We start from the raw sequence: 55,068 nt of genomic DNA on the forward strand, positions 1-55,068 counted from the left end.
CGGCGACCTGAGCGCCGCCACCGGCCACCTGCGCACCGCCGCGTCGTACGCGGACGCGCTGCCGACGCCACGGCGGGACCGGTTCCTGCGGTTGGCGACCGCGCTGGAGCTGACCCTGGCCCGGCTCGCCGGTGACCTGCCGCAGACCCGTGCGGCCGCAGCCCGACTGCTGCGCACCCGCCCGAGGGCCGCCCCGACCGCCGGCTCACCCGACGGCCCGCCCGCCGGGCCGCTGACCGACGCCTCGGGGCCCGGGGACGCCGACCTGCGGGCGTTCACCGGGACCGCGCTGGGCCTGGTCGGGATGTCCGCCGGCGGGCTGCCCGACGCCCGGTTCGTCCGGGCCCGGGCGGCGGCCCGGGAGGCCGGCCGGCCGCGTACCGAGCTGGTCGCCGCCAGCCGCACCGCGCTACTGCTCGCCGTGCGCGGTGACCTGCGTGCGGCGGAGCAGGCGGCGCACGACGCGCTGGGCATGCCGCCCTGCCGGGGCTGGTCCTGCCGGCTCGACTGCGGCTACGCGTACCTGGCCCTGGCGGTGGTGGCCCTGCACCGCGACCAGCCCGAGGAGGTCGCCGCGAACCTCGCGCTGGCCGCACCGGCCACCGACGAGCCCGGCGACGAGCCGGTGGCGGCGGCGGTCCTCGCGCTGTGCCGCGCGGGTCTGGCCCGGGACGCCGGTGACCCGGCCGCTGCCCAGCGGCTGCTCGTGGGCGCGCGCGAGGCACTGCCCGACGAGCCGGCCGCCGCCGAACTGTCGAGTCTGCTCCGGGCCGCCGAGGCCGACGCCCGCGCCGAGCGGGGCGACCTGGACGCCGCCCGGGACCTGCTCGCGGACGTCGCCGGCGACCCGGCCACCCCGGCGCTCGACGTGGTCCTGGCCCGGGTCGAGCTGCGGGCCGGCGACCTCGGCGCCGCCGGGCGGGCCCTACCGGACTGGCAGGGGCCGCCGGCCGCAGCCTGGCCCCTGTCGGTACGCCTGGACGCCGGGCTGCTGGAGGCGGTGCTCGCCGAACGGGCCGGGGACGGACGACGGGCCAGGCGGGTCCTCGAACAGGTGCTCGACCTGGCCGGCCCGCAGGGCTCCCGTCGGGCGTTCACCCGGGCACAACCGTCGGTCCGGGACCTGCTGGCCGCCCACCTCGACGCGGGCACCGCGCACTTCCCGCTGGTCGGCGACCTGGTCCGGGGCGTCGAGGAGGGCGCCGCCCGGCCGGCGGTCGAGCCGGGCGGCCTGCTCGACGAGCCGCTCACCGAGCGGGAGCTGACCATCCTGCGGTACCTGCAGAGCATCCTGTCCAACGTGGAGATCGCCGGCGAGCTGTCGCTGTCGGTCAACACGGTCAAGACGCACGTGCGCAACATCTACCGCAAACTCGGCGCGACCCGCCGGCGCGAGGCGGTCCGGCGGGCGCGCGAGCTGCGGCTGATCTGAGCGGCGGAGCGGGTCAGGCGTTCGCCGCCGCGTCCACGGCGGCCAGCAGGTCGGGCAGGTCGTACCCGCCGTCGTGCCGGACGTCGTTGACGAACAGGGTCGGCGTGCCGTTGACCCCGCTGCGGATCCCGCCCACGAAGTCCCGGCGTACGCGGTCGGCGTACGTCCGGCGGTCCACCTCGCCGTTCACCTCGTCCGTCGGCAGCCCGAGCTGCTCGACGCCGAGCGAGAGGTGCACCGGGTCCAACTGGTCCTGGTGCTCGTACAGCCAGTCGTGCATCTCCCAGAACTTGCCGCGCGCCGCGGCGGCCTCCGCCGTCTCGGCGGCCCGCTCGGCGTACGGGTGGACATTGGCGATGGGGAAGTAGCGGTAGACCAGCCGTACCGTGTCGGCGCGCTGGCGCAGCAGCTCGTGCAGGTTCGGGTACGCGGCACCGCAGAACCGGCACTGGAAGTCGCCGTACTCGATGATGGTCACCGCGGCGTCGGACGGCCCGCGGACGTGGTCCTCGACGGTCAGCGGCTCGCGCAGCCGCGCGGTGACCTGCAGTGGCGTGGTCATCGGGCCATCACCTTCCGCTCGTTGGTCAGGTTGTCCAGCGCGTCGAAGATCCCGTCCGCGCCCGGGTTGACGTCGGGAGCCGACAGGTAGCTCCACGCCACCGTCCCGGCCTGGTCGAGCACCACCAGCGCGCGGGCCGACTCACCCCGCGAGGTGTACGCGCCGTACCGGCGGGACACCTCACCCTTGGGCTCGAAGTCGGACAGCAGCGGGAAGGTGATGCCCTGGTTCTCGGCGAACGCCCGGTGCGACCAGATGCTGTCCACCGAGATGCCCAGCACCATGGCCTGGTACTGCTCGAACACCGGCGCCGCCGCCTGGTAGAGCGACATCTGGTCACCGCAGACGGGGCTCCAGTCGGCGGGATAGAAGACCAGGACGACCGGCCGACCCCGGAACTGCTCGGGGCCGGTCTGACGCCCGTCCGGAGTGCTTGCCAGGGTGAAGCCGGGGGCGGGGTGCCCGGGTTGGATCAGCCCGTTCGGATCACTCATGCCACCAGCCTGCCGACGGGACGGGTGAGACGGACTCACCCGTCCCGGGTGGTACCCGCGCTCAGCGCAGCACCGGGGCGACCGCGATGTGGTTCTGGACCTCCCGGATGCCCGGCGCGGACCAGGCCACCTGCTCGACCTCGGCGCGTTCGGGCATGGAGTGCACCAACCCGGCGAGCACCGCCGTGTCGCCGTGCACCCGGACGGTGATCCGCTCGGCCTCGGTGGCGCCGGCCCGGGCCAGCGCGTCCACGATCTTCCCGGCCAGGTTCACGCCGTCCGGCGTCGCGTTCGGCTGGACGGTGATGCCGTTGCTGACCCCACGGACGCCGGTCAGCCGGCACACCGCTCGTTCGGCGGCCCGGCGCTGGTACTCCCACTCGACCTCACCGTGCAGCGTCACCCACCCGGCCGAGACGGTGACCTGGAGCTTCTCGATGGGTACGAACGCGTCCCACTCCAGGGCGTCGCTGGCCGCGCCGGCCAGGTCCGGGTCGGCGCGTTCGTCGCTGCCGGCCAGTTGCACGGTCAGGTCGTTGGCGACCGCCCGGACACCGGCGACGCGGTGCGCGGCCCGTTCGCCGGCCCACTTCTTCGCGTAGCTGTCCACCCGTCCGCTCAGCGTGACGACGCCTTCGGCCACGGTCACGCCGATCTCGTGTGGCTGCACCCGGGGTTCCCAGGTCAACTCGTCGAGGACGGCGGACTGGATGTCCTGGTCGGTGCGCGTGATCGTCGCGATGGCCATCTGCCCCTCCCATCCGCTCGCGTGCCTGGCGGACCGGGTGTTGGCCGTGACCGGCCCGCCGAGGTCCGATCCTGCCGGCCGGGCGGGTTACCCGTCCTCACCCGATGCGGGTGGGGCCACCCTGCGGACCTGCGTGCGTGGCGGGCTCGCCAGCAGTGTTGGGAGCGCTTCCATAGCGGCGTCGGATCGGTTAGGGTGAGTGCGTTCCTCGATCGCGGGAGCCTCGCGTCGGGTGGTTGGAGCCAGGGCAGCTCCGATCCGTCCCCCCGCGTCGTCGTCCGTCCCCCGGGCCCCGACGCGCCACTTCTGGTCGACCCGTCCCCGCGCCGCCGTGCTCGTCCCCCGGGCCGCGACGCCACCCCGGTCGATCCCGACTCCCGGGCCCCCACCCCCGGAGAGGAACGCAGATGCCCAGATCACTGACCAGCGTGGTCGTGGCGGCGCTGACCGTCGCCACGGCCGTCGTGGCGGTCCCGATCACCGCCGCGGGATCGGCGCCGGCACCGGCCGCCGCCGAGGCGTACACCTGGCGCAACGTCCCGGTCGGCGGCGGTGGCTTCGTGCCCGGCATCGTCTTCAACCCGACCGAGAAGAACCTGATCTACGCCCGGACCGACATCGGCGGGGCCTACCGCTGGGAGCAGTCCAGCCAGTCGTGGACGCCGCTGCTCGACTGGGTCGGCGCGGACCGCTGGGGCTACAACGGCGTGGTCAGCATCGCCACCGACCCGGTGCAGACCAACCGGGTGTACGCGGCGGTCGGCATGTACACCAACGGCTGGGACCCGAACAACGGCGCGATCCTGCGCTCGGCCGACAAGGGCGCCACCTGGCAGGTCACCGAGCTGCCGTTCAAGAACGGCGGCAACATGCCGGGCCGGGGCATGGGCGAGCGGCTGGCCGTGGACCCCAACCGGAACAGCACCCTCTACTACGCCGCCGAGGGCGGGAACGGGCTGTGGCGCAGCACCGACTTCGGGGCGACCTGGGCCAAGGTCACCGCCTTCCCGAACGTCGGCAACTACCGGGCCGACCCCAGCGACCCGAACGGCTACAACGGGCAGAACCAGGGCCTCACCTGGGTCAGCTTCGACAAGAGCACCGGCGCCGCCGGCACCACCACGCAGACGATCTATGTGGGTGTGGCGGACAAGGACAACCCGGTCTACCGCAGCACCGACGGTGGTGTCACCTGGGCGCGGATTCCCGGGCAACCCACCGGCTACCTGGCGCACAAGGGCGTCGTCGACCCGGTCGGCGGTCACCTCTACATCGCCACCAGCGACACCGGCGGCCCGTACGACGGCGGCAAGGGCGACGTCTGGAAGTTCACCCGGTCCACCGGGGCCTGGACGCGGATCAGCCCGATCCCCTCCACCAGCGGCGACGACTACTTCGGCTACAGCGGGCTGACCATCGACCGGCAGCACCCGAACACGCTGATGGTGGCCACCCAGGTCTCCTGGTGGCCGGACGCGATCTTCTTCCGCAGCACTGACGGCGGGGCGAGCTGGACCCGCATCTGGGACTTCACCAGCTACCCGCAGCGGTCCAAGCGCTACACCATGGACATCAGCTCGGTGCCCTGGCTGACCTTCGGCACCAACCCGGCGCCCCCCGAGGAGACCCCCAAGCTGGGCTGGATGAACGAGTCGGTGGAGATCGACCCGCACGACTCCAACCGCATGATGTACGGCACCGGGGCCACCATCTACGGCACCACCGACCTCACCAAGTGGGACACCGGCGGTCAGTTCACGATCCGGCCGATGGTCCGGGGCCTGGAGGAGACGGCCGTCCTCGACCTGGTCAGCCCACCCAGCGGCGCACCCCTGATCAGCGCGCTCGGCGACGTCGGCGGCTTCCGGCACACCGACCTGGACACCATTCCGTCGATGCTCTTCACCCAGCCGGTCTTCACCAGCACCACGAGCCTGGACTACGCCGAGAGCAAGCCCGCCGTGCTGGTGCGGGCCGGCAACTTCACCGACTCCGACCGGCCCAACGACAGCCACGTCGCCTTCTCCACCGACGGCGGGGCCACCTGGTTCCAGGGCACCGAGCCGTCCGGCGTCAACGCCGGCGGCACGGTCGCCGCGGCGGCCGACGGCAGCCGGTTCGTCTGGTCGCCCGGCGACGCGGGCCAACGCGTCGTCTACGCGGTCGGCTTCGGCAACTCGTGGGCGCCGTCCACGGGCATCCCGGCGAACGCGACGATCGAATCCGACCGGGTCGACCCCAACCGGTTCTACGGCTTCAGCGGCGGCCGGCTCTACCTGAGCACCAACGGCGGCGCGAGCTTCACCGCGACGGCGGCGACCGGCCTGCCCACCTCCGACGTGCGCTTCAAGGCGTTGCCCGGCAAGTCGGGCGAGCTGTGGCTGGCCGGTCCGGGCGGGCTCTGGCGGTCCACCGACTCCGGGGCCAGCTTCACCAAGCTGGGCGGCGTCAGCGCCTCCGGCAACGTCGGGTTCGGCAAGGCCGCGCCGGGGCGGACCAACCCCGCCGTCTACCTCTACGGCACGGTGGACGGCCAGCCCGGCGTACACCGCTCGGACGACGGCGGCACGACGTGGGTACGCATCAACGACGACCGTCACCAGTACGGCAACCCGACCGAGGCGCTGACCGGCGATCCCCGGGTCTACGGGCGGGTCTACCTGGGCACCAACGGTCGCGGCATCCTGGTGGCCGACCGCACCGGCGGCACGCCGACGACGCCGCCTCCCACCACGCCGCCTCCGACCACGCCGCCTCCGACCACGCCCCCTCCCACCACGCCCCCTCCGACGACGCCGCCTCCGACGACGCCGCCTCCGACGACGCCGCCTCCGACGACGCCGCCTCCGGTTGGTGGGTGCGCGGCGACCTACCGGGTGACCGGCTCGTGGACGGGCGGTTTCCAGGCCGAGGTCGTGGTCAGCAACCCCGGCACCAGGCCCATCGCGGGCTGGACGCTCGGCTGGACGTTCCCCAACGGCCAGCGCGTCAGCCAGCTCTGGGGCGGCACCCACACCCAGACCGGGGCGGTCGTCTCGGTTGTGGACAGCGGCTGGAACGGCGCGCTCGCCCCCGGGGCCAGCACCACGATCGGCTTCCTCGGTTCCTGGACCGGCACCAACTCGCCGCCGGCCTCGGTGAGCTGCACGAGTCGCTGACCCGGTGGCCCGGCGTCGTCCGGGCCACCCGAGAACACCGGTCCGCCGGGGTTGCCTGAGGGGTCCGGCACCCCGGCGGACCGGGCGCACATTCCGCCCAGCACCGCCACCGGTACGCGAGCGGGCCCCGCCGACGCGATGTCGACGGGGCCCGCTCGGTGTACCGGTGGCTAGTCGTCCAGGCCGACGGGGGAGTTGGGGCGGTCGACGTCGACGAACTCGACGTCGTCCACCGCGCGGTCGTCTCGACTGCCGGCGGCGCGAGCGGCGGAGCCGACGGCCCAGCCGACCGCCGCGCCGACCAGCGCGGCGCCGATCAGCAGCGTCCACGGCAGCGCCGGCTGGCGTCCGGCGAGCGCGTCGAAGGCGCGCGCCGCGCGACGCCGTGCCTCCTCCGCCGCCGAGCCCACCAGGTCACCGGCGCCGTCGGCGAGGTCGCCGCTGCTGCGACGGGCCGACCGCGCGGTGTCCCGGACGCTGTCGCCCGCGGAGCTGACGGCGGAGAGCAGCTGCTCCCACGCCTGGTCCGCGATCCGCTCCGGCTTACTTCGCCGGTCCAGTAGGTTGGTTCCGAACATCGTGGTTACCTCCTCAGGTGCCGAAGCCGCCGGCCACTTCGGACCTCGGCGTCCGTCCAGCGCGACACGGTTCGCTGACTGCGCAGTGCCCCGGGCCGGTGGCGCGCAAACCCGGCCCCGCGTGGCGCACCCGTCGGGGGTCAGCGCACCGCCACCGCGGCCACGCCGCGTGCGAAATCGTCGTCATCGTCATCGTCGTCGTCTCCGCCGCCGAAACCGCAGGCCAGTACGAGGGCGAGCAGCAGACCGACGCCGGCCAACCCGGCCAGTCGCTTGATCATCGAAGGTCCTCTCCGTCACGGTGGGTGTTCCGGGCCGATGCTAGGAAGCGTCGGCAACCACGCTGGCGGGTCGGGCCGGGACCGCTGGCGCGACACGCCGGTCCCACGCGGGGCGGGCGTACGGGACGGCACGGATGTCGGGCCTGCCGGACCGCGACCGCTACCCTGGTCCGGCGACGCGTCGGTTCCGACCGATCGTCGACTGATCAGATAACGAAAAGTATTGAATGATCAGATGCCGAAAAGTGGGGATATGGGCGACTTTGTCCGCTCGGATCCGTGAATTGCTCATCCCGAGGGGTGGCGACCGAGGCCGTTGGAGGAATACTCTCGGTCGCGGCCCGCGTACTGATGAGGCGCCCGGGGGACGGGCGGGTGGAGGTGCTCGCGTGAGCCTGTCGATCGTGAAGTCGGTCCTGTCCGGTGGTGTCGTCGAGATCGCCCCGCGGGGTGAGATCGACGTCGACACAGCGTACGAGGTGCGAGAGGCGATTGCGGAGGTGCTGGCCAAGAGCCGTCCGCTGCGCATCGAGCTGAACATGAGGCTGGTCACCTTCATCGACTCCGTGGGCATCAGCGCCATGGTCGCCGGCTTCCAGACCGCCGAGGTCAGTGGCGTCAAGCTGGTCGTCACCGAGCCGAGCCGGTTCGTGCACCGTCAGCTCTGGGTGACCGGCCTGCTCGGTCTCTTCGGCGCACCGGAGCCCTACTTCGCCGGGGCCGCCACCCCCGAGGTGCTTCCCGGCGCCTGAGGCGCGGGCGGCCACCGTCAGGCCTGCGCGTCCGGACCGGTCAGGTCCACGTCGGTCACCTCGGTGACTGCCCGGATCGCCGTGACCGACGCGTAGCCGGCGGCCAGCAACGCCATGTCGGTGCCGGGCTGCGCGGCCTGCCCGGGCTCCTGCAACGAGGCGGCGCAGAGCACCACGTCGACCCCGAGGGACAGCACCAGTCCGTCCGGCCGTTGCCAGCCCAGGGCGGCGTACGGGACGATCGTGCGACCAGCGACGTCGGGAGACGGTGTGTTCGGCAGCGATACCTTCAGCTACACCGTCCAGGCCCGGTGCTCAGTCGCCGAGGCGGCGGCGCTGTTGAGCGACCTGACCCGTCAGGGGGAACTGCATCCCCTGATCGTGCGGGTCCGCGAGGTGCCGCCCCGCCCGGGGGCCCGCGCCAGCTACACGATCAACGACAGGCTGGTCGCCGGCCCGCTGCGCTTTCGCACCACGTACCACGCGGACGTGCTGGTCAGCGAGCCCGACGAGATCGTCACCGTGGCCCGCCAGTGGCCCGCCACCACGGTTCGCAACCACACCCGGCTGCGCGCCGAGCCGGACGGTCTGGTCCGCATCGACGTCGACATCACCCTGCGCGCGCCGACACCCCTGTTCCGGTACGCCTTCGGTCAGGCCCGCGCCGCCCACCTCGCCCTGGCCGCGCGCCTCGGCGCGGCCCTCGACGACCCCGCGCCATGAGCCCTCGGTCCCGCGCCCACTACTTCCTTACTGGTGCGTGACGTGGCGTCGCGGGGCGCGCAGGGCGATCCCGCGTCGTGCCGCCGGCGGGTCGGCGTCCCCAGGGCTTGTACGTCGACAGGACCGTCGCGATGATCATGAGGCTGGTCGACACCGCGGGCGCGATCACCAGGTCGGCGCGGTCCCGCGCCGGTAGCGCGGCGCCCAGCGCGGCGGCGTGCCGCAGGTTCGGGGTGAGCAGGAACAGCACCAGCCCGACCATCACTGTGGTGATCACGAGCTTGATCACCACCCAGCGGTAGCGCAGCAGGCCCCAGGGGGTGAGCAGCGCGCTGGCGACACCGACGAGCCACACGAGCACGCTCAGCGGCGCGAAGAGCACGGTGCCGACGAGCCCGGCGACCGGGTAGACCACGGCCGGGTCGGCGCCGCGCTGTGCCGCGATGCCGAGGGTGAGTAGCACCAGGTCGGCCCCGAGCCAGCCGAGGGAGGTGACCAGGTGCAGGGTGAGCAGGGCCTTGCGCGTGCGGGGCGCGATTCGCGGCATACCCGAATGCTCCCGGCCCGACCCCGCGTGGTCGTCCGACCAGCGACGACGTCCGGGGTACGCCCGCTGACGTACCCCGGACGGCGTCGGTGGTCAGTACACCGACAGGTGCACGTGGTTGGTGTGGTCGCTGGAGGGGTCGCCGTTCCCCCCGCTGTACGACTTCCAGCCGCTGCTGGGTAGCCAGATCTGCTTGAACCAGATCACGTAGAGCACCGCGAGCCGGTCGGCGTTGCGGATGAAGTACGCGGCCAGGTTGTTGCCGTACGTCTTGTCGCCGCCGGTGGCGATCCCGCCGAAGCCACCCTTCTGCGCGGCGAAGTCGCAGGCCCGGCCCTTGGGGTGCTCGCCCGAGCCGCCGTTGCGGTGACAGGAGACGTACCGGGTGAAGCCGGCGGCCTTGGCCTGGTTGAGCGCGTGCAGGGTGCGGGGGGTGATGCAGCCGCTGGCCGGGGTGGGGTCGTTGATGCTGCACGACTCGGATGGCCAGGAGCCGTCGGAGTTGCGCGGTGCGGGCTGGGCGTTGGCGGTGGAGGTGCCACGGTTGGAGCCGGTGTCGGTGTCGGCGGCGGCGCTGGCGCGTGCCTTGTCGTTGGCGACCGTCAGGGCCCGCTCGGCCTGCTCCTTGCGCTTGGCCATCACCTCGACCTGCTTACGCTGCTCCCGGATCTCGCCGTCGAGGGCGACGCGGGTGCGGTTCGCCTCGTCCCGGGTGGCGTGCAGGTCGCGCAGCACCCGGTCCTCGTTGGCGGCCACCACGTCGAGGGCGGCCGCCCGGTCCATGAAGCCCTCGGGGGTGTTGCTGTTGAGCAGGGCCGAGACGGTGCTGAGTCGGCCGGTGCGGTACGCGACGCCGGCGATCTCGCCGACCTTGCCGTTGCGTACGGTCATCTCGGCCTCGGTGTCCTTCAGCTTGACCGCGAGCTGCTGTTGCCGCTGGATGGAGGTGTCCAGCGCGCGCTTCGCGTCCAGGTAGCCCTTGCTGGCCGCCTCGAGCTGGGCCCGTAGCGCCGGGGTGCCGCCCTCCTCGTCGCCGTCGGGCGCGGCGGCGGCCCGCAGGCCGGCGGGGGGAGCGGCGGTGGCGGCGCCGACCGGAAGCGCGACGCCGAGGGTGACCATCATGACGATCAGTGCCGCAAGCCGGGCGGCGGGTGGTCGTGCTGGTGCCACTACGCATGTCCTTCCGTCAGCCGCCGACCGGGTTAGCTGACGGGTTCGGGACGGAAGATCCCTACCGCTGACGCGGATGCACCCCAGGAACATGGTTCCCCGGTTCGCCCTGTCGGGCGATTAGGCGACGGCCGCCACCGGCGCCGGGAGGCGCCGCCGGGTGGTGGCCGGGACAGAGCCTACCGGTGCTGGTGGGGTCTGTGCAGCCGATGTGACGGAAGGTGCCGGCACCATCGCGAAGGATGACGGTCACCACTCGACGGAACCGCAGGCGCCCGGGGCGGCACCGGGTTCGGTCTGCAGCGTGGCGTGCTCGATGCGGAAGTCGTCCCGCAGGGCGGTACGCGCCGCAGTGAGCACCGCGCCGACCTCCGCGCCGGGCGCCATGGTCAGGTGCGCGGAGGCCACCTCCATGCCCGAGGTGAGCGTCCAGACGTGCAGGTCGTGCACCTCGACCACGCCGGGCACCGCGGCCAGTCGGTCGTGCACGGCGGTGACCTGGAGGTGTTCCGGGGCGGCCTGCACGAGGATGCGTACGGCGGCCCGCCCCAGCCGCCAGGTGCGCGGCAGGATGAACACGCCGATCGCGACCGCGACCAGCGGATCGGCCCACCACCAGTCGGTGACGGCGATGAGCAGCGCAGCGCCGATCACGCCGAGCGAGCCGAGCAGGTCGCCCAGCACCTCCAGGTAGGCGCCCTGGAGGTTGATGCTCTCCCGGGCGCCGGCGCGCAGCAGCCCGAAGGCGACCACGTTCGCGAGCAGGCCGAGGATGGCCACCGTGAGCATCGGACCGCTGAGCACCCGGTGCGGGTCGCCGAACCGGCCGATCGCCTCGATCACCACGTAGACCGCCACGCCGGAGAGCAGGACGGCGTTGGCCAGCGCGGCGAGAACTTCGAGGCGGTAGAGCCCGAAGGTGCGTTGCGGGTCGCCGGTGGCCCGCCGCGTGGCGGAGATCGCGGCGAGCGCCATCCCGATGCCGAGTACGTCGGTGAACATGTGCCCGGCGTCGGAGAGCAGGGCCAGCGAGCCGGTGTGGAAGGCGGTCACCGCCTCGACCACCATCAGGGCAGCGAGCAGTCCGAAGGCCGCCCAGAGCCGTCCGCGATGCTGGTGGGCGGCGTTGGCGACCGACCCGTGGTGGTGGTCATGTCCTGCTCCCACGAGACCCACCCTCCGACGTCGCCCGGGACCCGGTCAAATGTATGCTCACATCGCTATGTGTGCAAGTGTAGGGCGAGGGCCGGCCCCCGGGCGCGCCAACCCGACGGTCAGCCGGTCGGGTCGACGGTGGTGAGCCGCTGGGTTGCCCGGGAGAGCGCCACGTAGAGCGTGCGTACACCCGAGCCCGGATCGGCCCGGATCTCGCTGGGGGCGACCAGCACGACTCCGTCGTACTCCATGCCCTTGGCCTCCAGGCTGGTCACCACCTGCAGGCGCGTCGCGCCGAGCGCGTCGAGCCAGCCGGCGACCTCGTCGCGGCGGGTGACCGGCGTGATCACCCCGACCGTGCCGTCGACCTCGCCCAGCAGGCCGGTGGCCGCCTGTACGGCCGCGGCCTGGAGCCCGGCGGGCGGCACCACCAGCTCGACCGGGTCGACGCCGGTGGAGCGGACGGCCCTCGGCAGGGGCAGGTCCGGATAGAGCCGGCGGATCTCCGCCGCCGCCACCGCGAAGATCTCCGCCGAGTTGCGGTAGTTGGTGGTGAGCGTGAACTCGTGCCGTTTGCGCCGGCCCAGCGCCTGGTCGCGGGAGCGGGTCAGCTCCTCGGGGTCACCGGTCCAGGCGGTCTGCGCCGGGTCGCCCACCACCGTCCACGAGGCCAACCGCCCACGCCGACCGATCATCCGCCACTGCATCGGCGAGACGTCCTGCGCCTCGTCGACGACCACGTGCGCGTACTCCCGGTAGTCCTCCGGCCGCTCCCGGGCCGCCGCGCGGGCGGCCCGCTGCCGGTCGGCCGCGGTGCTCAGCTCACGAACGCCGCCCGCGAGCTGGAACGGGTCGCGCCGGGCCCGCGCCGGTTTCACCGGCTTGCCGAGCAGCGCGTCCAGCTCGTCGAGCAGCGCCACGTCCGCGATGGTCAGGCCCTCGGAATCCAGGCTCTGGTACGCCGTGCCGAGCAGCCGGATCTCCGCGCCGGAGAGGATCCCGCCGGCGTACCGGCGCAGCCGATCCGGTCGAGCCAGCCAGCCCAGCACGTGCCGCGGGTGCAGGCGCGGCCACCAGGCCTTGAGGAACTCCCGGAACTCCGGCCGCTCCGCGATCTCGTCCTCGAAGGCCCGCTGCTCGGGCAGCCGGCCGATGTTCACGCGCCGGGCCTGCGCCCACAGCGCGGCGAAGACACCGTCGAAGCCGGCGCGGCGAACCTCGTTGCGCCGGGCGCCCCGGTGCAACGCGCGGTCCCGGATCGCGTCCAGCTCGCGGCGGTCCAACCGCAGCAGCCCGCCCCGGTAGAGCAGGCGCAGCTCGCCAGGAGCCCCCGGCACCGCGTCGCGGGCCGCCCGTTCCAGCACCCGGCGCATGCGCAGCGAGCCCTTCACCGCCGCCACCTCGGGCGGGTCGGTTCGGGTGGCCGTCATCCCCGGGAACAGGGTGCCCAGCGAGTGCAGGGTCGCGGTGTCCTCGCCGAGCGACGGCAGCACCGAGGCGATGTACTCGACGAAGACGGTCGACGGCCCGACCACCAGGATGCCGCCACCGGCGTACCGGCTGCGGTCGGAGTAGAGCAGGAAGGCCGCCCGGTGCAGGGCGACCGCCGTCTTGCCGGTCCCCGGGCCGCCCGCGACGATCGTCACCCCGGAGCCGGGCGACCGGATCGCCTCGTCCTGCTCCCGCTGAATCGTCGCCACGATGTCGCGCATGCCGCGACCGGTGGCCCGGGAGAGGGTGGCCAGCAGCGCGCCGTCACCGACGACCGTCATCCCCTCCGGGGCCGCCTCCGGATCGAGCAGGTCGTCCTCGATGCGGGTGACCCGCTCCCGCTGGGACTGGATGGTGCGGCGACGCACCACGCCCAGCGGCTGCGCGGGGGTGGCCTGGTAGAACGCCGACGCGGCCGGCGCCCGCCAGTCGACGACGAGGGTGCTGGCGTCCTCGTCACGGATGCCGAGCCGCCCGACGTGCAGCACCTGCCGGTCGCGCAGGTCCAGCCGGCCGAAGACCAGGCCCTCGTGTTCGGCGTCGAGGGTGTGCCGCCGCTGAGCCGCGTGGAAGACCATCGCGTCGCGTTCGACGAGCGCGCCGAACGTGCCCACCCGCGCCATCCGGTAGCCGTCCCGCTCGGCGCGCACCGCCGACTGCCGTAGCTCGGCCAGTCGGGCGTACACCCGGTCGAGGTGCCGTTGCTCGACGGCGATCTCCTGCTCCAGGGCGGTCTGGTCGGTCAACGCACGCTCCTTCGATGTCGCCGGCAAGCGGCGCGAACCGCGCGGGCCAACCGCAGAAGGGTACGGCCCCCGACCCGACCCGCCGCGCCCGAGGTGCGCGAACGTGCTCAGCGACCCGCCGCGACGGCGCTCACGACCGGCCCGTGCGGCGGGGGTGCGCCGTTCGGGCCGGGCCCGTGCGGCGAGGGTGCGGCGCTGGGGCCGGGCCCGTGCGGCGGGGGTGCGGCGAGCACCCGGCCCAGGACACCGGTCAGGGCCGCGTTCACCTCAATCGGACGCTCCATCATCAGCATGTGGCCGGCGCCCGGGCAGACGGTCAGCTCGGTGGCCGGCAGGACGGCGGCGATCGACTCGGCGCACGGCGGCGGGGTCAGCCGGTCCCGGTCACCGACCAGGGCGGCGGCCGGCAGGTGCGCCAGGGCGGCGAGGGTGTCCAGCCGGCGCTGAGCGCCGATCGAGGCGCGGAAACCGCCGATCGAGCGCAGCGAGGCGCGGGCCACCGCCGACGTGACCAACCGGATGTCGGAGGGATCGCAGCGGTCGCCGAAGAGCATCCACCGGATGCTCGGCTGCAGCGCGTTGAGCAGCGCCCGGGGCGCTCGCCACGAGCCGCAGCGGGCCAGCACGCCGGCGCCGGTCGTCTCGGCGAGCCGGATCAGCCGGGCGATGCGTGGTGAGAGCCCGTACACGGTGTGCGTGTGCCCCTCGGCGGTGGTCGAGACGAAGACCAGTCCGGCCGTACGCGCGGCGAAGTGCTCCCGGTGGCGGTGCGCGTACTCCATGATCGTCATTCCGCCCATCGAGTGCCCGACCAGAACCACCCGACCGCTCGGCGCGACCGCGTCGAGGACGGCGGCCAGGTCGTCGCCGAGCTGGGCCAGGGTGGCCGTGGGCAGCGCCATGCAGCTCGACCGGCCGTGACCCCGCGCGTCGTAGGTGACCACCCGCACCGAGTCGCCGAAGGACGACGTGAGCGCGTCGAGCTGCCGGTGCCAGCTGCGCCCGTCCAGCGTCCAGCCGTGCAGGAGGACCGCCGTCACCGAGGCGTGCACGGGACCGGTGGTCTCGACGTGCAGCCGTACGCCGTCGGGCATACCGACTTCGAGTCGCTCCGGCATCGCCACCTCCCAGGCTCGCCCCGGCATCACCCGTACCTCCGATACCCGGCGGTAACACCGGCTACCCGTCGGGACGCCACGCCAATCGCGGTCGGGCGAACATTCCCGACCCCGCCCCTGGCCGTGCGCCGGCGGGCCAAGCTGAACGGCATGGAGTCGGCGCGGGCGACGCCGGTTCCGCCGACGGGCGGGTCCGGGGGGCGGGGACGGCAGGCCGGCGGCACGCCCCGGGCCGCGTTGGCCGACCTGCTCGGCGGCAACCGGAGGTTCGTCAGCGGCCAGCCGATCCACGGGCACGACGTCACCGCCGCCGCGGCGGCCGCCTCCGGAGACCAGCAGCCGTACGCGGTGGTCCTCGGCTGCATCGACTCGCGGGTGCCGCTGGAGGCGATCTTCGACCAGACCTTCGGGGCGATCTGCGTGATCCGCACCGGCGGGCACGTGCTCGACCGGGCGGTGTGCGGCTCCATCGAGTACGTGGTGGGGCAGCTCGGCGTGCCGTTGGTCATGGTGCTCGGGCACGAGCGCTGCGGTGCGGTCGGCGCGACCGTGGACGCCCTGCGCACCGGCGAGCGCCCCGGTGGGTCGCTGGCCCACCTGGTCGACGAGATCGCCCCGGCGGTCGTCGAGGTGGGGCTCGACGATCCGGCGGTGCTCGCGCTCACGGTCCGCCGACACGTCCGGCGCACCGTGGACGCGCTGCGCGTCGACGACCTGTTGGCCGGGCCGGTGGCCACCGGCCGGGTGGCCGTGGTGGGCGGCCTCTACGACCTGAGCACCGGCGAGGTTGCTCTGCTCGAAGCGTCCTGACAAACGAACGACCGCCCGCCGGGAACTCCCGGCGGGCGGTCGGTGGTGCGGTGGGGGAGGGCTCAGCCCTCGAAGACGCCGGCCGCGACCAGACGCTTCTCGGTGGCCTCCCAGCCGTCGTTCGGGTGAACGGTGGCCAGGTTGTTGATCTCCGCCCGGATCTTGGCGGCGTGGCCGGCGGCGGCCAGCGCCCGGATCTCCTCGACGAACGCGTCGGAGTCGGTACGCAGGTGCGCGGTCTTGCCGTTGGTCAGGTTACGCACGTAGGCGTGCTTGCCGCCGTTGAGCGGGATGAGGTACTTGAACTCGCCCAGCACGCTGAGGGCGCCACCCTGGCCAGCCTGGCCGGCCCGGACGGACGCGCGCGCGGTCTTAGAGGTGTTGCTCGCCACGGAGGTACTCCTTGCAAGACGTACGGGAGGACTGGACGTCCGGGGGCTGTGTGCGGGTGACACTGCGTCGGCCCGCAGAGGTGGAACGCGGCAGAAGCCGCCGATGGAACTGTACATGACCACGACATCAGGCTGGTCGTCGCGGTGTCCTGAGAGGCAACGGAGACCACCCGTCCGGCTATTCCGGGTGGCGTTTTTTCCGATTCTCTGGCGCACCATCCGTCACACGAGTCATCATGTGTTGCAGCAACCACTCGGGTGGACGAGGTCGTAGGGGAAGACGCACCTCGCTCTCCGGGAGGTCACCATGCCAACGCGTGGCGTCGTATACGTCCACTCGACCCCGCTCGCCGTGTGCTCGCACGTCGAGTGGGCGATCGCGCGCGTCCTAGCCGCGCCGGTCAACCTGCAGTGGACGGCTCAGCCCGTCGACCCCGGCGCCCGCCGGGCCGAGTGTGGGTGGACCGGCCGTCCGGGAACGGGCGCCGAGCTGGCTGCTGCCCTCCGGCAGTGGCCCATGATCCGTTTCGAGGTCACCGAGGAGCCGAGTCCCGGCGTCGACGGTGAGCGTTTCATGTACGTGCCGGCCCGTGGCCTGTTCCGGGCCACCGTCGGGGCGGCCGGTGACATCCAGCTCGGCGAGGACCGGCTGCGGACCCTGATGGCCTCCGCCCGTGCCCCGGAGGCGTTGTCGCACGCCCTTGACAAGGCGCTCGGCACCGCGTGGGACGCGGACCTGGAGCCCTACCGGTACGCCGGTGACGGCGCACCGGTGACGTTGCTCACCCGGGTCGGCTGACGGCGGGGCCGCACGCGCTGCGGACCTGGGTGTTGCGTCACCCTCACGCTGGCGACCGGTAAGGTCAAGTTGCCCCGATAAGGGGGAACTGGTGGGATGGTCGGCGTGCCGATTCGCCCGCGACACGCTGGTGTCGCCGTCGCCGCCCTGACCGCCCTGATCGTCTCCGGCTGCTCGGGTACCCCGGATCGTCCCGACCCGACGCCCGGCCCGACCGGCGCGTCGGCGGCCCCGAGCGCACCCGCCTCGCCGCCGACCGACGACCCGGCCGCGCGGGCCGCCGCGCTGGTCGCGACGCTCTCCGACGAGGACCTGGTCGGGCAGGTGCTGATGCCCTACGCGTACGGCGACTCGGCCACCAAGGTCTCCACCGGCTCGGCGGCCGGCAACCAGGCGCTCGCCGGCGTCGACACCCCCGCCGAGATGATCGCCAAGTACCGGCTCGGCGGGCTCATCCTGGTCGGCTTCAGCGCCGACGACCCGACCAAGGGCAACCAGGAGACGACAAACGTCGACAACCCGAAGCAGGTCCACGACCTGACCACCGGGCTGCGGGGGGCCGCCGGACGGCTGGCCGCCGGCCCGGCGCCCTTCCTGATCGGCACCGACCAGGAGTACGGCGTGGTCACCCGCGTCACCGACGGCGTCACCATCCTGCCCAGCGCCCTCGCGGCGGGTGCCGCCGGTGACCCGAAGCTGACCGAGGCCGCCTGGCAGGCCGCCGGCGCCGAACTCGCCGCGATGGGCATCAACATCGACTTCGCCCCGGTCGCCGACGTGCTGGCAACCCGCAGCACGGTCATCGGCTCCCGGTCGTTCGGCGCCGACCCGAAGATCGCCGCCGCGCAGGTCGGCGGCGCGGTCCGGGGCCTACAGGCCAGCGGCGTCGCGGCCACCCTGAAGCACTTCCCGGGGCACGGCCACAGCGCGGACGACTCGCACAAGGACCTGCCGGTGCTCACCCAGTCCGCGGCGACGCTGCAGAGCGGCGCGTGGCCGCCGTTCAGCGCCGGGTTCGACGCGGGCGCGATGGCCGTGATGTCCGGCCACCTGGACGTGCAGGCCATCGACCCCGGCACCCCGGCGACCTTCTCCCACAAGCTGCTCACCGACGTGCTGCGTGGTCAGCTCGGCTTCAAGGGCGTGGTGATCACCGACGGGATGAACATGCCACCGGCGAAGCGGTGGGCGCCCGGCGAGGCCGCCGTCCGCGCGCTGAACGCCGGCAACGACCTGATCCTCATGACCCCGAACGTCGGTCAGGCGTACGACGGGCTGCTCGCCGCCCTGCGTGGCGGGTCGCTGCCCCGGGCCCGGCTCGTCGACGCGGTCACCCGGATCCTGACCATGAAGTTCCGGCTGGCGGCGGGACCCGCCGAGCCGATGTCCACGCTCAACACCCCGGCGCACCGGGCGGCGGCGGACGCGCTGGCCGCCGGAGCGGTCACCGTGCTGCGCGGTGCCTGCGGCGGCGCGGTGCACGGCCCCGTCACCGTCACCTCCTCCGGCGGCCGGGACGGCACCCGGGCGGCGCTCACCGCCGCGCTGACCGCGGCCGGCGTGACGGTGAAGCCGAGCGGCGGGACGGTGGTGCACCTGGTCGGCTACGGCGACGGGGAGAAGGACCTGAGCGCCAGTGCGGCGGTCACCGTCGCCATGGACACGCCGTACGTGCTGGCCAAGGCCAAGTCGCCGACGCTGCTGGCCACGTACTCCTCCAGCCGGGCGTCGATGACCGCGCTCGCCGCCGTACTGGCCGGCAAGGCCCGCCCGGGTGGCCGGTCACCGGTGGTGGTGCCCGGACTGCCGGCCACCACCTGCAAGAGCTGACGGCACCGGCAGGAGATCCGACCGCGACTCGGTCAGTCGATGCCCTCGACGATGCGGAAGTCGCGCTCGACGCCGTCGGAGAGTGCGGCCAGCGCCTCCTGGTAGGCCGCACTCTCGTGCGCCGCGACGGCCTGCTCGAAGCTGTCGAACTCGATCAGGACCGTACGCTCGGCGATTCCGGCGTCGTACGCGGCGATCCGACCGCCACGGACGAGGACCCGACCGCCCCCGGCCCGGACAGCGGGACCGGCCAGCTCGTTGTAGGCGGCCAGCTTCTCGGGGTCGGAAACGGTGCGGTAGGCGCTGACCCAGTAGCCCTTAAGCATGGAACCTCCTGTGGTGGGGGAGTGCGTCCGACTCACGTGTTGGTCGTGGCCGAGCGTCGCCGGGCGAGAGCGAGGCTCGTCAGCGTCGCGATCGCCATGGCGCCGATCCCGACCATCGCCGCGGTGCGGTAGGCGCGGTCGTCGGGAAAGAGGTGGCCGGGGCGGGTGCCCGCGGCGAGGACCAGGCCGCCGACAGCGCTGCCCAGGGAGTACCCGACGCTGCGGACGACGTAGTTGAAGCTCATGGCGCTCGACGTCTCGCTCCTGACAGTGGCGGCCAGGATGACACCGGGCATCGCGGCCGAGAAGCCGCCGACGCCGAAGCCGAGCACGCCCATCGCCGCGAACAGTTCGGCCAGGTCCGACCGGGCCGCCGCGAACAGGGCGAACCCGACGCCGACCACGACAGCGCTGCCGGCCAGGAGCAGGGGGTCGGCGACCCGCGTGCGGATCCGCGGCGTGAGCTTGCCGGCGACGAACCCCAGCACCGAGAACGGGATCAGGACCAGCCCGGCGACGAAGGTCGTCAGCCCGAAGCCGTAGCCGACGCCGGGCGGCGTCTGCGCGTACCGGGTGATGAGCGTGAGCAGGAGGTACATGCCGATCCCGGCGACGAACATGGCGAGGTTCGCCCCGGCGACCGCCGGGTGCCGTACCGCCCGCACATCGACCAGGGGCGTCGGGCTGCGCAGCTCGATGACGGCCCAGACGCAGAGCAGCACCACCGCGACGACGGCGAGGCCCGCCGCCACGGCGAGGTGCCTGCTCCACAGATTCCGCTCACCGGCGAGGAACAGCACCAGGAGCAGCGCAGCGCTCAGGACGACCGCGCCTGCCACGTCCACGTGGGCGGACCGGCCTTCGGGAGCTTCGGGCATGGCGCGCCACGCGGTCAGGAGGGCGGCGGCAGTGACGACCAGGCCGAGGCCGTAGGCGGCCCGTACTCCGCCGAGCTCGGCGAGCAGGGCGGCCAGCGGGTAGCCGACGCCCGCGCCGATGATCGAGACCACCGAGATCAGAGCGATCACGGCCGCGCCGCGCTCCTCGGGGAGGTGGTCCCGGGCCACGCCCATCATCAGCGCCGTGAGCCCGAGCCCGACGCCCTGGGCCGCCCGGCCGGTCAGTAGCCACGCGAACGGCAGTGGCAGCACGGTGAGCGCGCTGCCGGCGACGACGACGGCCAACGTGGCGAGGATCGTGGCCCGTCGGTGTGGACCGGCCCCGAGCCGGCCCAGGACCGGCGTGGCGACGGCGCCGCTGAGCAGCGCGACGGTCAGCGTCCACTGCGCGCTGCCGAGCGAGACGTGGAACGACGTCGCCACGCTGGTGATGAGCGGCGTCCCGAGGCTGGCGACCGCCGCCACGACCAGGGCGATGAACATCAGGGCGGGGACCAGCAGCCGCGTCTCGGAACGGGGAACCGGGAACACCTTCGGCGCGCCCCCGCCGATCGGTTGCCCGGTCACCGCTTCGGCCCTTCGCGGTCCTGTCCTTCGAGCGCTGCCAGATGCTCCAGCGCCGGCAGGGCCGCCACCAGCGCCTCGACCTCGTCGCCGGTGAGCCGGCCGATCAACCGCTCGAACGCGTGGATCCCCGCCTGGCGGCGCGTCCGGACATAGGAGGCGCCGGCTTCGGTCAGGCACACCAGCGTGACCCGCTTGTCGGACGCGTCGCCCCGCCGCTCGACCAGGCCGGATTCCTCCATCACCCGGACCAGGGTGGTCATCGCGGGCTGGGTGACGCCCTCGACCGCGGCCAGATCGGTGATGCGCCGCGGACCCGTCCGGTCCAGGGTCGCCAGGGTGGCGGCAGAGGTCAGGCTCATGTCCCGGGGTAGGCGTCTCGCGGCCCTGGTGGCCAGGCCGTAGAGGGCCGCCCCGATGGCGGCGGACGTGCCAGGAGGAGTGTCTGGACGACGCACGCCAAAAGCATAGCGCTTTTATATTCACGGTCTATGCAATAGGCCGCCGGCCCGGGAATCCGGTCGCGCCGGCACGGCCACCCTGGCAGCGTGTCGCCCATGGGTCAGGCGCAGGGCTTCCGGTACGACCAGCGGGCCGACGGCACGGTGGTGATCACCCACCACGGCCGGGTGGCGGGCACGCTGCGGGGCGCCCGCGCGGCGGAGTTCCTCGCCGAGGTCGACGACGACCCGCAACTGGTGATGGCCCGCTGGACCGGCAACTACCGCCACGGCAACGAGCGCACCGCCCGGCAACACCCCCGCAACCGACGCTGAACACGCGAAAGGGCCCCCTCGCGAGAGGGGACCCTTTCGGTGATCCGCAGATCGGCCAGCTCACGGCCGCTGTCTCACGGCCGCTGTCTCACGGCCGCGCGAAGACCAGCGCCACGTTGTGACCGCCGAAGCCGAACGCGTTGTTCAGCGCGGCGGGGATGTCCATGTGGCGTGCCTTGTGCGCGGCGACCTCCAGGCTGAGCCCGGGCTCCGGGTCGTCCAGGTTGATCGTCGGAGGCACGACGCTGTCGCGGATCGCCAGGATCGTGGCGATCGACTCCAACGCTCCGGCCGCGCCCAGCAGGTGACCGGTCATCGACTTCGTCGCGGCCAGCACCGGGTGGTCGCCGAGCGCCTTGTGCAGCGCGCCGATCTCCAGCATGTCGCCGACCGGGGTCGACGTCGCGTGCGCGTTGACGTGCACGATGTCCTGCTTGGCGATGTCCGCGTCCGCGATCGCCTTGGCGATGGCCCGGATGGCGCCCTCACCCTCGGCGTGCGGTTGCACGATGTCGTACGCGTCAGAGGTGATGCCGGCGCCCGCCAGGCGCGCGTACACCCGGGCGCCCCGGGCCGCGGCGTGGTCGGCCCGCTCCAGCACCACGATGCCGGCACCCTCACCGAGGACGAAGCCGTCGCGGCCGGTGTCCCACGGGCGGGAGGCACGTTCCGGGTCGTCGTTGCGGGTCGACATGGCCCGCATCGAGCTGAAGCCGGCGATCGGCAGCGGGTGGATCACGGCCTCGGTGCCGCCGGCCACCACCACGTCGGCCCGGCCGGCGCGGATGATGTCCAGGCCGAGCGCGATCGCCTCCGCGCCGGTCGCGCAGGCGCTGGCCACCGTGTGCACGCCGGCCTTGGCGCCCAACTCCAACCCGACCCAGGCGGCCGGCCCGTTGGGCATCAACATCGGGATCGTGTGCGGGGACACCCGCCGCGGCCCGGACGCCTCCAGGATGTCGTCCTGGGCGAGCAGGGTGGTGGCGCCACCGATGCCGGAGCCGACGCTGACGGCGAGCCGCTCGGCGTCCAGGCCGGCGTCCGCCAGACCGGCGTCCGCCCAGGCCTGCTGCGCCGCGATGAGTGCGATCGCCTCGGAGCGGTCCAGGCGGCGCAGCTTCACCCGGTCCAGCACCTCGGACGGCTCCACGGCCAACTGGGCGGCGATCCGCACCGGCAGTTGCGCGGCCCACTCCTGGGTGAGGGCACTCACCCCGGAGCGGCCGGCGAGCATGGCGTCCCAGGTCGACGCGACGTCCCCGCCAAGCGGGGTCGTCGCGCCGAGCCCGGTGACGACGACGTCAGGACGACTCATGATCAGGACTGCGCCTCGATGAAGCTGACGGCGTCCCCGACGGTCTTGAGGTTCTGCACCTCGTTGTCCGGGATCTTGACGCCGAACTTCTCCTCGGCGGCCACCACGACCTCCACCATGGAGAGCGAGTCGACATCGAGGTCGTCGGTGAAGGACTTCCCCTCGGCCACGTCGTCCGGGTTCACCCCGGCAACCTCTTCGAGGATCTCGGCGAGGCCGGTGGTGATCTCGTCACGGGTCATTGCGGTTGGTTCCTCTCATAGGGGGTTCTCTGGCGGCCGGCGTCGCCGGGCGCCGCTCCTGGAGCGCGTACGCGCCTCAAGGGGGCTTCAGGGGCAGCGGACGACCTGACCGGCGTAGGTCAGGCCACCGCCGAAGCCGAACAGCAGGACCGGGGCGCCCGAGGGCACCTCCCGCCGCTCGACGAGCTTCGACAGGGCCAGCGGGACGCTCGCCGCCGAGGTGTTGCCGGACTCGACGATGTCCTTCGCGATGATCGCGTTGGGGATGTTGAGCCGCTTGGCGATGCCGTCGATGATCCGGGCGTTGGCCTGGTGCGGCACGAACGCGGCCAGCTCCGACGGGTCGACCCCGGCCCGCTCGCACGCCTGCAGGGCCAGCGGCGCGAGCGCGGTGGTGGCCCAGCGGAACACCGACTGGCCCTCCTGCTGGATGTACGGGCGCCAGCCCTCGATGCGTACCGCGTCGCTCTTCTCCGGCGCCGAGCCCCACACCACCGGGCCGATGCCGGCGGGCTCGTCGTCGGCGGTGGCGGTGACCACCGCGGCGCCGGCGCCGTCGCCGAAGATGATGCAGGTGGAGCGGTCGGTCCAGTCGGTGAAGTCGGACAGCTTCTCCGCGCCGATCACGATCGCGTTGCGCGACGCGCCGGCCCGGATGGCGTGGTCGACGGTGCCCAGCGCGTACGCGAAGCCCGAGCAGGCGGTGTTGACGTCGAACGCGCCCGGTGCGGCGATGCCCAGCTTGGCGGCGACCCGGCAGGCCACGTTGGGGCTCCGGTCGATCGAGGAGCAGGTGGCGACCACGACCAGGTCGATGTCGGCGGCGCTGAGCCCGGAGTTGGCCAGCGCCTTACCGGCGGCTGCGGCGGCCATGTCGGCCACCGTCTCGCTGTCGGCGATCCGCCGGGTGGCGATGCCCACCCGGTCGCGGATCCACTCGTCGTTGGTGTCCACCAGTTGGGCGATGTCGTCGTTGGTCACCACCCGGGAGGGCTGGTAGTGCCCCATCGAGACGATGCGACTGCCAGTCATGAGTGTCCTCCGATGGGGGCGAGCGGTTGGCCCGGCGTGGCGTGGCGGGCGATCAGGTCCCGTGCGGCCGGCAGGTCGTCCGGGGTGTTCAGGGTGACGATCTCCGGGGCGCCCTCGCCCCGGAGTTCCCGCTTGACCAGACCGGCGAGGGTGCCGGCCGGGGGCAGCTCGATCACGCCGGTCACGCCGTGCTCGGCAAGGGCGCGCATGCACAGGTCCCAGCGCACCGGCGCGGTGACCTGGCGGACCAGGCGTCGCACCAGCTCGTGCCCGTCGGTGACGGCGGTGCCGTCAAGGTTCGACAGCAGGATCCGCGCCGGGTCGACGGGGGCGATCCCGGCGGCGACGGCGGCCAGCGCGGCCTCGGCCGGGGCCATGTACGGGGTGTGGAAGGCCCCGGCCACCTGGAGGCGGATGACCCGGGTCTTCGCCGGCGGCGCGGCGGCGAACTTGTCCAGGCCGTCCAGCGAGCCGGCGGCGACGATCTGGCCGGCGCCGTTGCGGTTGGCGGGGTGCAGCCCGGCGGCGCTGATCGCGGCCAGCACCTCGTCCGGGTCGCCGCCGAGCACGGCCGCCATCCCGGTCGGCTCCAGCGCGCAGGCGGCGGCCATCTCGCGGCCACGGATGCCGGCGAGGGTGATCGCGGCCTCGGCCGACAGCACCCCGGCCACCGCCGCGGCCCCCAGCTCGCCGACGCTGTGCCCGGCGGTGAGCGCCACGCCGTCCAGCGGCAGGTGCTCGGCGGCGAGCAGCGCCGCCGCGACGAGCAGCGGCTGGGTACGGGCGGTGTCCTTGATCTCGTCCGCGTCGGCGGCGGTGCCCAGGTGCACCAGGTCCACGCCGGCCAGCGCGGACCACCAGCGCAGACGCGCCTCGGTGCCGGTCAGGTCGAGCCAGGGAGTCAGAAAGCCGGGTTTCTGGGAACCCTGGCCGGGACTAAGTACGGCGAGCACGCCTATGACTCTCCCGGATACGCGTGGGTAGCGCTGTGCCGGGGCCGACCAAACCGCACTAGAACCTTTGGAGGTTTCTTACAAAGATCGGCGGGGATCATCGCTGGTTTGGGCGGATTTCCGGGCGGCCGGGGTCAATGTCTGGGTCGGGACCGCCGAGGCCACCGGGACCACCGGGTCCAGCCGACCGACAGTCAACGCCACCTGGAGGGCGAACGCGTCCCGGGGCGACAGCGGCGAGAAACCGGTCACCTCCGCGATCCGGCGCAACCGGTACCGCACCGTGTTCGGGTGGACGAACAGCGCCCGCGCCGCGCTCTCCAGCGTGCCACCGGCGGCCAGGAACGCGTCCAGGGTCTCCAGCAGCTCGCCACCGGCGCGGACCAGCGTCGCGTACACGTCGTGCCGCAGCCGCCGGCGGGCCTCCGCGTCGCCGGCGAGGGCCCGCTCCGGCAACAGGTCGGCAGCGGCCACCGGCCGGGGGGCGGCCGGCCACGCCGGCGCCGCCCGGAAGCCGGACAGCGCCGACCGCGCCGACTCCGTCGCCTCGTCCAGACTGGGTACGGCCGGACCGACCACCACCGGGCCGTCACCGAACGCGTCCAGCAGCTTGCCGGTGGCGCTCAGCGGGTCCGCCGCGCCACCCAGCACGATCACCAACCGATCGCCGTGCACCCCGCCGATCACCTCGACACCGATCCGCCGCGCCAGCCGGTACACCACGTGCAGCACGGCGGAGACCTCCCCGCCCGGGGAGTGGCCGACCGCCACCGCGACCGGTGGCGCGTCCGCCCAGCCCAACGCGGCGGCCCGGCTCGCCAGGACGTCCGGCGAGTCACCCCGCAGCAGCGCGTCGACCAGCAGCGCCTGCAACCGGGCGTCCCACGCGCCGCGCGACTCGGCGGCCCGCGCGTACACCCGGGCGGCGGCGAACGCGATCTCCCGGGAGAAGCGCAGCACCGCCTCGCGTAGCAACTGCTCCTCGCCCTCGGCGGCGAGCTGCGACACCTGTTCCTCGACGACGTCGATGGTCACCTTGATCAGCGCCACGGTCTGCTGGAGGGTGATCGACCGGGCCAGCGCCTGGGGCGCCGCGTCGAACACGTCGTCGGAGACCTCCTGCGTGCTGTCCGCCGTGCCGCCGCCCTCGCGCAGCCACTGCACCAGCGAGCGGGCGCCGGCCTGGGCCACCAGCATCACCCAGGAGCGCTGGTCGGCCGGCAGAGCCCGGAACCACGGCAGCGTCTCGTCCATCCGGGCCACGCTGGCAGTGGCCAACGCTCCCGCCGAACGCTCGATCCGGCGCAGCGTGGCCGCCAGCTCCCCACCCTCGGCCGTGCTCACCCCTCTAGCCTGACACGTCGTGAGCAGGCCACGAACGCCGGCACCGATCAGCGGGGCGGCAGGCCGGTATTCCTGAGGGACCCGTCGAGCTGCCGGTTCGGGCTGTGCAGGAAGCAGATGGCGCTGAGTCGGCCAGCGAGCCATTCCGGCTCACTTTCCAGGACGTACGCCAACACCTCCAGCCGGCCCTCCAGGGCGGCCTCTGGCGCACCGACGTACCGGGCGACCGTCGATCGGCATCCCGCCTGCATGACCTCCTCGGTGAGCTCCTCCACCTCCGGGCCGGCCGGCCAGATGCCGGCGAACTCGGTGCCGTGCGGCCCGGTGCAGGAGGCCGGTGGCAGGTCGACCAGGTCGTCGGCGTTCTCCTCGGGCGCGGTGAAGCACGTCAGCCGCAGCGGTGAGTCACCCGTCAGGCCGGCCCGCAGGCTGTTCGCCCGGGGGTTCGGCACCCACCGGTCCAGCGCGAGCATCTCCACCAGGTCACAGCGGTACCACCGTTCGCCCGCCTGCCAACGCGCCGTCGACGGGGTCAGCGTCCGCATCGCCAGTCGTGACTCGCGCCACTCCCCGCCCAGGAAGCGGGCCGCCGCACTGTCGCAGGCATCGTGGAGACGCCACATCGCCTCGGTGTCCGCCGCCGGAGGCGCCGACGCGACACCGTCCGTGCCACGGATGACGCCGACCAGGAACGTCTCCGCCTCGTGCTTGGAGGAGCAGGGGATCGGCGCGTACGTCTCGGGGCTGCGATCGTCGGAGGCGGTGGCATGGCACACTCCCGACGCGGGGGCGAAGGTCGAGCCCTCCGCCTCGGTGGGACCGCTGTCACAGCCGCTCACCCCCACGATCAGCGCCACCAGGACCGTCGTTTCCCACAGGCGTCGCATGTCGTCTCCGTCGGGCAGTGATCATCGGTACCGCTGGCGGGCAGCGTACGACAGGGCAGTCCGGCAGGATGTCCCCTGTGGAGCAGCCGACTCAGGGTCGCGGCGGCGCGGACAGGCCCAGCCCCCCGGGCCAGGATCGCGGCCCGCACCCGGCTGCGCAGGCTGCCGTCAGGCGACGAGGGGAGCGGCCATGCTGGTCGCGGTGATCATCGGTGGTGAGATCGCGTTCCGGGTGCTGATCGCCGCCGGGCTGGTGGCCCGCTATCCGCTGCGCCGGCCACGGCTCGGCGGGGCGCTGCCGGTCCGCGTACCGCTTGTCGATCTGGCACTGCTCGCCGCGTCGGTGCTCGACCTGCGCGCGGCGCGACCGCGGACCTCGGTCACGGCCCCGCCGCCTACCTCGGCTTCGCGGTGGCCTTCGGGCGCTCGATCGTCCGGTGGCCGGACGAGTGCTTCGCCCACCGGTTCGCCGGTGGCCGGCCGCCCGTGCGGCCTCCTCGCGCCGGCTGGGCCCACGCCCGCCACGGGTGGCGGGAGTGGGCCAGGGCACTCCTCGGCTGGGCCGTCGCGTGCGGCCAGCTCGGTGCGGCGATCCTCTGGGTGAACGACGCGGAAAGAACCCGTGAACTGGGCAACTGGATCCGCAGCCTGACCACCGTGATCCTCATCTGGCTGGTCGCCTTCCCGGTCTGGGCGCCCCTGTTCCCCGGTCGCCCGAAGCGCTGACCCCGGGGTACGCCGTGCACAGGCCGTCGGTCCCGGCCAGTACGGTGACAGGGCACGTACGGGGGGAGCACCTGCGCGTGAGTGCGAGCGTGAGGAGACCGGGGATGGCGCACGGGGAGGCCGAGCACGGCTGCGCCCAGGGCGAGCCCTGCCGCCTGGGGCACCACGACCCGCAGGTGGCAGGCAAGCCTCGCCGGCCCGTCGGCCCGGCGGCTGCGCACCCGAGCGAGGCGTCCACCGGGCGGCCGGACGAGGAGATCCCGCGCCAGCGGGCCGCCGAGCCGGTGGCCCTGGGCGAGCCGGAGCCGGGTGACCCCGCTGGTTGCCTCAGTGAACTTCCTGGATGGGCGGGTGCCCACCGGCACGGCCCGGTCCGGCCACGTCAGCGGGGCACTCGACGGGAGCGCCCGCCGCGCCGCTGGTGCTGACCCTACGGGGGCCGATTGCTGTGGCCCGCTGAACCCGTGCCTTCTGGCGTACCCGTGCCTTCTGGCGTACCCGTGCCTTCTGGCGTACCCGTGCCTTCTGGCGTACCCGTGCCTTCTGGCGTACCCGTGCCTTCTGGCGGCCCTCAGCGGGTCCGGCGGATGGCCGCGTCAGCGGGTCCGGCGGCGGATCAGCAGGGCGATCCCGGCGAGGCCGACCGTGATGGTCAGCATCACCCCGACGTTGAGCAGCAGCAGCCGCTGCAACTCACCGAGTGCTTCGTCGATGTCCCGCACCGGATCCATCGTGTCCTCCGGCAGCACCCGCTCGCCGCCGCCCACGCCGCCACTGACCGTGTCGAACTGTCGCTCCAGCGGCACCCCGGCGGTACGCAGCGTCTCGGACATGCTGAGCCGTCCCAGGAACCAGCCAGCGCTGGTCCGGCGACCGTCCGGCTGTTTGGCCGGGCGGTAGACGCGCGGGCCGCCGGCCGCCTTGGGGTAGAGGTCGAAGATCTGCTTCGGGGTCTCCCCGGCGAGCACCACGACCGTGTACTTCGGACCGAGGTCAGCCGCCTTGGGACCGGTCGGCATTCCGGTACGACCGAAGAAGTTGATCTGGTCGATGACCGCGAGGACGTGCGCGGGCTGGGTCTCGGACCGTAGCCGCAGCGGCTCGGTGAGCCCTTCGCCGGTGACGTCCACGCCGGCGGGCGCAGGCTTGGGCGCCGCGCTCGCCGGGCCGGCCACGCCAAGCACCAGCACTGCCGCAGCCAGCGTGCCCGCCAGCACGGCGAGCCGGCGCCTCATCTGTCGGACCATCCCGCCTCCTCGCCCCGTTCGATGGATGGCTTCGCCGTGACGTCCGGGTCGGTCGGCCGGTGACGGCACCGACCGGGTCGGTCCCACTCTCACAGACTCCGCAGAACGTCGATGGATTGCAGCTTGTGGAACAGTATTTGGAACTATCTGCGATCTCTGCTCGACTAACGAGGAGCTGTTTGATCAGCGGGCGGATCGTACCCTTACGGAGGGGTTCATGGGGGGCAGGGTTACACGGATGGCACGGCTCGTGCCAGTGGTACTCGGCGTGGCGTTCGGTGTGTCGTTACTGGCCCCGGCGACGCCGGCCGCCGCGCACAACTCGCTGACCGGCAGCGATCCGCCCGACGGCGCCCGGGTGGCCACCGCGCCCACCCGGATCGAGCTACGTTTCCTGGCCAAGCCGCCGCCGGCTACGACGAAGATCACAATAACCGGACCGGACAATGTGGTCGCCGGCGGGCGGCCCACGTTCGACGGCACCCGGGTACGCGTGCCGTTCACGCCCGGCGCGGCGGGGCTCTACGCCGTCGCCTACCAGCTGCCGTCGAACGACGGCCACCCGATCAAGGGCGAGGTGCGGTTCACCCTCACCACCGGCACGGCTGCGGACCCGTCCGCCAGCCCCTCTTCAGCCCTCGGCCCGTCCGGCAGTCCGTCAGTGGCCAGCACCGGCCCGTCAGCGCCCGGCTCGCCCACGGCATCCCCCGCCGGACCCGTGTCGCCGTCGGCCGACACCGTTTCCGCCGTACCGGCCGCCGAGGAACGATCCGACTCGGGGGGCCGCTGGTGGCCCTGGGCACTCGGCGGCGCGCTACTGCTAGCCGCCCTGACGGCCGCCCTGCTGCTCCGCCGCCGAACCCGCTAACCGCCCCGCGTCCCCGCGTCCGCCGATCTTGCACTTCCTGTGGCGACGTAACGGGCATCCAACCCCATACCAACAACCGAAACTGCAAGATCGGCGCGGCGGGGTGCGAAGGCAGGGCGTGGCTCGGCGACAGCCGCTGCGTCTCGGCGCCGATCTTGCGCTTTCTGTGGCGACATAGCGTGCAACCCACTCATTTCGACAACCGAAACTGCAAGATCGGCGCGGCGGAGAGCGCAGACGCGACACCGCCCAAAGCGAGCCGGACCCTCGCCGCCCCCGTCCCGCCGCCCCGTCCCCGCCGCCCGCCCAGTCTGGGTCGATCATGGACTTGTGGTGGAGGACAAAGCCGTCATAAGGGTGCCCAACCCGGCACCACAACTCCATGATCGGCGGGGCGGGGCGGGGCGGGGCCGCGAAGCGGCGGAGGCGGCGGCGGCGCAGGGGGTTAGGGGAGGCGGAGGCGGGCGGCGCGCATTCTGGTCAGGGTGCGTTCGCGGCCTAGTACCTCGAGGGACTCGAACAGCGGCAGGCCCACGGTGCGGCCGGTGACCGCGACGCGTACGGGCGCCTGCGTCTTGCCGAGCTTGAGGCCGCGCTCGGCGCCGACGGCCTCCAGCGTCGACTTCAGCGCCTCGGCGTCCCAGGACTCCAGCGCCTCGAAGGCCGCGACCGCGTCGTCCAGCAGTTCGGCGGAGCCGTCCTTCATCGTCTTCGTCCAGGCGGCCTCGTCGATCGTGGGCGAGGCCAGGAAGAGGAAGTCGACGTTCGGCACGATCTCGCTGAGCACCGCGATCCGGGTCTGGGCCAGCGACGCCACGGCGGCGAACGCGTCGGCGTCAAACTCCTCGGGCTGCCATGGCGGCGGCGCGATGGTCCCGGTGCCGGTCAGCCACGGCTGGCAGGCGTCGACGAACTCGGCCACCGGCAGCGCGCGGATGTACTCGCCGTTGAACGCGCGCAGCTTCTTCTCGTCGAAGAACGCGGGGGAGGGGTTGACCTCCTCCAGGCGGAACTCGTCCTCGATGACCGACCAGGGCACGATCTCCCGGTCGCCCGAGGGCGCCCAGCCGAGCAGCATGAGGTAGTTGCGCATCGCGCCGGCGAGGTAGCCCTCGTCGCGGTACGCCTCCAGGGCGACCTTGTCGCGGCGCTTGGAGAGCTTCTGCCGCTTTTCGTTGACGACCACCGGCACGTGCGCCCAGACCGGCGGCTTGACCCCGAGGGCGTCCCACAGGAGCTGCTGCTTGGGCGTGTTGGGCAGGTGCTCCTCGGCACGGATCACGTGGGTGATGCCCATGGTCATGTCGTCCACGACGTTGGCCAGCAGGAACACCGGCGATCCGTCGCCCCGGGCGATGACGAAGTCCTCGATGAGCTTGTTTTCGAAGGTGGGCTCGCCCCGGATCAGGTCGACGACCACGGTCGTGCCCTCGTCGGGCGTACGGAAGCGCAGCGCGTGGCCCGGCCCCGGCCCGAGGCCACGGTCGCGGTGGTAGCCGTCGTAGCCCTGGTACTGCGAGCCGGTGCGGGCCTGTACGTCCTCGCGGGTGCAGTCGCAGTAGTAGGCGCGGCCCGACTCGTAGAGCCGGGTGGCGGCGGCCCGGTGCTCGCCAGCGTTCTCGGACTGGAAGTACGGCCCCTCGTAGCTGCCCCGGGAGATGCCGATCCAGTCCAGCGCGGAGAGGATGCCCTCGGTCCATTCGGGCTTGTTGCGCGCCGCGTCCGTGTCCTCGATGCGGAGCACGAACACCCCGCCCTGCTGCTTGGCGTAGATCCAGTTCTGCAGCGCCGAGCGGGCGCCGCCGACGTGGAACATACCGGTCGGGGAGGGGGCGAAGCGCACACGTACCGTCACGTCCTCCAGCCTACGGCGGCCGTCGACCCGGTAAGGAAGGGCCCCTTCTTATCGCCTCGTGTTGTACAAGGTGCCCTTCCTTACACCTCAGGCGACTGAGCGGATCTTGACCACCAGGGCGCTGCCCACCACGGTGACCACGGCGGTGACCGCGTAGAGCGTCGGATAGCCGCCCAGGTGGACCACGAGCGGGGCGGAGAGCGCCGGACCGAGCACCTGCGGCGCCGAGTTGGCGATGTTGATCACGCCAAGGTCCTTGGCCCGATCGGTGGCGCGTGGCAGCACCTGCGTGATCAACGCGGCATCCACCGAGAGGTAGACGCCGTAACCCGCGCCCAGCAGCAGCGCGGCGACGATCGCCATCGGCCAGGTGGGTGCGACCGCGAGCAACAGCGCGGCCACGGCCATGATCAGCCCGGAGACGATCACGTAGATCTTGCGCCGCCCGGAGCGGTCGGACAGCCGGCCGGAGACCACGGCGGTCAGCATCATGCCCAACGTGTAGAGCAGGATCAGCACCAGCAGGCCGCCCTCGGGGTCGGGATAGTGAACCCCGTCGGTGAGGAAGTACAGCAGGTAGAGGGTGCCCAGCGCGTTGCCGAGCTGGACCAGGAACCGGGTGATCCACGCCCAGGCGAAGTCCGGGTGCCGGCGCGGGCTGATCCACATCGAGGCGAACAGCGTACGGACGCGCAGTGCCGGGCGGTTCGCGCGGGGCAGTGGGTCGTCGGGGGTGAGCAGCGCGAACGGCAGCGACAGCAGCAGGATGGCCACCGCGATCGCCAGGTAGCCGGCGGCGTTCCCGGTGACCACGGCGGTGACCAGCACCGCCCCGAGGACCAGCCCGAGCGCCTGCGGGATGCCCACCCAGCCCGAGACGCTGCCGCGCTGCGTCACCGGCACCCGGTCCGGGATGGCGGCGGTGAGGCTGGCCAGCATCGCGTTGAAGCAGACCTGCGCGGCGACCCAGCCGACGGCGACCCCGAGAATGGTCCGCTGCTGGGCCAGCAGCACCAGCGCCGCCGCGCCGAGCACCGCCCCGCCGGCGGTCCAGACGTGCCGCCGACCGAACTCCCGACCGCCGACCCGCAGGCAGGTCCGGTCGGACAACGCGCCGGCCAGGGGGTTGGCCAGCACCGCCGCCAACGCGCCCAGGCCGGTGACCACGGCCAGCATGGTCTCCTTGTCGCCGGGCGCGATCCGCTCGATCTGCTGCGGCAGCAGCACCTGGATCGGGGTGAAGAACGCCATCCACACGCCCAGGTTGGCGGCGAAGACCAGGCCGATCCAGCCGCGCCGGACCGGCACGGTCGGCTCGGCGAGCGCCGCCGGCAGCGCCGCCGCCGGGTCGACGGTGGTCACCGCGCCGCCCCCGGCGCGCTGCCCGCGATCAGGTCCCGCAGCCAGGTGTACGACGACTTCGGCGTACGCCTCTGCGTGGCGTAGTCGACGTGCACCAGACCGAAGCGCTTGGTGAATCCCTCGGCCCACTCCCAGTTGTCCAGCAGCGACCAGACGAAGTACCCGCGGACGTCCACCCCGTCGTCGATGGCGGCCCGGACCGCCCGCAGGTGCCCGTCGAGGTACGCGATCCGTTCCGGGTCGGCCACCTGCCCGTGCGCGTCCGGCTCGTCGTCGTACGCGCAGCCGCCCTCGGTGATCTCGATGGGTGGCAGCGCCTCGCCGTACGTGTCCCGCAGCCAGCGGAGCAGCTCGTGCAGCCCGTCCGGGGCGACCGGCCAGTCGAAGGCGGTACGCGGGTAACCGTCCAGCGGCACCAGGTCGAACGGCAGCGGCGAGCCCTCCTCGGCTGCCCGTACTCCGGTGGGGTTGTAGTAGTTGACCCCGAGCACGTCGATGGGCGCGGCGATGGTGTCCAGGTCGCCGGCGCGGATGACGGTCGGGTCGAGGCCGGGCAGGTCGGGGTACCCGCGTCCGAGCAGCGGGTCGGTGAAGAGCCGGTTGTGCAACGTCTCGTACGCGGCCCCGGCGGCCCGGTCGGCGTCGCTGTCGCCGAGCACCCGCACCGGCGAGTAGTTGTTGGCGATCGCGACGGGGCTGGCGGTGTGCGCCCGCAGCGCCTGTACCGCGAGCCCGTGGCCGAGCAGTTGGTGATGGGCGACCGGGAAGGCGTCGAAGAGGAGCATCTGGCCGGGGGCGTGCACGCCCATGCCGTAGCCGAGGCTCATCTGGATGAACGGCTCGTTGAGGGTGATCCAGAGCCGGACGCGGTCGCCGAGGCGGGCTGCGGTCCGCTCGGCGTACTCGGCGAAGTGGGCGGCGGTGTCCCGGTGCAGCCAGCCGCCGGCGTCCTCGAGGGGTTGCGGCAGGTCCCAGTGGTACAGGGTGGCCACCGGGTCGATGCCGGCGGCGAGCAGGTCGTCGACCAGCCGGTCGTAGAAGTCCAGGCCGGCGGCGTTGGTCGCGCCGCTGCCGTCCGGCTGCACGCGGGGCCAGGCGATCGAGAACCGGTACGCCCCGACGCCCAGCCCGGCCATCAGCGCGACGTCCTCGGCGTGCCGGTGGTAGTGGTCGCAGGCGACCGCGCCGCTGCTGCCGTCGCTGATCCGGCCCGGCTCGCGCGCGTAGGTGTCCCAGATGGACGTTCCGCGTCCGTCGGCCGTGGTGGCGCCCTCGATCTGGTGGGCCGAGGTGGAGACGCCCCAGCGGAAGCCGTCGGGGAACTCGGGCATCGGTGCGGTCGACATGCGCTCTCCCGGTGAACGTGAAACGTGTTCGGGACTCTAGGACGCCGTCGATGAATGCGCCATAGGCCGGGCTGGCGTAATCCGCAATGGTTGATCGGCGTGTCTTTTTCCGAACTCGTCCAGGTAGGTCCGATTTGACGCATAGAGTGCCGATATCGTGGGATGTCCTCACTGGAGGCAAGACGGAAATGATCCTCGTGGAACGTAGTGCGCACGTGGCGGCGCCGATGGAAGTGGTCTGGGACGTCGTCCAGCGGGCCGAGCAGTTGCCGGCCTGGCTGGCGGGGGTTCGCGCGGCCGAAGTGCTCTCGGGGGAGGGCTTCGGGCGGCGACAACTGGTCCAGGCGGGGCGCTCGGCGCATGAGGCCGAGGTGATCGCCTATCAGGAGCCGACACTGATCGGCTGGCGGGAGCGGGCCAAGGGGGCCGGTGCCCGTGCGGAGGCGCGCACCGAAATCTACGTCCAGCTCACCGAGGACGAGGAGGAGGGCGGGACGGTCGTGCGGCTCATCGTGGTCCGCTGGCCGGCCGGCCCCGTCAAGGCGGCTCTGCTGCGCCTGGGCCTGCGCCGGGTCGGCGCCGACCTGGAGGACTCGTTGGCCCGGCTCACCGACCTGGCCGCCGTCGGCTGACCAGCCGCGTCCTCTCGGCGTCACCCGCCCCGGCGGTGGCCCGGCGTCCCCACCAGGAACGTCGGCCCACCGCCGCCCCATCCCTGCCGCCCCCGCTCCGCCCCGCTCCCGCCCCGTCGATCATGAACTCGTGGTGCCCGGAACGAGGCGACTTCACCGCTTCGTCCCCCACCACAACTCCATGATCGACGGGGCGGGGCGGGGCGGGGTCCGGGCGGGGGAGGGGACAAGGCGGAAGGGCCCGGCGCGACGCGCCGGGCCCTTCTCTGGTCGTGCGGTTCTAGCTGTCGCCGCCGGTCTCGCCGACCGGGGCGGCGTTGACGTCGTCGATCGCGTACTTCTTGGCGGCCTCGGCCGGCACGGTGGCCTCGACCGCGCCGCTGCGGGCGAGCTGCCGCAGCGTGGCGACCACAATCGACTCGGCGTCGACGTGGAAGTGCCGGCGCAGCGCGTGCCGGGTGTCCGACATCCCGAAGCCGTCGGTGCCGAGCGACGTGTAGTCGCCGGGTACCCAGCGGGCGATCAGGTCCGGTACGGCACGCATCCAGTCGCTGACCGCGACCTTCGGCCCGTCCGCGTCGGCCAGCTTCTGCGCGATGTACGGCACCTTGGCCTCGGCGCCCGGGTTGAGCAGGTTGTACTCCTCGGTCTCCACCGCGTCGCGGCGCAGCTCGGTCCAGGAGGTCACCGACCAGACGTCGGCGGCCACGCCCCAGTCCTGGGCGAGCAGCTGCTGGGCCTTGAGCGCCCACTGCATGCCCGTGCCGGAGGCGAGGACGTTGGCCTTCGGGCCGTCGACCTGCGGCGCCGGCGAGTAGCGGTAGATGCCCTTGAGCAGTCCCTCGACGTCCACGCCCGCCGGCTCGGCCGGCTGCAGGATCGGCTCGTTGTAGACCGTCAGGTAGTAGAAGACGTTCTCCTGCGCGTCCCCGTACATCCGGTGCAGGCCGGCTTCCATGATGTGCGCGATCTCGAAGGAGAACGCCGGGTCGTACGCGACCACCGCCGGGTTGGTGGCGGCGATCAGCATCGAGTGCCCGTCCTCGTGCTGCAGGCCCTCACCGTTGAGCGTGGTGCGCCCGGCGGTCGCGCCGAGCAGGAAGCCCCGCGCCATCTGGTCGGCCGCGGCCCACAGCCCGTCGGCGGTCCGCTGGAACCCGAACATCGAGTAGAAGATGTACATCGGGATCATCGGCTCGTCGTGGGTGGCGTACGCCGAGCCCGCGGCGGTGAACGAGGCGACCGAGCCGGCCTCGTTGATGCCCTCGTGCAGGATCTGCCCGGTCGTCGACTCCTTGTACGACAGGAACAGCTCCCGGTCGACGGAGGTGTACCGCTGACCGTGCGGGGAGTAGATCTTCGCGGTCGGGAAGATCGAGTCGAGACCGAAGGTGCGTGCCTCGTCCGGGATGATCGGCACCCAGCGCTTGCCGAACTCCTTGTCCTTCATGATGTCCTTGAGCAGGCGGACGAAGGCCATCGTGGTGGCCACCTTCTGCTTGCCCGAGCCGCGCTTGACGTCGGCGAACCGCTCCGGACCGGGGATGGTCAGCCGCTTGGTGCTGGTCCGTCGCGACGGCAGGTAGCCGCCGAGCTGCTCCCGACGCTCCTGCAGGTACGCCAGCTCCTCGGACTTCTCGCCCGGGTGGTAGTACGGCGGCAGGTAGGGGTTGTCCTCCAGCGCCTTGTCCGGGATGTCCAGGTAGAGCCGGTCGCGGAAGGTCTTCAGGTCCTCCAGCGTCAGCTTCTTCATCTGGTGGGTCGCGTTGCGGCCCTCGAAGTGCGAGCCGAGCGTCCAGCCCTTGATCGTCTTGGCCAGGATGACCGTCGGCTGACCGGTGTGCTCGGTGGCCGCCTTGTAGGCCGCGTAGAGCTTGCGGTAGTCGTGCCCACCCCGCTTGAGGTTCCAGATCTCGTCGTCGCTCAGCGGATCGACCATCTTGCGGGTACGCGGGTCACGGCCGAAGAAGTGCTCCCGCACGTACGCGCCGGACTCCGCCTTGTAGGTCTGGTAGTCGCCGTCGGTCGTGGTGTTCATGAGGTTGACCAGCGCGCCGTCGGTGTCCGCGGCGAGCAGCGGGTCCCACTCGCGGCCCCAGACCACCTTGATGACGTTCCAGCCGGCGCCCCGGAAGAACGCCTCCAGCTCCTGCATGACCTTGCCGTTGCCCCGGACCGGGCCGTCCAGCCGCTGCAGGTTGCAGTTGATCACGAAGGTGAGGTTGTCCAGCTCCTCGCGGGCGGCCACACCGATCGCGCCCAGCGTCTCCGGCTCGTCCATCTCGCCGTCGCCGAGGAACGCCCACACGTGCTGCTGCGAGGTGTCCTTGATGCCGCGGTGCTGGAGGTACCGGTTGAACCGCGCCTGGTAGATCGCGTTCAGGCCGCCGAGACCCATCGAGACGGTGGGGAACTCCCAGAAGTCCGGCATGAGCCGCGGGTGCGGGTACGACGGGAGACCGCCGCCCGGGTGCGACAGCTCCTGGCGGAACCCGTCGAGTTCGTGCTCGTTGAGCCGCCCCTCCAGGAACGCCCGCGCGTACATGCCGGGCGAGGCGTGGCCCTGGTAGAAGATCTGGTCGCCGCCGCCCGGGTGGTTCTTGCCCCGGAAGAAGTGGTTGAAGCCCACCTCGTAGAGCGACGCCGAGCTGGCGAAGGTGGAGATGTGTCCGCCGACGCCGATCTCCGGGCGCTGCGCCCGGTGTACGAGCATCGCGGCGTTCCACCGCACGTACGCCCGGATGCGCCGCTCGACGTGCTCGTCTCCCGGGAACCACGGCTCGCGCTCGGACGGGATGGTGTTGATGTAGTCGGTGGTGGTCAGGGGCGGAACCCCGACCTGGCGCTCACGGGCCCGCTCCAGCAGGCGCAGCATGACGTAGCGGGCGCGTTTGGCTCCCCGCTCGTCGATGACACCGTCAAGCGACTCGACCCATTCGCTGGTCTCTTCAGGGTCGATGTCCGGAAGCTGGCTCGGTAGGCCGTCGCTGATCACCGGGCGCTTGCGTTCCGTAGCCACAGGCGTTCCCTCGGTTGTGTGTGGGATAGGTCTCTAGCGCCATCCTGCCCCCTGGTGGCACCCGTCGTCACGTCTAGGTCCCCCGGACGCGATGCTGAACACAGGTACTCGCCGGTAACTTAGCGCTACGGCGGCCGGGCCCGCCCGCTTGCCCCGGCTCGCTACGGTCCCGAATATGAACGGGCGGCGGGTGATGAGCGGCGGCGTGATCGTCCTGGTCGGCGCGCTCGGGGCGCTGTTCTCCGTGCCGGCGCTCCGGGCCGGGGAGACTGCCGTGCTGCCGATCACGATTCTCGGCGTCGTGGCGATGGCGCTCGGCGCGGTCCAGCTCCGCGCCGGTCTGCGCGCGTCGGCGCCCCGACGGGGGCCCCGTCGGGTGCCCGGTCCGCGCCGACGGCACGCCGACACCAGCGTGCCCCTGATGTACTACGGCGACTCGGGCGGCGGGGACCGGTCCGACGGCGGCGGGGGCGGCGACTCCGGCGGTGGCGGCTTCTTCGGCGGCGACTCCGGTGGCGGCTTCTTCGGCGGCGGGGACTCCGGCGGTGGCTTCTCCGGCGGTGGTGGTGACTCCGGTGGCGGTGGCGGCGGTTCCTGATCGTCGACTGCGGCAGAATGCGATGTATGCGCAGTGACGTGATCACCGTCCAGACCGGGTCCCGGCCGGCCGTCCGGGACATCACCGCCGAGGCCCAGAGCTTCGTCTCCGGCGAGGGGGACGGTCTGCTGCACGTCTTCGTGCCGCACGCCACCGCCGGCCTGGCGATCATCGAGACCGGGTCGGGCTCCGACGACGACCTGCTCACCGCGATCGACGCGCTGCTGCCCACCGACAACCGCTGGCGACACCGGCACGGCTCGGCGGGCCACGGACGGGACCACGTCCTGCCGGCGTTCGTCCCGCCGTACGCCACGCTGCCGGTACTCGACGGCCGGCTGGCCCTGGGCACCTGGCAGTCGATCTGCCTCGTCGACACCAACGGCGACAACCCCACCCGCCAGGTCCGCTTCTCGTTCCTGCCCGCCTGACGCCCGGCCCGCCCCCGAGATCGCGCCCGGTCGTCGTCCGGCCCGCTGGGGTCAGACCTCAGCCAGCATTCGACGTAGCTGCCCTGGCGGGTGGCCCAGGTGGGCGTGCAGCGTCCGGGTCAGGTGTGCCTGGTCGGCGAAGCCCAGCTCGACCGCCAGTACGGCGAGGCTCGGCACCCCTTCGGTCAGCCGGTCGAGCGCACGCCCCACCCGCAGCCGGTTGCGGTAGCGGGTCAGCGGCACACCGACCAGCGCCTGGAAGGACCGGCTCAGCCGGTACGGCGACACGCCGAGCGAGCGGGCCAGCGGGACGAGGCCGTCGGTGTGCGGCCCACCGTCGTGCAGCGCCGAACGGGCCGCCTCCACCATCGCCCGGTCCCGGGGCGGCGCGTCGACCGCCGGACCGGTGGCGGCGCCGACCAGTCGAACCAGGCGCTCGGCGGCGGCGAAGCCCGCGTCGCCGAGGCGCGCCGCCCGCAGCAGTCGCCGGTGTGCCAGGTCGATGCGGGCGTCCAGGTGCAGCACCGACATGGCGGACCGGCCGGCGAGCAGTTCCCGCCACAGCCGGGGCGAGAGATGCACGGAGGTGCAGTCGTCGCCGCCGGCCGGGTGGGCGAACCGTTCCTCCTCGCCCGGCACCGTCAGGTAGCCCACGGTCGGGTCGACGAACTCCTCCCCGCCCCGACCGCGCCGCCGGAAGCCGCCCCGGCGGGCCAACACGATGCCGTGCGCCGTGGCGGGCTCCGGGCGCGACCAGCCGGTGTGGTCGTCCCGGCAGCGCACCGCGTGGACCACGAAGTCGGGCTGGCGCACGAGGGGGTGGCTGCTGCGCATGCCGTCAGGCTAGGCCCACCCGCCGACACGACACCCGACGTCGTACGTCGGATCCGGCGGCCGCAAGGATCGTCAAGACAGCCGCCCGCCCAGGTCGGCAGGGTGGCCGGCATGTCTTCCACCACGACCACTCAGGGACGCCGCGCCCCGCTCGTCGTCCTGCTCACCGGGCAGGCGATGGCCTCGATGGACACCTCGATCGCGGCGGTCGCCGCCCCGACGATCCGGCTCGACCTGGCTGGGCCGCCGGCACTGGCCCAGCTGGTGTTGGCCGGATACACCCTGGCCTTCGCCGTGCTGGTCGTCACCGGCGCCCGGCTCGGCTCCCGGCACGGGCCGGCCCGGGTCTTCCTGCTCGGCCTCACCGGGTTCACCGTGGCGTCGCTGGCCTGCGGCCTCGCGCCGGGTCCGGTGATGCTGGTCGGCGCGCGCGTCGTGCAGGGCGCCATGGCGGCGCTCATGGTGCCGCAGGTCCTCGCCCTCATCCAGGCCACGTACCTGGGCGCTGCCCGAGGTCGGGCGATCGGGGCGTACTCGCTGATCCTGGCGCTCGGGGTCGCGGCCGGGCAGGTGGCCGGCGGCCTGCTCGTCACCCTGGATGCCGGCGGGCTGGCCTGGCGTACCGCGTTCCTGGTCAACGTGCCGGTCGGCGCGGTGCTGCTGGTGGCCGGTCGGCGGGCGCTGGCAGCCGTGCCGACGGCGGCCGTCCGGCCGGCGGCGCTCGACCTGCCGGGGGTGCTGTTGCTGGCCGGCGCGATGCTGGCCCTGGTGACGCCGGCGGTGCTCGGTCGGGACCTCGGTTGGCCGGACTGGTCGACGCCGGCGGGGGTGGCGGCGGGCGTGATCGGCGTCGGCATGTTCCTGCGCCACGAGAACCGCGTGATCCGGGGCGGTGGCACCCCACTGTTGGACGTGGCGGTGCTGACCCGTGCCGGCGTGCCGGCCGGGCTGCTCGCCGCGTGCCTGGTGATGGGCTGCTACGCCGGCTTCCTGTTCACCCTCACCCTGCGGTTGCAGGAGGGGCTCGGATTCACCGCCCTCGCCGCCGGGTTGGCCTTCCTGCCCTACGCCGCCGGGTTCGCGCTCTGCGGCCTCGCGGTGTCCCGCCTGCCCGCGCGACTGCGCGACGCGCTGCCGCTGCTCGGCCCGCCGCTGCTGGCGGCCGTCGTGCTGCTGGTCGCGATGCTGACCCGGCATGGTTGGCCCTGGCTGCCCGGAAGCCTGTTGCTGCTCGTGGGCGGCGCCGCACACGCCGCCGGGTTCACCCCGCTGGTCGACCGGCTCGCCACCGCCCTGCCGACCGGCGCGGCGACCGCGTTCTCCGCGTTGATCTCCACCGGCACCCTGCTGGCTGCGGTGCTCGGCGTGGCCGTCATCGGTGGCCTGCACCTGGCACGGCCCGACACACCTGCCGCCGCCCTGGTGACGGCCGTCCTGCTGGCGACCGCCCCGGTGGCTGCCGGGCGGTGCGCCCGCGCCCTGCGCCAGCCCACGGGACCGTCGTGCGCCGCGACCGATCCGGGGTCATCGTCCGTCGCCGCGCCGGCTGCGGTCAGCGACCTCGAACGCTGAGCCGGCCGGGGCGGACCCGGTGCGTACGATGTCACCGTGACGCCAGCGGACGGGCAGGTGGACCGCGCCGGGTTGGCCGCCGACGTGGTGCGTCGGATGGCGCACCTGACGGCGTCCCTGCGGCATCGGCAGGGCACGGCCTTCGCCGAGTTGGGGCTCACCCCGGCGGCGGCGCGGGCGTTGCACGAGCTGGACCCGGACCGTCCCCTGCCGGCACGTGACCTCGCCGACCGGCTGAGCTGTGACCGGTCGAACGTGACCGCGTTGGTCGACAAGCTGGAGCAGGCCGGCCTGGTCGAGCGTCGGACCGATCCGGCCGACCGCCGGCAGAAGACGCTCGTGGTGACCGGGGACGGTCGCGTCGTACGGGACCGGGTGGCCGAGGTGATGTCCGACTCCCGACTCCTCGCCGGCCTGCGCGACGAAGAGCTGTCCACCCTGCGTGACCTGGTGTGGAAGGTGTCCGACGGCGGTTGTCCGGAGCCGTGCGACCCGCAGTGAGTCGAGCCGTGCTGGCCGTGTCCCACTGGGCGACGGTGGCCCGCGTCGGTAATGCTGTCGGACGTGACCACCCCGCAAGATCTCGACGACCGGTTCCGCGAGACGCTGGCGGCGCTGCCCGCCGCACCGCAACGGCGTGACCTCGCCGATCCGGTCACCGACGACGCCCCGCTGACCGGTGCCCAACTGCTCGACCTGTTCGACGCGCAGGTGGCCAGCCGGCAGCTCGACCTGGCCGGGCGCTGGCTGCGCAGCTTCGGGGAGGGCTTCTACACCATCGGCTCGTCCGGGCACGAGGGCAACGCGGCGGTCGCCGCCGCGCTGCGCCCCACCGATCCGGCGCTGCTGCACTACCGCTCCGGGGCGTTCTACTGCCTGCGGGCGGCCCAGGTCGCCGCCGCCGCTCCGGCGTCCGCCGCCGACACCCCGATGCCCGCCGTGGACGATCCGGAGCCCGCCGCCGAGGCCCCGGAGCCGGCCTCCGACGCCGAGGTGGCCGGGTCCGCGACCCCCACGGGTGGGTTCGTGGGGTACGCGGAGGCGGCCCGGGACGTGCTGCGGGGCATGGTCGCCTCCAGCGAGGAGCCGATCGCCGGTGGCCGGCACAAGGTGTTCGGCCGGGCCGACCTGGCCGTCGTGCCGACCACCTCCACCATCGCCTCGCACCTGCCCCGCGCGGTCGGGATGGGACTGGCCGTGGAGCGGCTGCGCCGGCTGGACACCGCCGGGCGGCGCACCGGGACAGGGGTACGGGTCGGCAGCGGCGCCGGTACGGCGCACGTCCCGTGGCCGCCGGACGCCATCGTGGTCTGCTCGTTCGGCGACGCGTCGGTCAACCACGCCAGCGCCACCGCCGCCTTCAACACCGCCGGCTGGTACGACCACGCCGGCCTGCGCATCCCGGTGCTCTTCGTCTGCGAGGACAACGGGCTGGGGATCAGCGTCCGCTCGCCGGAGGGCTGGGTGGAGGCGACGCTGCGCGCGAAGCCGGGCATCCGCTACTTCAGCGCCGACGGCGCCGACCCGGTGCGCACGTACACGGTGGCGCGGGAGGCGGCGGCCTGGGTGCGGCGGTACCGGCGGCCCGCCGTGCTGCACCTGAGCACCGTCCGGCTGATGGGGCACGCCGGGGCCGACGCGGAGTCGGCGTACCGCAGCCCGGCCGAGCTGGCCGAGGACCTGGACCGGGACCCGGTGGTCGCCACCGCGCGGCTGCTCGTCGACGCCGGCGTGGCGACCGCCGACGAGCTGCTGGCCCGGTACGACGAGACGGGCTGGCAGGTACGCCGGCTCGCCGAGGAGGTGCTGGGCGAGCCCAAGCTGGCCTCGGCGGCCGACGTGGTGTCGGCGTTGGCGCCCCGCCGCCCGGTGCGGGTCGCGCGGGCCGTGGCCGACGCGGCGGCCCGGGCCAGCGGGCCGGGCGCGGCGGCCCGGGAGGAGGCGTTCGGCGGCAAGCCGCCCGAGCTGGTCGGCCCGATGACCCTGGCGCAGAGCATCAACGCCGCGCTCGCCGACGGGCTGCTCGACCATCCCCAGATGGCCGTCTTCGGCGAGGACGTGGCTGCCAAGGGCGGGGTGTACGGCGTGACGAAGGGCCTGCGCGACCGGTTCGGGGCGGCCCGCGTCTTCGACACCCTGCTGGACGAGACGTCGGTGCTGGGCCTGGGCCTCGGCGCCGGGCTGGCCGGGATGCTGCCGGTGCCGGAGATCCAGTACCTGGCGTACCTGCACAACGCCGAGGACCAGCTCCGTGGCGAGGCCGCCACCATGCAGTTCTTCTCGCGGGGCGCGTTCCGCAACCCGATGGTGGTGCGGGTGGCCGGGTTGGCGTACCAGGAGGGGTTCGGCGGGCACTTCCACAACGACAACTCGGTGGCCGTACTCCGGGATATTCCCGGTCTGGTGGTGGCGGTGCCGGCGCGGCCGGACGACGCCGCGCCCATGCTGCGGACCTGTCTGGCGAGCGCGGCGGTGGACGGCAGCGTCTGCGTGTTCCTGGAGCCGATCGCGCTCTACCACACCCGCGACCTGTACGCCGATGGCGACGGTGAGTGGCTCGCCGGCTATCCCGAGCCGGGCTCGTGGGTGGCCGGGCACGTGCCGATCGGCCGGGCCCGGGTCTACCGGGTCGGCTCGGCCGACGACCTGACCATCATCACCTTCGGTAACGGCGTGCGGATGTCGCTGCGGGCCGCGGCCGTGCTGGCCGAGGAGGGCGTCGGCACCCGCGTGGTGGACCTGCGCTGGCTGGCGCCCCTGCCCGTGGCCGACATCATCCGGGAGTCCTCGGCGACCGGCCGGGTGCTGGTGGTGGACGAGACACGCCGGTCAGGCGGGGTTGGCGAGGGCGTCATCGCCGCGCTGGTTGACGGCGGATATGTGGGCGCAGCGCGGCGGGTGGCCGGAGTTGACTCGTTTGTACCATTAGGTCCGGCGGCACGTCATGTTCTGGTCTCCCCGGAAGCCATTACCGACGGTGCCCGTACGCTGCTGGCACGGTAAATTCCGTTCCACCCGGTGCGCCACTTGCGCGCAGACGCACAACTGTGTGGACTTTGCCTGACGGCGTCGGTCCGACGCCGCGAGCAGGGACGAGATGAGGAGGCACGCGACAGTGAGCGCGACCGCTGGTCAGGCCGCCGACGGGGTACGCAGCCTGGCGGACCGGTTCGGCATCGAACCGGGGATGGTCGTCATGGAGATGGGGTACGACGACGACGTCGACCAGGATCTCCGCGACGCCCTGACCGACCGCTGTGGAGATCTGGTCGACGAGGACACCGACGAGGTGGTCGACGCGGTGCTCGTGTGGTACCGCGACGGCGACGGTGACCTCTTCGAGCTGCTCGTCGACGCCCTCGGGCCGCTGGCCGACAACGGGGTCGTGTGGCTTCTCACCCCGAAGGCGGGGCGCGAGGGGCACGTCGAGCCGAGCGAGGTCGCGGAGTCCGCGCCCACCGCCGGCCTCCAGCAGACCTCGACCGTCAACGCCGGCCGGGACTGGAGCGGCGCCCGCCTGGTGCTGCGCCGAGGGGCCAAGGGCAAGAAGTAACCCACCCTCGTCCCCTCGCGCCCCGGCGGTCCGCCGTCGGGCGCGCTGGGCTGACCTCGTCCCCCGAGTCGACCCGAGGAGTTCGCATGCTGATCGAGGTTGGCGCCGAGGCGCCGGACTTCGTGCTCAAGGACCAGAACAACCAGCAGATCCGGCTCTCGGACTTCCGCGGCAAGCGCGCCGTGCTGCTGGTCTTCTACCCGCTCGCGTTCACCGGCACCTGCCAGGGCGAGCTGGCCGAGGTGCGGGACAACCTCGACGAGTACGCCAACGACGACGTCCAGGTGCTGACGGTGAGCGTCGACTCGGTCTACAGCCACAAGATCTGGGCCGACCGGGAGGGCTACCAGTTCCCGCTGCTGGCCGACTTCTGGCCGCACGGCGGCGTCGCTGCGGCGTACGGGGTCTTCAACGACGTGGCCGGCATCGCCAACCGGGGCACCTTCGTCATCGACAAGGCCGGCGTGGTCCGCTTCGCCGAGATGAACGGCCCCGGCGAGGCCCGCGACCAGCAGGGCTGGCGCAAAGCCATCGCCGACCTGACGGCCTGATGCGGTCGGGCCGGCGGCGAACAGGTAGGCTTGCCAGCCACCGGCCCGCCGCACACGGGGCGTTCCGGGGCGCGTAGCTCAGCGGGAGAGCACTCGCCTTACAAGCGAGGGGTCGCAGGTTCGAAACCTGCCGCGCCCACCCATCACCAACAGCCAAAACCGCCCGGATCACGGCCCGGCGACCTTGGTTGCAGATCGGTCTCCAGGACGTCGGTGACCCCTTTGGCTAGATGATCATGTCCGCCAGGTGGCGTGCGAAAGGTGGCCTGCCGCAGAACTGGAGGAAGCGACGTGGGCGCGAAGACAGCCCTTCTGGCGTTCGCCGACGGCGACATCCGTCCGGCGCTGCGCGGCGCGACGCGGTCGGAGCGAGCCGAGACCGAGGCGTTGGTACGTCAAGTCCACCCCGGCTACGTGGTCGAACCCGCTGATGACAACACCTTGCTCGAGGGCACCTACCCGCCAGATGACTTCATGTACGCGACGGTCGTGGCCGGGGCAGAGTTGTACTGCGACCGGCGGCTCATGCTCGATCGCCCGTCTGAGCTACCGGAGCACCTGCGCCGAACTGGAGCAGGCCGTCGAATCATCGTCCACGGGATGCACTCGGTCGTGGACTGGCTCGGCTTCGCGGTGTGGGAGGACGGCGTGCTGATCCGATCGCTGAGCCTGTCGCCCGATAGTGGCATCCAGGAGAACATCGGCAAGCCCTACGACTTCGAGTTGCCGTACTGGGCCGGCGAACATCCCGTCGAGCCCGTACCAGGCTGGCACAACCAGGACCCCTACCCGCTGCCGTTCCATCCCCTCGACCTCGGCGAGGAAGCGTTACGCGCGCTGTTCGGTTTCATCATCGAGGGCCATCCTTCCCCCGACGACATCGACGCTGACGCCGTTCATCTGCACGGCTTTCGCGTGACCGACCCGTCCAACGAGGACCAGGCAGCCCGTGAGGCCGCATACGCGGGGGCACTACAGGCCATGGGACCGCCTCGGAGGTACCGCTTGGGACCAGACGGAGCGGTGCACGAGATCAGCGCCGACAGCTACTGATTTGCCTACCCGCGGACCAGCACGAGCGTCATGCAGGTTCTGATACCGATCTGTCACGCACGTCCTGAGCCCCCGACACCGGGCTACCGGCGAAGTGGACGCCCCTATTCCTGTCAGGCCTGCGGCCGGGCCACGCGGGTCGTAGTCTCGACCCACTGCCGAAACAGGTGTAGCGCCTCGCCGAGGTTGAGTGGCCCACACGCTGCCCTGAACTGGTCTTCCTCGACCCGGGTCAGCACCCAATCGTGCTCGCCTCTACGGAGTTCCTGCCGCTCGTAGGCCATTCCCGACAGTGCCGTATCGCCCAGGTCGATGCGGACCGACCACCCGGGGTTGTCGAGCGTCTCGATCCGAATGCCGTACTCGTGTTCCCACTCGCCATCGCACTGAGTCGCGTACCAGGCCTGGAGCCAGGACCAGACCCCGGGCGCTAGCTCGTCGTGATCATGCATCCCGTAGTCCTGATCTCGCTGTGGTCGTCAGCGTCAGGCAAGGGTAGGTCTCGCGGGCGATGTAGCGCAGCGTCGGGATGACGAGTCGCTCCACGCGCGAGCCGAGGATCATCCTGTGTCGGTGATTGCCCACCGGATCTGACGAGCGGCGAGGTAGAGGTGGGAGCGCTCTGCCATCTCATCGACTGTGCGCTCCTCGCCGGGGTTGTCCAAGTCGAGGTGGAGGAGTCCGGCTTCGTCCTGAACGAGCTGGGGTTTGTCGTCGAGCACCCAGGAGAAGGTGCCGAGGTCCACGACCTTCCAACGGGCAAGGCGCGAGAACTCGATGTGGAGCTGTACCCATCGAGTCTGACCGACCCGCCGGACGTCCAGAAGTGCGACCGCAGACTGCTGAGCGCCTTCCCCACAGCTTGACCTGAAGGTCAACTCTCTGAGGCAACCGTCGCCAAACTCCACCCCGTCCAGAAGATCGTCGGCCGTTGCCGGGAGGAGTGGTCGCCAATGCACCTGAACCACCCGGCGAAGATTACCTGCGTCCCATCCGAACGGGGGGTACCGGCCAGGCGGCCGCGGGTGACATACCACCGTGCCCGTTGCGTGCCCGATCTCGCGGTCGGTGACGAGTGCCTGGCCAGCGGTGACGGCAGGTAGCGAGGCTGCTCTTCCTTGCGGCGCCGAGAATTCCTAACCGTGTGGCCATGCCACCTGGGCGTCTTAGGTGCGGCGCCGGCGCGGACAAGAACATGCCGTCTCCAGCCGTCGAAGGGCAACCTGTAGTGCCTAGTCGAGCGACGTCAGCCAGCTATCGGGGCCGCTTGTCCTCGACGTGTACGACGTCGAGCTCATGGCCGTCCTGGTCGCGCTTGTGGCGTCCATAGAGACCAACGACCAGGTCGCTGCTGTCCTGGACTTCGTCGGGCCCCACGTAGGTCAGCACGTCGTTGTGGTGGCCGTAGACCACCCATCCGGGACCGGGATCGAGAGTGATGGTGCTGAAGTCTCCGGCAGATGAGCCGACGTGAACAGGGCCGTACTCGCGCAGGATCTCGATGGCCTGAGCGGCGAGGTCGGCGCTGGGTCCGGGAGTGGGTAGTACGACGCACGTGCCGTGGGCGAACACGACCCAGGATTTGCCATCCCCTTGGATGATGCGACGCCAAACTCCGGCCAGATCCTGTTCCGACATGACGTTGATCATCCCTGAGTTGATGCACCAGCGCTAGCCGTGAAGGGCTTCACCAGGGTGACCCGGGGGTGGGATTCCTCGCCGGAGATCGTCGACGATCGGCTCGGCCCACGCCGCTTGGACGAAATCCCAGGTCCAGGTGATGCCGTCCCACCCGCCCGTAGCCCGAGCAGGTCCTACTCACGTGCTGCTGGAGTTCTGGCCCCGCCGCCACACGTCGCCCTGTGCGCCATGTCGCTCGGCCGCGTGCCGCTCCTGGGCCGATCTCGCATCGCGCCCCGCGGCCGAGTCCTCAGGCGACGAGAGGCGCTTCCGATCGCGCCAACCCACAAAGACGAACGCCGCCACCAGCAACACGACGAGCGCTCCGAGAGACACCACCAGACTCGTCATGCCATCGAAGCTACCGGGCGCGCGCCAGAGTCCGAGCTGTTGGCCGAACAGGTCGACGACCGGCTGAGATATCGCACGCTCGGACGCTACCGTCGACGCTGGCGGTGCGTCCGGGCTGGCATGCGGGGTCCGCAACCTGCCGCGAATTGTCAGACGGCACCATCAAGAAGATGATCAGTGGGGCTGTAGTTGATCTTCCAGTCGGCGTAGACGCCCATCGTGCCGTCCTGGACACAATGCAGTCCGACACTGATCCAGCGAACCTCACCGTCGGCGTACCGGGCGAAGCCGACGGCGACGTGGAAGACTTCGCCGCCACATGGGCACGCACAGTCGCCCGGCTCGGCGTCCCCCCAGTAGTCGGCGCTGTCCGCGACGAAGGCACGTGCACCGCAGGCCGTGCAGCTCACCTCGGCGCAGCCGTCTGACGGCAGCGAAGTACCGCAACCGGCCAGCCGAGCCTCGATCCCGTTGTTTGCCTAGGGTTGACAGCGGGATTCCTTCGTCTGCGCGGCTCGATCAGCCGAGCTGCGTTGGTGTGGCCGTGGCCTCCCAGGTGGTCAGGCAGAACGGGTGGCCCGCCGGGTCGGCGTAGACATAACACTGTTCGCTGTTGGGCTGGAAGTCGTACTTTGTTGCTCCGGCAGCGAGCACTCGGGCCTCGGCGGCGTCTCGGTCCACGACCATGAAGTCGAGATGCATCATGATCGACGAGGTGGGGTCGGGCCAGGTGGGTGGCGTGTATCCGGGCACAGTCTGGAAGTTGATCCGCCCGGTCGGGCTCAGCACGCATGCCCAGCCGCCCCCGGCGTGTGTCAGGGTTCCACCGGTGATGCTGGCGTAGAACTCCGCCAAGGCGACGGCGTCCGGGCAGTCCAGGGTGACCGCGCTGAGCCTGATCTCGTCGGACATGCCGCCTCCTGTGGCTCGCGCCGGCCGCTTGCAAGGCGCGCCTGTACCGATACGACGACCAGCACGATGGCACGCTCGACAGATTGAACGACGTAACCTAGCGCACACGTTGGTCGAGCACACTGATCTAGCCGCGACGCGCACTCTCGGCTGACCCAGAGCACCTGGCGGACGACTGTCGCACCTCACTCGAGGGAGGTTAGGCCGACTGCCGGCGTGTCTAGTCCCACCACATGCTTGATGAATCCGTCCCACGACATGCTTGACAGTTGGTCTAGGTTCTGTGAAAGCTCGGGCCGGTCGCTGTGTGGGCGTGACTGCTGGATGTGGTCCTCCGGGGTGAGTCCCTGTAGGGGCTGTGCCTCAAATCGTGCCCATGAGCGATCCATGCGTTCTCCGCGTTCGCCTGCTCTTCCTCGGTTGTTTGTGGCAGTAGGCGGGCAACCGCCTCACGGATCCTTTCATCATCTGGGTTCCCGTGCCAGGTGACGATTGTGAAAGAATCAGTTGATGCGGTAAGTTCGGCAGCTTCCTTCGTATTTGGCACCGATTCTACGACTATCAGTAATCCGATGGTTACCGGCGAGTCCTAGACGTCGAGTGACAATTACATTCAGCGTTAGAGAGTCAATGACGAGGATGCCATCAATTCCCCGATCCTGCTGGAGGGGGAAGAAGCTCCAGCCAAGCCTCGCAATTGCTCGTCGTACTGCTTCCTGATAACTGCGCTCTGCAAAAGACTCTCTCTGATCGGGTAAGGTGCGATCGCTCGCCACTATCGATCGCTGCATCTCCCGTGCGCGCTCAAGCAACTCTCGCATCATGTCGTCAACGCTGCGGCTTGGCGGCTTCTCAATCGGAGTGGCCTGCGGCACTAGCGCCAACTCCTCCTCAAAGTCCGTCCAGCGGTGTCGAGAGCAGCGTCAGGACTGGGTGCGGGTCCACTGCTGGTTGGCGCCGCTTCCGCAGGTGTACTGGGTGATGTCGGTGCCGTCTGCCGTGCCGCTGCTCACCACGTCCAGGCACTTGCCGCTGTGTCGGGCGCGCAACTGGTAATAGCTGCCGGTGGCGACCCACTGCCACTGCTGGTTGGCGCCCCCGCCACAGGTGTACTGGACGACGTTGGCGTTGTTGGCGGTGGAGGCGTTGGCGACGTCGAGGCATTTGCCGCTGTTCTGGTTGACGATCCGGAAGTAGCCGCTACCGGCGTCGCGGAACTCCCACTTCTGGTTCGCGCCCCCGTTCCAGGACCATTGTCTGACTTCGGCGTTGTCGGTGACGGCATGGTCCAGCACGTCGACCACCTTGCCGCTGTTGCGGTTGGTGATGCGGTAGGAGAGTGGCGCCTCTCCGGTGACGGTGCCCGCGGCGGCGTCGATGGTGATGGTGGGATACCAGGTCAGGCTCATGGTCGTGGCGGTGGGGAAGGCGATCGGCAACCACACGTACTGGGAGTCGTTGACCGGCCCGCCCCAGGCCCCGGCCCAGCGGTCGCCGAGGTAGAGGTAGCTCGTCGTCGACGTGCCCTGGATGGGGAGCACGAAGGCCGACTGGGAGCGGAAGGTGGTCGAGTCCCCGACGTTGGTCATGCCGGTCCACGGACCGGAAATGCTGGACGCCGTGGCGTACCTGGCCTGGTTCGGGCTCCAACCGGTGAGGCCCGAGGTGAGCAGGAAGTAGGTGCTGCCGCGCTTGAACAGGGCCGGTGCCTCGCGGTTGCCGTCGTTCCAGAAGTTACCGACCAGCGTGGCCGGAGTGAGGTAGTCGGCGCTGAGGCGGTAGATGAGCAGGTCGCGGTTCTCGTCGCCGGCCGAGGCCATGTAGGCGGTACCGCCGTCGTTGTAGAGCGTGATGTCCCGCGACATGTTGCCCAGCGGCCGGAAGCTGCCGTGGTAGGTGTAGGTGCCGTCCACGGTGGCCGAGGAGGCGACGGCGGCCCTGGCCTCGCCGTAGTCGGTGCCGTTCTCCTTGTGCATCCACATCACGTACCGGTTGGTGCTGGCGTTGTAGATGACCTTCGGCCGCTCGATGTTGGCCGACTGCAGTTCCGCCGCCGACGACTGGGTCAGCACGTTGTTGCGGAACTCCCAGTCGCGCAGGTTGGTGGAGCGGTAGACCGAGACCGCCCGGAACGTGTTGTTGGCGTTGCGGTTCTCACCGAACCAGTAGTAGTAGTCGCCGACCTTGAGTACCCCACCACCGTGCGCGTGCAGCAGGTTGCCGGCGGTGTCGGTGAACTGCGTGCCGTTGGGGATCGTGACCGGCGCGGCCTGGGCCGGGGCGGCGGCCAGGGTGGTGACCGCGACGATCGCCGCTCCGACCAGGGTGAGCGCCGCCACCAGGGATGGAAGCAGTCTGTTGCGTCTCACTATGTTCGTCCTTCCGTGGGTGGCGGCGACCGTCCATCAATGTACATCGATTGTCGTTGGTGCAGGTCGAGAACGATCACCGTTAGCGTGGTGCAGGATGCAGCGGTGACGTCCATCTACCGCACCCCTGCGGGCAGGGACACCATCCGCCGGTGGTGTGCGCAGCAGCTCAACGGGTGGTCGACCCCGCACGAGCGACGCATCATCCGGGCCCACGGCCACGACACGCACCTCCTCAGCGCCGGCGCGGGGACGGTGACGGTCGTCTTCGTCGCCGGTGACCGCTTCAGCACGGCGGCCTACCTGCCGCTGCTCACGGCCCTGGCCCGGCAGTACCGGGTGGTGGCCGCCGACATCCCGGGCCAGCCCGGCCTCAGCGCCGACGCGGCGGACGTCGCCGACGGCGGGCTCGCCTGGTACGGCAGGTGGCTTGCCGAGGTCGTCGAGGAGGCCACCAGCGGGCCGGTCGTGACGTTCGGGCACTCGTTCGGTGGCGCGGTGACGCTCGCCGCCGAGCACCCCCGGGTCAGCGGCACGGTCGCGGTGGCACCGGGTGGACTGTGCCGGCTCAGGGTCACCCCTGGTGTCCTGCTGGCGTTCCTGGGCTGGCTCGCGCGGCCCCGGCCGGCGTCGAGCCTCCGGTTGCTGCGGCTGCTGTCCGCGCCCGGCCGCACGCCGCGCGCCGAGCTGGTGGAGTGGATGACGCTCGTCGCCCGACACGCCCGTCCGGTGAGTACCGACGAGTTCCTGTCGGCGGCGACGCGCAGGACGCCGGTCGTGCTCGCGAGCGGCGACCACGACGTGTTCCTGCCCCCGGACCGGCTGCGCGCGGCGGCGGAACAGCGGCTACAGGCCGGCGTCGACATCGTCCCCGCCGCCGGTCACCTCGTCACCGACGAACACCCCGACACGCTCGCCGCGCTGGTGGCTCGGCTGGTGGATTGACCCGGGACGGGCGTCACGCGCGATCGGCGACCATCACCCGGCTGTGTGCCAGGGACGTGGTCCGACGGATCGGCAGGGACAGCTCTCGCGCCGTCTCGAGCAGGTCGTGGTCGCCGGTGACCGTGAAGCCGTACCGGGAGAGCAACGCGGCCATGGCGGCCGGCGTCCAGGTCGAGCGCCACGGCTCGGTCGCCCAGAAGCTGCGCCGGCCGGTGGACGCCATCAGCACCCGTGCGACGAGCCGACCCAGCGTCAGGGTCGTCCCGGGTAGCTGAAAGTTGACAACGAGGCGGCTCGTCGGGGCCGAGCAGGCGGCGAGCGCGGCGACCGTCGTAGACACCTCCGTCGTGGTCAGGTACGGCACGACGCCCTCCCAGATCCACGTCGTCGGCTCGTCGGGGCGATGACCGGCGACGGCCAGCGCCTCGGCTAGCCGGTCACGGGCGAAGTCCACCGTCACGAACGTCGGGGGAGTGCCGGCCAGTACCTCGGCGCGTTCGCGTTTGTCGCGTTGGCTGCTCGGCTGGTCGACCTCGAAGATCGTCCTGCCCACGAGTTCCGGCATCCGCCAGGCCCGACCGTCGAGCCCGGCCCCGAGGATCACCACCTGCGCGCTGTGGTGGGCGCGTACGGCGTCGTCGATCGCCACCGTGCGCGGCACGATCATGTCGGCGCAGGCCCGTACCGTCTCGTAGTCGACCCGTTGCCGCCACGACTGGGGCACGGCACCGTCGCGTACCCAATCCACGGCCTCCCGCTCGGCGGCGCGGAGCAGGCGCATGGCCGTCGGGTCGGCGAACCGGCCGGGAGCGACCAGGCCATCCGCCGCCGCGCGGCCCTGGCAGACGAGAACCGCCGTACGGCTCGCGGCCGGCGTCTTCGACATCGCTCGCGCTCCTGTCCGTGTGGGCTTCGCGCACAGGCCATGCCGCCGCGCGGAGCCATTTGACCGCACCCGATAGCCTTCGCGGCTATGGGCGCGATCAAACCATGGCATCTTGCGGTCCTCAGCCTTTGTTGCCTGCTGCCGTTCACGGCCGCAGTCGCGGGCGGAGTTTGGGCCGTCCTCCGCAAGCGCAACCGACGCTGACTCCCGGTCGTACGGTGGTTCGGCCTCCCGCCGCCCAGTGCGCCGCGCGCACAATTGTCCCGTGCTGACCGAGCCCGTCTCCGCGCGCCGACTGCAACTCATCGACGACCTGGAAGGGCTGCCCGGCAGCTCAGACGGCTGTCTCCTCGCCTTGACGTTGGACGCTCCGGTTTTTGTCCAGGTCGGTGACTTCTGGTGGGTTGAGGACGACGCGCTGTGCGTCGCGCGAGGTGAAGGCGCGCCGATGTTGTATCGAGGTCGTCTCGAATGGCGCCGGAAGCGGTAATCGGCGGAACGGTCCTCGCCCTCGCCACCTGGCGCGGCGCTGAGCTGAACATACCCACGGGTGGCGCACGTACCCCGTCCGCCGTTAGCCTCGGTCCCCATGACCAGCGGCGACGAGCACGGTCACCCCGAGCCGCCGATCGCGGGCGACGAGACCGCCACCCTGCTCGGCTCCCTCGACCGGCAGCGCGCCACCCTGGCCTGGAAGACCGGCGGGCTCGACGCGGCCGGCCTGCGGGCGACGCTCGGCCCGTCGTCGATCACTCTGGGCGGGCTGCTCAAGCACCTGGCCCTGGTCGAGGACCTCTACTTCTCCTTCAAGCTGGCCGGGCGTTCACCGGGACCCCCGTGGGACACCGTCGACTGGGACGCCAACCCGGGCTGGGAGTGGCGCTCGGCCGCCGAGGACACCCCGGAACAGCTCTACACGCTGTGGCAGGGGGCCGTGGCGCGGTCCCGGGCCACCGTCGCCGAGTTGCTGGCCGACGGCGGCCCGGAGCAGTTGGCCCGGGGCGAGTGGCCCGACGGCCAGGTGCCCAGCCTGCGGCGGGTCCTGGTCGACCTCATCGAGGAGTACGCGCGGCACGCCGGGCACGCCGACCTGATCCGCGAGTCGGTGGACGGGCTCACCGGCGAGGACCCGCCCCGCTGACCGCCCCGCGTAC

At 72.0% G+C, this 55,068-nt stretch carries 55 protein-coding genes, 1 tRNA gene, 4 pseudogenes and 1 riboswitch (1 of these 61 only partly in view); of the genes and pseudogenes, 25 read left to right on the plus strand and 35 right to left on the minus strand.

The features are described 5' to 3' along the window. Window positions 1-1,432: the 3' portion of a LuxR C-terminal-related transcriptional regulator gene (locus tag ACIBTX_RS28440; protein WP_396833223.1), read on the plus strand. Its footprint begins 1,397 nt before the window's first position; only the last 1,432 of its 2,829 coding nucleotides appear in the window; its start codon lies off the left edge, out of view; the stop codon is at window positions 1,430-1,432. 13 nt (window positions 1,433-1,445) lie between these two features. On the opposite strand, the gene ACIBTX_RS28445 is transcribed toward ACIBTX_RS28440, so the two are convergent. The 3 genes from ACIBTX_RS28445 to ACIBTX_RS28455 form a co-directional block, all read right to left on the minus strand. Then, the gene (locus ACIBTX_RS28445; protein ID WP_355051378.1) at window positions 1,446-1,994 is read right to left on the minus strand and encodes a thioredoxin domain-containing protein; all 549 of its coding nucleotides are present in this window, start codon (window positions 1,992-1,994) and stop codon (window positions 1,446-1,448) included. Then, entirely contained in the window at window positions 1,991-2,488 is a 498-nt protein-coding gene (locus tag ACIBTX_RS28450; protein WP_357132446.1) for a redoxin domain-containing protein, read from the minus strand. Before ACIBTX_RS28450 ends, ACIBTX_RS28445 begins: the two co-directional genes overlap by 4 nt. Before the next feature lie 61 nt (window positions 2,489-2,549). Then, on the minus strand, window positions 2,550-3,236 hold the full coding sequence (locus ACIBTX_RS28455; protein WP_357132449.1) for a BON domain-containing protein: 687 nt from the start codon (window positions 3,234-3,236) through the stop codon (window positions 2,550-2,552). Window positions 3,237-3,643: 407 nt separating this feature from the next. Here ACIBTX_RS28455 and ACIBTX_RS28460 point away from each other — a divergent pair, with 407 nt between their 5' ends. Continuing rightward, the gene (locus tag ACIBTX_RS28460; protein WP_396833224.1) at window positions 3,644-6,394 is read left to right on the plus strand and encodes a cellulose binding domain-containing protein; all 2,751 of its coding nucleotides are present in this window, start codon (window positions 3,644-3,646) and stop codon (window positions 6,392-6,394) included. A 170-nt stretch (window positions 6,395-6,564) separates the two neighbouring features. Here ACIBTX_RS28460 and ACIBTX_RS28465 read toward each other — a convergent pair whose 3' ends face one another. Together ACIBTX_RS28465 and ACIBTX_RS28470 are read right to left on the minus strand one after the other, a co-directional pair. Next, a complete protein-coding gene (locus ACIBTX_RS28465; protein ID WP_357132455.1) occupies window positions 6,565-6,972 on the minus strand; it encodes a hypothetical protein in 408 nt (135 codons plus the stop codon). 140 nt (window positions 6,973-7,112) lie between these two features. After that, window positions 7,113-7,253 carry a hypothetical protein gene (locus ACIBTX_RS28470; protein WP_355051383.1) on the minus strand — a complete coding sequence of 47 codons (141 nt, stop codon included), beginning with the start codon at window positions 7,251-7,253 and terminating at the stop codon, window positions 7,113-7,115. Window positions 7,254-7,642: 389 nt separating this feature from the next. Here ACIBTX_RS28470 and ACIBTX_RS28475 point away from each other — a divergent pair, with 389 nt between their 5' ends. Further along, a complete protein-coding gene (locus ACIBTX_RS28475; RefSeq protein ID WP_007463546.1) occupies window positions 7,643-8,005 on the plus strand; it encodes an STAS domain-containing protein in 363 nt (120 codons plus the stop codon). A 17-nt stretch (window positions 8,006-8,022) separates the two neighbouring features. Here the strand turns inward: ACIBTX_RS28475 and ACIBTX_RS28480 are convergent, their stop codons facing one another. After that, window positions 8,023-8,202 (minus strand): hypothetical protein, encoded by a 180-nt coding sequence (locus ACIBTX_RS28480; RefSeq protein WP_396833225.1) that lies wholly within the window; start codon window positions 8,200-8,202, stop codon window positions 8,023-8,025. A 73-nt stretch (window positions 8,203-8,275) separates the two neighbouring features. On the opposite strand from ACIBTX_RS28480, the gene ACIBTX_RS28485 reads away from it, so the two are divergent. Then, complete coding sequence (locus tag ACIBTX_RS28485; RefSeq protein ID WP_357132463.1) at window positions 8,276-8,728, plus strand: SRPBCC family protein; 453 nt, start codon at window positions 8,276-8,278, stop codon at window positions 8,726-8,728. A gap of 19 nt (window positions 8,729-8,747) precedes the next feature. Here ACIBTX_RS28485 and ACIBTX_RS28490 read toward each other — a convergent pair whose 3' ends face one another. The 5 genes and pseudogenes from ACIBTX_RS28490 to ACIBTX_RS28510 all read right to left on the minus strand — a co-directional run. Then, window positions 8,748-9,275, minus strand: a complete 528-nt coding sequence (locus tag ACIBTX_RS28490) for a hypothetical protein (RefSeq protein ID WP_396833226.1) — start codon at window positions 9,273-9,275, stop codon at window positions 8,748-8,750. Window positions 9,276-9,368: 93 nt separating this feature from the next. Further along, the gene (locus ACIBTX_RS28495; protein WP_396833227.1) at window positions 9,369-10,445 is read right to left on the minus strand and encodes a coiled-coil domain-containing protein; all 1,077 of its coding nucleotides are present in this window, start codon (window positions 10,443-10,445) and stop codon (window positions 9,369-9,371) included. A gap of 5 nt (window positions 10,446-10,450) precedes the next feature. Further along, a riboswitch (cyclic di-AMP (ydaO/yuaA leader) is annotated at window positions 10,451-10,582 on the minus strand. 112 nt (window positions 10,583-10,694) lie between these two features. Next, window positions 10,695-11,612 (minus strand): cation diffusion facilitator family transporter, encoded by a 918-nt coding sequence (locus ACIBTX_RS28500; RefSeq protein WP_396833228.1) that lies wholly within the window; start codon window positions 11,610-11,612, stop codon window positions 10,695-10,697. 107 nt (window positions 11,613-11,719) lie between these two features. After that, on the minus strand, window positions 11,720-13,837 hold the full coding sequence (locus ACIBTX_RS28505; protein WP_357393325.1) for an AAA family ATPase: 2,118 nt from the start codon (window positions 13,835-13,837) through the stop codon (window positions 11,720-11,722). 212 nt (window positions 13,838-14,049) lie between these two features. Beyond that, window positions 14,050-14,955 (minus strand): annotated as a pseudogene (locus ACIBTX_RS28510) (alpha/beta fold hydrolase); the annotation flags it as partial. A 150-nt stretch (window positions 14,956-15,105) separates the two neighbouring features. Here ACIBTX_RS28510 and ACIBTX_RS28515 point away from each other — a divergent pair. Beyond that, window positions 15,106-15,765 (plus strand): carbonic anhydrase, encoded by a 660-nt coding sequence (locus ACIBTX_RS28515; RefSeq protein WP_357132478.1) that lies wholly within the window; start codon window positions 15,106-15,108, stop codon window positions 15,763-15,765. Window positions 15,766-15,827: 62 nt separating this feature from the next. On the opposite strand, the gene ACIBTX_RS28520 is transcribed toward ACIBTX_RS28515, so the two are convergent. Then, window positions 15,828-16,157, minus strand: a complete 330-nt coding sequence (locus ACIBTX_RS28520) for a hypothetical protein (protein WP_355051393.1) — start codon at window positions 16,155-16,157, stop codon at window positions 15,828-15,830. Between the two features lie 307 nt (window positions 16,158-16,464). On the opposite strand from ACIBTX_RS28520, the gene ACIBTX_RS28525 reads away from it, so the two are divergent. Together ACIBTX_RS28525 and ACIBTX_RS28530 are read left to right on the plus strand one after the other, a co-directional pair. After that, a complete protein-coding gene (locus tag ACIBTX_RS28525; RefSeq protein ID WP_357132482.1) occupies window positions 16,465-16,956 on the plus strand; it encodes a DUF3145 domain-containing protein in 492 nt (163 codons plus the stop codon). A 96-nt stretch (window positions 16,957-17,052) separates the two neighbouring features. Next, on the plus strand, window positions 17,053-18,786 hold the full coding sequence (locus ACIBTX_RS28530; RefSeq protein WP_396833229.1) for a glycoside hydrolase family 3 protein: 1,734 nt from the start codon (window positions 17,053-17,055) through the stop codon (window positions 18,784-18,786). 32 nt (window positions 18,787-18,818) lie between these two features. Here ACIBTX_RS28530 and ACIBTX_RS28535 read toward each other — a convergent pair whose 3' ends face one another. Genes ACIBTX_RS28535 through ACIBTX_RS28545 form a run of 3 tightly spaced genes read right to left on the minus strand, consistent with a single transcriptional unit; the run spans window position 18,819 to window position 21,033 of the window. Then, entirely contained in the window at window positions 18,819-19,112 is a 294-nt protein-coding gene (locus tag ACIBTX_RS28535; protein ID WP_357132488.1) for a DUF1330 domain-containing protein, read from the minus strand. A gap of 32 nt (window positions 19,113-19,144) precedes the next feature. Further along, entirely contained in the window at window positions 19,145-20,578 is a 1,434-nt protein-coding gene (locus tag ACIBTX_RS28540; protein ID WP_396833230.1) for an MFS transporter, read from the minus strand. Next, window positions 20,575-21,033, minus strand: coding sequence for a MarR family winged helix-turn-helix transcriptional regulator (locus ACIBTX_RS28545; RefSeq protein ID WP_396833231.1), 459 nt, complete (start codon window positions 21,031-21,033; stop codon window positions 20,575-20,577). Before ACIBTX_RS28545 ends, ACIBTX_RS28540 begins: the two co-directional genes overlap by 4 nt. A gap of 99 nt (window positions 21,034-21,132) precedes the next feature. Here ACIBTX_RS28545 and ACIBTX_RS28550 point away from each other — a divergent pair, with 99 nt between their 5' ends. Further along, a complete protein-coding gene (locus ACIBTX_RS28550) occupies window positions 21,133-21,351 on the plus strand; it encodes a hypothetical protein (RefSeq protein ID WP_355051399.1) in 219 nt (72 codons plus the stop codon). A gap of 88 nt (window positions 21,352-21,439) precedes the next feature. Here ACIBTX_RS28550 and fabF read toward each other — a convergent pair whose 3' ends face one another. From fabF to ACIBTX_RS28580, 6 genes are all read right to left on the minus strand, one after another. Beyond that, on the minus strand, window positions 21,440-22,666 hold the full coding sequence (fabF, locus tag ACIBTX_RS28555) for a beta-ketoacyl-ACP synthase II (protein WP_357132496.1): 1,227 nt from the start codon (window positions 22,664-22,666) through the stop codon (window positions 21,440-21,442). Window positions 22,667-22,668: 2 nt separating this feature from the next. Next, a complete protein-coding gene (locus tag ACIBTX_RS28560; protein ID WP_007463517.1) occupies window positions 22,669-22,908 on the minus strand; it encodes an acyl carrier protein in 240 nt (79 codons plus the stop codon). A gap of 87 nt (window positions 22,909-22,995) precedes the next feature. Further along, on the minus strand, window positions 22,996-23,940 hold the full coding sequence (locus ACIBTX_RS28565; RefSeq protein WP_357132499.1) for a beta-ketoacyl-ACP synthase III: 945 nt from the start codon (window positions 23,938-23,940) through the stop codon (window positions 22,996-22,998). Continuing rightward, window positions 23,937-24,893 carry an ACP S-malonyltransferase gene (locus tag ACIBTX_RS28570; protein ID WP_396833232.1) on the minus strand — a complete coding sequence of 319 codons (957 nt, stop codon included), beginning with the start codon at window positions 24,891-24,893 and terminating at the stop codon, window positions 23,937-23,939. Before ACIBTX_RS28570 ends, ACIBTX_RS28565 begins: the two co-directional genes overlap by 4 nt. Window positions 24,894-24,971: 78 nt before the next feature. Then, window positions 24,972-26,285 carry a PucR family transcriptional regulator gene (locus ACIBTX_RS28575; RefSeq protein ID WP_396833263.1) on the minus strand — a complete coding sequence of 438 codons (1,314 nt, stop codon included), beginning with the start codon at window positions 26,283-26,285 and terminating at the stop codon, window positions 24,972-24,974. Further along, entirely contained in the window at window positions 26,285-27,124 is an 840-nt protein-coding gene (locus ACIBTX_RS28580) for a septum formation family protein (protein ID WP_396833233.1), read from the minus strand. The genes ACIBTX_RS28575 and ACIBTX_RS28580 overlap by 1 nt, the downstream gene beginning before the upstream one ends. Before the next feature lie 190 nt (window positions 27,125-27,314). On the opposite strand from ACIBTX_RS28580, the pseudogene ACIBTX_RS28585 reads away from it, so the two are divergent. Next, window positions 27,315-27,850: pseudogene (locus ACIBTX_RS28585) on the plus strand (hypothetical protein). Window positions 27,851-27,954: 104 nt separating this feature from the next. After that, window positions 27,955-28,278, plus strand: a complete 324-nt coding sequence (locus ACIBTX_RS28590; RefSeq protein ID WP_357173645.1) for a hypothetical protein — start codon at window positions 27,955-27,957, stop codon at window positions 28,276-28,278. 168 nt (window positions 28,279-28,446) lie between these two features. On the opposite strand, the gene ACIBTX_RS28595 is transcribed toward ACIBTX_RS28590, so the two are convergent. Further along, the gene (locus tag ACIBTX_RS28595) at window positions 28,447-29,097 is read right to left on the minus strand and encodes a hypothetical protein (RefSeq protein WP_357132508.1); all 651 of its coding nucleotides are present in this window, start codon (window positions 29,095-29,097) and stop codon (window positions 28,447-28,449) included. A 238-nt stretch (window positions 29,098-29,335) separates the two neighbouring features. Here ACIBTX_RS28595 and ACIBTX_RS28600 point away from each other — a divergent pair, with 238 nt between their 5' ends. After that, window positions 29,336-29,965 carry a copper resistance protein CopC gene (locus tag ACIBTX_RS28600; protein ID WP_396833234.1) on the plus strand — a complete coding sequence of 210 codons (630 nt, stop codon included), beginning with the start codon at window positions 29,336-29,338 and terminating at the stop codon, window positions 29,963-29,965. 445 nt (window positions 29,966-30,410) lie between these two features. On the opposite strand, the gene gltX is transcribed toward ACIBTX_RS28600, so the two are convergent. The 3 genes from gltX to ACIBTX_RS28615 form a co-directional block, all read right to left on the minus strand. Further along, entirely contained in the window at window positions 30,411-31,820 is a 1,410-nt protein-coding gene (gene gltX, locus ACIBTX_RS28605; protein WP_357132514.1) for a glutamate--tRNA ligase, read from the minus strand. Between the two features lie 87 nt (window positions 31,821-31,907). Then, window positions 31,908-33,182, minus strand: a complete 1,275-nt coding sequence (locus ACIBTX_RS28610; protein WP_357393335.1) for an MFS transporter — start codon at window positions 33,180-33,182, stop codon at window positions 31,908-31,910. Continuing rightward, window positions 33,179-34,528, minus strand: coding sequence for a GH1 family beta-glucosidase (locus ACIBTX_RS28615; protein ID WP_396833235.1), 1,350 nt, complete (start codon window positions 34,526-34,528; stop codon window positions 33,179-33,181). Before ACIBTX_RS28615 ends, ACIBTX_RS28610 begins: the two co-directional genes overlap by 4 nt. A gap of 188 nt (window positions 34,529-34,716) precedes the next feature. Here ACIBTX_RS28615 and ACIBTX_RS28620 point away from each other — a divergent pair, with 188 nt between their 5' ends. Continuing rightward, window positions 34,717-35,160: an SRPBCC family protein gene (locus tag ACIBTX_RS28620; RefSeq protein WP_355051413.1), complete on the plus strand. Its 444-nt coding sequence runs from the start codon at window positions 34,717-34,719 to the stop codon at window positions 35,158-35,160. A gap of 280 nt (window positions 35,161-35,440) precedes the next feature. Here the strand turns inward: ACIBTX_RS28620 and aceE are convergent, their stop codons facing one another. Next, on the minus strand, window positions 35,441-38,179 hold the full coding sequence (aceE, locus tag ACIBTX_RS28625) for a pyruvate dehydrogenase (acetyl-transferring), homodimeric type (RefSeq protein ID WP_357132524.1): 2,739 nt from the start codon (window positions 38,177-38,179) through the stop codon (window positions 35,441-35,443). A 175-nt stretch (window positions 38,180-38,354) separates the two neighbouring features. On the opposite strand from aceE, the gene ACIBTX_RS28630 reads away from it, so the two are divergent. Further along, window positions 38,355-38,777 (plus strand): hypothetical protein, encoded by a 423-nt coding sequence (locus ACIBTX_RS28630; protein WP_357132527.1) that lies wholly within the window; start codon window positions 38,355-38,357, stop codon window positions 38,775-38,777. 26 nt (window positions 38,778-38,803) lie between these two features. Next, complete coding sequence (locus ACIBTX_RS28635; RefSeq protein WP_355051416.1) at window positions 38,804-39,208, plus strand: secondary thiamine-phosphate synthase enzyme YjbQ; 405 nt, start codon at window positions 38,804-38,806, stop codon at window positions 39,206-39,208. Between the two features lie 51 nt (window positions 39,209-39,259). On the opposite strand, the gene ACIBTX_RS28640 is transcribed toward ACIBTX_RS28635, so the two are convergent. Further along, a complete protein-coding gene (locus tag ACIBTX_RS28640; protein ID WP_357132531.1) occupies window positions 39,260-40,042 on the minus strand; it encodes a helix-turn-helix domain-containing protein in 783 nt (260 codons plus the stop codon). 111 nt (window positions 40,043-40,153) lie between these two features. Here ACIBTX_RS28640 and ACIBTX_RS28645 point away from each other — a divergent pair, with 111 nt between their 5' ends. From ACIBTX_RS28645 to ACIBTX_RS28680, 8 genes and pseudogenes are all read left to right on the plus strand, one after another. Further along, window positions 40,154-41,614 (plus strand): MFS transporter, encoded by a 1,461-nt coding sequence (locus ACIBTX_RS28645; RefSeq protein WP_396833237.1) that lies wholly within the window; start codon window positions 40,154-40,156, stop codon window positions 41,612-41,614. A gap of 96 nt (window positions 41,615-41,710) precedes the next feature. Then, window positions 41,711-42,115 (plus strand): MarR family transcriptional regulator, encoded by a 405-nt coding sequence (locus ACIBTX_RS28650; RefSeq protein WP_357132744.1) that lies wholly within the window; start codon window positions 41,711-41,713, stop codon window positions 42,113-42,115. Window positions 42,116-42,166: 51 nt separating this feature from the next. After that, a pseudogene (locus tag ACIBTX_RS28655) lies at window positions 42,167-42,515 on the plus strand (transketolase); the annotation flags it as partial. A 128-nt stretch (window positions 42,516-42,643) separates the two neighbouring features. Further along, a pseudogene (locus ACIBTX_RS28660) lies at window positions 42,644-44,617 on the plus strand (thiamine pyrophosphate-dependent enzyme); the annotation flags it as partial. 112 nt (window positions 44,618-44,729) lie between these two features. Continuing rightward, a complete protein-coding gene (locus tag ACIBTX_RS28665; protein WP_132237238.1) occupies window positions 44,730-45,167 on the plus strand; it encodes a DUF3052 domain-containing protein in 438 nt (145 codons plus the stop codon). A gap of 86 nt (window positions 45,168-45,253) precedes the next feature. Further along, entirely contained in the window at window positions 45,254-45,718 is a 465-nt protein-coding gene (locus tag ACIBTX_RS28670; RefSeq protein ID WP_363660926.1) for a peroxiredoxin, read from the plus strand. Window positions 45,719-45,785: 67 nt separating this feature from the next. Continuing rightward, window positions 45,786-45,857, plus strand: a tRNA-Val gene (locus tag ACIBTX_RS28675). Window positions 45,858-46,009: 152 nt separating this feature from the next. Further along, window positions 46,010-46,771, plus strand: a complete 762-nt coding sequence (locus ACIBTX_RS28680; protein WP_357132544.1) for a DUF6928 family protein — start codon at window positions 46,010-46,012, stop codon at window positions 46,769-46,771. A gap of 113 nt (window positions 46,772-46,884) precedes the next feature. Here ACIBTX_RS28680 and ACIBTX_RS28685 read toward each other — a convergent pair whose 3' ends face one another. From ACIBTX_RS28685 to ACIBTX_RS28715, 7 genes are all read right to left on the minus strand, one after another. Beyond that, window positions 46,885-47,223, minus strand: a complete 339-nt coding sequence (locus tag ACIBTX_RS28685; protein WP_357132547.1) for an immunity 53 family protein — start codon at window positions 47,221-47,223, stop codon at window positions 46,885-46,887. A 108-nt stretch (window positions 47,224-47,331) separates the two neighbouring features. Continuing rightward, a complete protein-coding gene (locus ACIBTX_RS28690) occupies window positions 47,332-47,739 on the minus strand; it encodes a hypothetical protein (protein WP_357173668.1) in 408 nt (135 codons plus the stop codon). A gap of 286 nt (window positions 47,740-48,025) precedes the next feature. Then, window positions 48,026-48,421: a hypothetical protein gene (locus tag ACIBTX_RS28695; protein WP_396833238.1), complete on the minus strand. Its 396-nt coding sequence runs from the start codon at window positions 48,419-48,421 to the stop codon at window positions 48,026-48,028. A gap of 168 nt (window positions 48,422-48,589) precedes the next feature. Next, the gene (locus ACIBTX_RS28700; protein WP_357132556.1) at window positions 48,590-48,802 is read right to left on the minus strand and encodes a hypothetical protein; all 213 of its coding nucleotides are present in this window, start codon (window positions 48,800-48,802) and stop codon (window positions 48,590-48,592) included. Between the two features lie 149 nt (window positions 48,803-48,951). After that, window positions 48,952-49,212, minus strand: coding sequence for a hypothetical protein (locus tag ACIBTX_RS28705; RefSeq protein WP_357132559.1), 261 nt, complete (start codon window positions 49,210-49,212; stop codon window positions 48,952-48,954). 109 nt (window positions 49,213-49,321) lie between these two features. Beyond that, window positions 49,322-49,714 (minus strand): VOC family protein, encoded by a 393-nt coding sequence (locus ACIBTX_RS28710; RefSeq protein WP_357132562.1) that lies wholly within the window; start codon window positions 49,712-49,714, stop codon window positions 49,322-49,324. 923 nt (window positions 49,715-50,637) lie between these two features. Then, a complete protein-coding gene (locus ACIBTX_RS28715) occupies window positions 50,638-52,083 on the minus strand; it encodes an RICIN domain-containing protein (protein WP_396833239.1) in 1,446 nt (481 codons plus the stop codon). 105 nt (window positions 52,084-52,188) lie between these two features. Here ACIBTX_RS28715 and ACIBTX_RS28720 point away from each other — a divergent pair, with 105 nt between their 5' ends. After that, a complete protein-coding gene (locus ACIBTX_RS28720; protein ID WP_357132571.1) occupies window positions 52,189-53,028 on the plus strand; it encodes an alpha/beta hydrolase in 840 nt (279 codons plus the stop codon). 13 nt (window positions 53,029-53,041) lie between these two features. Here ACIBTX_RS28720 and ACIBTX_RS28725 read toward each other — a convergent pair whose 3' ends face one another. Then, window positions 53,042-53,914 carry a class I SAM-dependent methyltransferase gene (locus ACIBTX_RS28725; protein ID WP_357132575.1) on the minus strand — a complete coding sequence of 291 codons (873 nt, stop codon included), beginning with the start codon at window positions 53,912-53,914 and terminating at the stop codon, window positions 53,042-53,044. 265 nt (window positions 53,915-54,179) lie between these two features. On the opposite strand from ACIBTX_RS28725, the gene ACIBTX_RS28730 reads away from it, so the two are divergent. Then, on the plus strand, window positions 54,180-54,404 hold the full coding sequence (locus ACIBTX_RS28730; RefSeq protein WP_357132578.1) for a hypothetical protein: 225 nt from the start codon (window positions 54,180-54,182) through the stop codon (window positions 54,402-54,404). Between the two features lie 99 nt (window positions 54,405-54,503). After that, window positions 54,504-55,055: a DinB family protein gene (locus ACIBTX_RS28735; protein WP_357173685.1), complete on the plus strand. Its 552-nt coding sequence runs from the start codon at window positions 54,504-54,506 to the stop codon at window positions 55,053-55,055. Window positions 55,056-55,068 lie beyond the last annotated feature (13 nt).

Source organism: Micromonospora sp. NPDC049359, from assembly GCF_044466585.1.
In the GTDB taxonomy this organism is placed as follows: Bacteria; Actinomycetota; Actinomycetes; order Mycobacteriales; family Micromonosporaceae; genus Micromonospora.

Excerpts from the sequence above, each read along its gene's own strand:
- ACIBTX_RS28600 (WP_396833234.1), top strand. The coding sequence starts at position 29,336 with ATGGCACGGCTCGTGCCAGTGGTACTCGGCGTGGCGTTCGGTGTGTCG.
- ACIBTX_RS28445 (WP_355051378.1), bottom strand. The coding sequence starts at position 1,994 with ATGACCACGCCACTGCAGGTCACCGCGCGGCTGCGCGAGCCGCTGACC.
- ACIBTX_RS28535 (WP_357132488.1), bottom strand. The coding sequence starts at position 19,112 with ATGCTTAAGGGCTACTGGGTCAGCGCCTACCGCACCGTTTCCGACCCC.
- ACIBTX_RS28645 (WP_396833237.1), top strand. The coding sequence starts at position 40,154 with ATGTCTTCCACCACGACCACTCAGGGACGCCGCGCCCCGCTCGTCGTC.
- ACIBTX_RS28450 (WP_357132446.1), bottom strand. The coding sequence starts at position 2,488 with ATGAGTGATCCGAACGGGCTGATCCAACCCGGGCACCCCGCCCCCGGC.
- ACIBTX_RS28735 (WP_357173685.1), top strand. The coding sequence starts at position 54,504 with ATGACCAGCGGCGACGAGCACGGTCACCCCGAGCCGCCGATCGCGGGC.
- ACIBTX_RS28525 (WP_357132482.1), top strand. The coding sequence starts at position 16,465 with ATGCCAACGCGTGGCGTCGTATACGTCCACTCGACCCCGCTCGCCGTG.
- ACIBTX_RS28670 (WP_363660926.1), top strand. The coding sequence starts at position 45,254 with ATGCTGATCGAGGTTGGCGCCGAGGCGCCGGACTTCGTGCTCAAGGAC.
- ACIBTX_RS28725 (WP_357132575.1), bottom strand. The coding sequence starts at position 53,914 with ATGTCGAAGACGCCGGCCGCGAGCCGTACGGCGGTTCTCGTCTGCCAG.
- ACIBTX_RS28470 (WP_355051383.1), bottom strand. The coding sequence starts at position 7,253 with ATGATCAAGCGACTGGCCGGGTTGGCCGGCGTCGGTCTGCTGCTCGCC.
- ACIBTX_RS28580 (WP_396833233.1), bottom strand. The coding sequence starts at position 27,124 with ATGCGACGCCTGTGGGAAACGACGGTCCTGGTGGCGCTGATCGTGGGG.
- ACIBTX_RS28460 (WP_396833224.1), top strand. The coding sequence starts at position 3,644 with ATGCCCAGATCACTGACCAGCGTGGTCGTGGCGGCGCTGACCGTCGCC.
- ACIBTX_RS28700 (WP_357132556.1), bottom strand. The coding sequence starts at position 48,802 with ATGACGAGTCTGGTGGTGTCTCTCGGAGCGCTCGTCGTGTTGCTGGTG.
- ACIBTX_RS28530 (WP_396833229.1), top strand. The coding sequence starts at position 17,053 with ATGGTCGGCGTGCCGATTCGCCCGCGACACGCTGGTGTCGCCGTCGCC.
- ACIBTX_RS28615 (WP_396833235.1), bottom strand. The coding sequence starts at position 34,528 with ATGTCGACCGCACCGATGCCCGAGTTCCCCGACGGCTTCCGCTGGGGC.
- ACIBTX_RS28465 (WP_357132455.1), bottom strand. The coding sequence starts at position 6,972 with ATGTTCGGAACCAACCTACTGGACCGGCGAAGTAAGCCGGAGCGGATC.
- ACIBTX_RS28710 (WP_357132562.1), bottom strand. The coding sequence starts at position 49,714 with ATGTCCGACGAGATCAGGCTCAGCGCGGTCACCCTGGACTGCCCGGAC.
- ACIBTX_RS28685 (WP_357132547.1), bottom strand. The coding sequence starts at position 47,223 with ATGCATGATCACGACGAGCTAGCGCCCGGGGTCTGGTCCTGGCTCCAG.
- ACIBTX_RS28490 (WP_396833226.1), bottom strand. The coding sequence starts at position 9,275 with ATGCCGCGAATCGCGCCCCGCACGCGCAAGGCCCTGCTCACCCTGCAC.
- ACIBTX_RS28595 (WP_357132508.1), bottom strand. The coding sequence starts at position 29,097 with ATGGTCCGACAGATGAGGCGCCGGCTCGCCGTGCTGGCGGGCACGCTG.
- ACIBTX_RS28455 (WP_357132449.1), bottom strand. The coding sequence starts at position 3,236 with ATGGCCATCGCGACGATCACGCGCACCGACCAGGACATCCAGTCCGCC.
- ACIBTX_RS28630 (WP_357132527.1), top strand. The coding sequence starts at position 38,355 with ATGAACGGGCGGCGGGTGATGAGCGGCGGCGTGATCGTCCTGGTCGGC.
- ACIBTX_RS28695 (WP_396833238.1), bottom strand. The coding sequence starts at position 48,421 with ATGATCAACGTCATGTCGGAACAGGATCTGGCCGGAGTTTGGCGTCGC.
- ACIBTX_RS28550 (WP_355051399.1), top strand. The coding sequence starts at position 21,133 with ATGGGTCAGGCGCAGGGCTTCCGGTACGACCAGCGGGCCGACGGCACG.
- ACIBTX_RS28635 (WP_355051416.1), top strand. The coding sequence starts at position 38,804 with ATGCGCAGTGACGTGATCACCGTCCAGACCGGGTCCCGGCCGGCCGTC.
- ACIBTX_RS28515 (WP_357132478.1), top strand. The coding sequence starts at position 15,106 with ATGGAGTCGGCGCGGGCGACGCCGGTTCCGCCGACGGGCGGGTCCGGG.
- ACIBTX_RS28620 (WP_355051413.1), top strand. The coding sequence starts at position 34,717 with ATGATCCTCGTGGAACGTAGTGCGCACGTGGCGGCGCCGATGGAAGTG.
- ACIBTX_RS28650 (WP_357132744.1), top strand. The coding sequence starts at position 41,711 with ATGGCGCACCTGACGGCGTCCCTGCGGCATCGGCAGGGCACGGCCTTC.
- ACIBTX_RS28590 (WP_357173645.1), top strand. The coding sequence starts at position 27,955 with ATGGCGCACGGGGAGGCCGAGCACGGCTGCGCCCAGGGCGAGCCCTGC.
- fabF (WP_357132496.1), bottom strand. The coding sequence starts at position 22,666 with ATGAGTCGTCCTGACGTCGTCGTCACCGGGCTCGGCGCGACGACCCCG.
- ACIBTX_RS28565 (WP_357132499.1), bottom strand. The coding sequence starts at position 23,940 with ATGACTGGCAGTCGCATCGTCTCGATGGGGCACTACCAGCCCTCCCGG.
- ACIBTX_RS28640 (WP_357132531.1), bottom strand. The coding sequence starts at position 40,042 with ATGCGCAGCAGCCACCCCCTCGTGCGCCAGCCCGACTTCGTGGTCCAC.
- ACIBTX_RS28560 (WP_007463517.1), bottom strand. The coding sequence starts at position 22,908 with ATGACCCGTGACGAGATCACCACCGGCCTCGCCGAGATCCTCGAAGAG.